The sequence below is a fragment of the Ruegeria aquimaris genome, assembly GCF_025751555.1.
GTDB lineage: Bacteria > Pseudomonadota > Alphaproteobacteria > Rhodobacterales > Rhodobacteraceae > Ruegeria_B > Ruegeria_B aquimaris.
Window position 1 is genome coordinate 54,262 of the sequence record NZ_JAOWLB010000012.1, and the last position, 55,069, is coordinate 109,330.

At 62.8% G+C, this 55,069-nt stretch carries 58 protein-coding genes (2 of these 58 running past the window's edge); 22 read left to right on the plus strand and 36 right to left on the minus strand.

Annotated elements, in window-relative coordinates:
* From OE747_RS15835 to hslO, 5 genes are all read right to left on the minus strand, one after another.
* Positions 1 to 451, minus strand: partial view of an ABC transporter ATP-binding protein gene (locus OE747_RS15835; protein WP_263829525.1) — the start only. It extends 1,382 nt beyond the left edge of the window; only the first 451 of its 1,833 coding nucleotides appear in the window; it begins with the start codon at positions 449 to 451; its stop codon lies off the left edge, out of view.
* Positions 448 to 2,286, minus strand: coding sequence for an ABC transporter ATP-binding protein (locus tag OE747_RS15840; protein ID WP_263829526.1), 1,839 nt, complete (start codon positions 2,284 to 2,286; stop codon positions 448 to 450). The genes OE747_RS15835 and OE747_RS15840 overlap by 4 nt, the downstream gene beginning before the upstream one ends.
* A 196-nt stretch (positions 2,287 to 2,482) precedes the next feature.
* Positions 2,483 to 3,634, minus strand: a complete 1,152-nt coding sequence (locus tag OE747_RS15845) for a CCA tRNA nucleotidyltransferase (protein WP_263829527.1) — start codon at positions 3,632 to 3,634, stop codon at positions 2,483 to 2,485.
* On the minus strand, positions 3,631 to 4,230 hold the full coding sequence (locus tag OE747_RS15850) for a CoA pyrophosphatase (RefSeq protein ID WP_263829528.1): 600 nt from the start codon (positions 4,228 to 4,230) through the stop codon (positions 3,631 to 3,633). Before OE747_RS15850 ends, OE747_RS15845 begins: the two co-directional genes overlap by 4 nt.
* Positions 4,223 to 5,203, minus strand: coding sequence for an Hsp33 family molecular chaperone HslO (hslO, locus tag OE747_RS15855; protein ID WP_263829529.1), 981 nt, complete (start codon positions 5,201 to 5,203; stop codon positions 4,223 to 4,225). Before hslO ends, OE747_RS15850 begins: the two co-directional genes overlap by 8 nt.
* A gap of 77 nt (positions 5,204 to 5,280) precedes the next feature.
* On the opposite strand from hslO, the gene OE747_RS15860 reads away from it, so the two are divergent.
* Positions 5,281 to 5,733 (plus strand): NUDIX hydrolase, encoded by a 453-nt coding sequence (locus OE747_RS15860; RefSeq protein WP_263829530.1) that lies wholly within the window; start codon positions 5,281 to 5,283, stop codon positions 5,731 to 5,733.
* On the opposite strand, the gene OE747_RS15865 is transcribed toward OE747_RS15860, so the two are convergent.
* Entirely contained in the window at positions 5,720 to 6,955 is a 1,236-nt protein-coding gene (locus OE747_RS15865) for a PP2C family protein-serine/threonine phosphatase (RefSeq protein WP_263829603.1), read from the minus strand. The two genes, OE747_RS15860 and OE747_RS15865, sit on opposite strands and share 14 nt — an antisense overlap.
* Before the next feature lie 204 nt (positions 6,956 to 7,159).
* Here OE747_RS15865 and OE747_RS15870 point away from each other — a divergent pair, with 204 nt between their 5' ends.
* Positions 7,160 to 7,486, plus strand: coding sequence for an Hpt domain-containing protein (locus tag OE747_RS15870; protein ID WP_263829531.1), 327 nt, complete (start codon positions 7,160 to 7,162; stop codon positions 7,484 to 7,486).
* Positions 7,487 to 7,492: 6 nt separating this feature from the next.
* Here OE747_RS15870 and ilvA read toward each other — a convergent pair whose 3' ends face one another.
* A complete protein-coding gene (gene ilvA / locus OE747_RS15875; protein ID WP_263829532.1) occupies positions 7,493 to 8,719 on the minus strand; it encodes a threonine ammonia-lyase IlvA in 1,227 nt (408 codons plus the stop codon).
* 152 nt (positions 8,720 to 8,871) lie between these two features.
* Here ilvA and OE747_RS15880 point away from each other — a divergent pair, with 152 nt between their 5' ends.
* From OE747_RS15880 to OE747_RS15890, 3 genes are all read left to right on the plus strand, one after another.
* The gene (locus OE747_RS15880; protein WP_263829533.1) at positions 8,872 to 10,101 is read left to right on the plus strand and encodes an argininosuccinate synthase; all 1,230 of its coding nucleotides are present in this window, start codon (positions 8,872 to 8,874) and stop codon (positions 10,099 to 10,101) included.
* Between the two features lie 38 nt (positions 10,102 to 10,139).
* Positions 10,140 to 10,541: a DUF1810 domain-containing protein gene (locus OE747_RS15885; RefSeq protein ID WP_404818330.1), complete on the plus strand. Its 402-nt coding sequence runs from the start codon at positions 10,140 to 10,142 to the stop codon at positions 10,539 to 10,541.
* Positions 10,542 to 10,616: 75 nt separating this feature from the next.
* The gene (locus OE747_RS15890; protein ID WP_263387397.1) at positions 10,617 to 10,895 is read left to right on the plus strand and encodes an SCP2 sterol-binding domain-containing protein; all 279 of its coding nucleotides are present in this window, start codon (positions 10,617 to 10,619) and stop codon (positions 10,893 to 10,895) included.
* Between the two features lie 55 nt (positions 10,896 to 10,950).
* Here the strand turns inward: OE747_RS15890 and OE747_RS15895 are convergent, their stop codons facing one another.
* Complete coding sequence (locus OE747_RS15895; RefSeq protein ID WP_263829535.1) at positions 10,951 to 11,310, minus strand: VOC family protein; 360 nt, start codon at positions 11,308 to 11,310, stop codon at positions 10,951 to 10,953.
* 81 nt (positions 11,311 to 11,391) lie between these two features.
* Positions 11,392 to 12,105, minus strand: a complete 714-nt coding sequence (locus OE747_RS15900; RefSeq protein ID WP_263829536.1) for a sulfotransferase-like domain-containing protein — start codon at positions 12,103 to 12,105, stop codon at positions 11,392 to 11,394.
* Between the two features lie 163 nt (positions 12,106 to 12,268).
* Between OE747_RS15900 and msrA the strand changes: the two genes are divergently transcribed.
* Positions 12,269 to 12,931 carry a peptide-methionine (S)-S-oxide reductase MsrA gene (msrA, locus tag OE747_RS15905; RefSeq protein WP_263829537.1) on the plus strand — a complete coding sequence of 221 codons (663 nt, stop codon included), beginning with the start codon at positions 12,269 to 12,271 and terminating at the stop codon, positions 12,929 to 12,931.
* Here the strand turns inward: msrA and OE747_RS15910 are convergent.
* Together OE747_RS15910 and OE747_RS15915 are read right to left on the minus strand one after the other, a co-directional pair.
* The gene (locus OE747_RS15910; RefSeq protein ID WP_263829538.1) at positions 12,928 to 13,800 is read right to left on the minus strand and encodes a ribokinase; all 873 of its coding nucleotides are present in this window, start codon (positions 13,798 to 13,800) and stop codon (positions 12,928 to 12,930) included. The genes msrA and OE747_RS15910 overlap by 4 nt on opposite strands.
* A 3-nt stretch (positions 13,801 to 13,803) precedes the next feature.
* The gene (locus OE747_RS15915; RefSeq protein ID WP_263829539.1) at positions 13,804 to 16,059 is read right to left on the minus strand and encodes an NADP-dependent malic enzyme; all 2,256 of its coding nucleotides are present in this window, start codon (positions 16,057 to 16,059) and stop codon (positions 13,804 to 13,806) included.
* Between the two features lie 160 nt (positions 16,060 to 16,219).
* On the opposite strand from OE747_RS15915, the gene mutS reads away from it, so the two are divergent.
* Positions 16,220 to 18,838 (plus strand): DNA mismatch repair protein MutS, encoded by a 2,619-nt coding sequence (gene mutS, locus OE747_RS15920; protein WP_263829604.1) that lies wholly within the window; start codon positions 16,220 to 16,222, stop codon positions 18,836 to 18,838.
* Positions 18,839 to 18,891: 53 nt separating this feature from the next.
* Here mutS and OE747_RS15925 read toward each other — a convergent pair whose 3' ends face one another.
* Both OE747_RS15925 and hrcA read right to left on the minus strand, forming a co-directional pair.
* Positions 18,892 to 19,455, minus strand: coding sequence for a nucleotide exchange factor GrpE (locus tag OE747_RS15925; RefSeq protein ID WP_263829540.1), 564 nt, complete (start codon positions 19,453 to 19,455; stop codon positions 18,892 to 18,894).
* A gap of 10 nt (positions 19,456 to 19,465) precedes the next feature.
* A complete protein-coding gene (gene hrcA / locus OE747_RS15930) occupies positions 19,466 to 20,530 on the minus strand; it encodes a heat-inducible transcriptional repressor HrcA (RefSeq protein WP_263829541.1) in 1,065 nt (354 codons plus the stop codon).
* A gap of 112 nt (positions 20,531 to 20,642) precedes the next feature.
* Here hrcA and rph point away from each other — a divergent pair, with 112 nt between their 5' ends.
* From rph to OE747_RS15950, 4 genes are read left to right on the plus strand one after another with little or no spacing between them, the layout of a single operon-like run.
* A complete protein-coding gene (rph, locus tag OE747_RS15935) occupies positions 20,643 to 21,356 on the plus strand; it encodes a ribonuclease PH (RefSeq protein WP_164131456.1) in 714 nt (237 codons plus the stop codon).
* Positions 21,353 to 21,967 carry an RdgB/HAM1 family non-canonical purine NTP pyrophosphatase gene (gene rdgB / locus OE747_RS15940; RefSeq protein WP_263829542.1) on the plus strand — a complete coding sequence of 205 codons (615 nt, stop codon included), beginning with the start codon at positions 21,353 to 21,355 and terminating at the stop codon, positions 21,965 to 21,967. The genes rph and rdgB overlap by 4 nt, the downstream gene beginning before the upstream one ends.
* On the plus strand, positions 21,957 to 23,114 hold the full coding sequence (gene hemW, locus OE747_RS15945; RefSeq protein WP_263829543.1) for a radical SAM family heme chaperone HemW: 1,158 nt from the start codon (positions 21,957 to 21,959) through the stop codon (positions 23,112 to 23,114). The genes rdgB and hemW overlap by 11 nt, the downstream gene beginning before the upstream one ends.
* A 3-nt stretch (positions 23,115 to 23,117) precedes the next feature.
* Entirely contained in the window at positions 23,118 to 23,471 is a 354-nt protein-coding gene (locus OE747_RS15950) for a YbaN family protein (RefSeq protein WP_263829544.1), read from the plus strand.
* On the opposite strand, the gene OE747_RS15955 is transcribed toward OE747_RS15950, so the two are convergent.
* The 7 genes from OE747_RS15955 to OE747_RS15985 form a co-directional block, all read right to left on the minus strand.
* The gene (locus tag OE747_RS15955; RefSeq protein ID WP_263829545.1) at positions 23,461 to 24,351 is read right to left on the minus strand and encodes a ParB/RepB/Spo0J family partition protein; all 891 of its coding nucleotides are present in this window, start codon (positions 24,349 to 24,351) and stop codon (positions 23,461 to 23,463) included. The genes OE747_RS15950 and OE747_RS15955 overlap by 11 nt on opposite strands.
* A gap of 20 nt (positions 24,352 to 24,371) precedes the next feature.
* A complete protein-coding gene (locus OE747_RS15960; RefSeq protein ID WP_263829546.1) occupies positions 24,372 to 25,175 on the minus strand; it encodes a ParA family protein in 804 nt (267 codons plus the stop codon).
* A complete protein-coding gene (gene rsmG / locus OE747_RS15965) occupies positions 25,168 to 25,785 on the minus strand; it encodes a 16S rRNA (guanine(527)-N(7))-methyltransferase RsmG (RefSeq protein ID WP_263829547.1) in 618 nt (205 codons plus the stop codon). The genes OE747_RS15960 and rsmG overlap by 8 nt, the downstream gene beginning before the upstream one ends.
* Positions 25,782 to 27,650, minus strand: coding sequence for a tRNA uridine-5-carboxymethylaminomethyl(34) synthesis enzyme MnmG (gene mnmG, locus OE747_RS15970; protein WP_263829548.1), 1,869 nt, complete (start codon positions 27,648 to 27,650; stop codon positions 25,782 to 25,784). Before mnmG ends, rsmG begins: the two co-directional genes overlap by 4 nt.
* Before the next feature lie 12 nt (positions 27,651 to 27,662).
* Positions 27,663 to 28,949, minus strand: a complete 1,287-nt coding sequence (gene mnmE / locus OE747_RS15975) for a tRNA uridine-5-carboxymethylaminomethyl(34) synthesis GTPase MnmE (protein WP_263829549.1) — start codon at positions 28,947 to 28,949, stop codon at positions 27,663 to 27,665.
* Between the two features lie 30 nt (positions 28,950 to 28,979).
* Positions 28,980 to 30,251, minus strand: a complete 1,272-nt coding sequence (rho, locus tag OE747_RS15980) for a transcription termination factor Rho (protein WP_263829550.1) — start codon at positions 30,249 to 30,251, stop codon at positions 28,980 to 28,982.
* 123 nt (positions 30,252 to 30,374) lie between these two features.
* Positions 30,375 to 30,824: a CopD family protein gene (locus tag OE747_RS15985; RefSeq protein WP_263829551.1), complete on the minus strand. Its 450-nt coding sequence runs from the start codon at positions 30,822 to 30,824 to the stop codon at positions 30,375 to 30,377.
* Between the two features lie 411 nt (positions 30,825 to 31,235).
* Between OE747_RS15985 and OE747_RS15990 the strand changes: the two genes are divergently transcribed.
* From OE747_RS15990 to dnaQ, 4 genes are read left to right on the plus strand one after another with little or no spacing between them, the layout of a single operon-like run.
* Positions 31,236 to 31,835 (plus strand): Maf family protein, encoded by a 600-nt coding sequence (locus OE747_RS15990; RefSeq protein WP_263829552.1) that lies wholly within the window; start codon positions 31,236 to 31,238, stop codon positions 31,833 to 31,835.
* The gene (locus tag OE747_RS15995; protein ID WP_263829553.1) at positions 31,832 to 32,665 is read left to right on the plus strand and encodes a shikimate dehydrogenase; all 834 of its coding nucleotides are present in this window, start codon (positions 31,832 to 31,834) and stop codon (positions 32,663 to 32,665) included. Before OE747_RS15990 ends, OE747_RS15995 begins: the two co-directional genes overlap by 4 nt.
* Positions 32,662 to 33,255: a dephospho-CoA kinase gene (gene coaE / locus OE747_RS16000; protein WP_263829554.1), complete on the plus strand. Its 594-nt coding sequence runs from the start codon at positions 32,662 to 32,664 to the stop codon at positions 33,253 to 33,255. Before OE747_RS15995 ends, coaE begins: the two co-directional genes overlap by 4 nt.
* On the plus strand, positions 33,248 to 33,970 hold the full coding sequence (gene dnaQ / locus OE747_RS16005) for a DNA polymerase III subunit epsilon (protein ID WP_263829555.1): 723 nt from the start codon (positions 33,248 to 33,250) through the stop codon (positions 33,968 to 33,970). Before coaE ends, dnaQ begins: the two co-directional genes overlap by 8 nt.
* Before the next feature lie 25 nt (positions 33,971 to 33,995).
* Here the strand turns inward: dnaQ and secB are convergent, their stop codons facing one another.
* Both secB and OE747_RS16015 read right to left on the minus strand, forming a co-directional pair.
* Entirely contained in the window at positions 33,996 to 34,514 is a 519-nt protein-coding gene (gene secB / locus OE747_RS16010) for a protein-export chaperone SecB (protein ID WP_263829556.1), read from the minus strand.
* A 56-nt stretch (positions 34,515 to 34,570) separates the two neighbouring features.
* The gene (locus OE747_RS16015) at positions 34,571 to 35,077 is read right to left on the minus strand and encodes an FxsA family protein (protein WP_263829557.1); all 507 of its coding nucleotides are present in this window, start codon (positions 35,075 to 35,077) and stop codon (positions 34,571 to 34,573) included.
* Between the two features lie 108 nt (positions 35,078 to 35,185).
* Between OE747_RS16015 and OE747_RS16020 the strand changes: the two genes are divergently transcribed.
* Genes OE747_RS16020 through OE747_RS16030 form a run of 3 tightly spaced genes read left to right on the plus strand, consistent with a single transcriptional unit; the run spans position 35,186 to position 37,469 of the window.
* Complete coding sequence (locus OE747_RS16020; RefSeq protein WP_263829558.1) at positions 35,186 to 35,842, plus strand: Tim44/TimA family putative adaptor protein; 657 nt, start codon at positions 35,186 to 35,188, stop codon at positions 35,840 to 35,842.
* A complete protein-coding gene (gene mltA, locus OE747_RS16025) occupies positions 35,839 to 36,879 on the plus strand; it encodes a murein transglycosylase A (RefSeq protein WP_263829559.1) in 1,041 nt (346 codons plus the stop codon). Before OE747_RS16020 ends, mltA begins: the two co-directional genes overlap by 4 nt.
* A complete protein-coding gene (locus OE747_RS16030; protein ID WP_263829560.1) occupies positions 36,879 to 37,469 on the plus strand; it encodes a Smr/MutS family protein in 591 nt (196 codons plus the stop codon). Before mltA ends, OE747_RS16030 begins: the two co-directional genes overlap by 1 nt.
* Positions 37,470 to 37,475: 6 nt before the next feature.
* Here the strand turns inward: OE747_RS16030 and OE747_RS16035 are convergent, their stop codons facing one another.
* Positions 37,476 to 37,856: a tautomerase family protein gene (locus OE747_RS16035; RefSeq protein WP_263829561.1), complete on the minus strand. Its 381-nt coding sequence runs from the start codon at positions 37,854 to 37,856 to the stop codon at positions 37,476 to 37,478.
* Between the two features lie 94 nt (positions 37,857 to 37,950).
* Here OE747_RS16035 and OE747_RS16040 point away from each other — a divergent pair, with 94 nt between their 5' ends.
* Positions 37,951 to 38,808 carry a LysR family transcriptional regulator gene (locus OE747_RS16040; RefSeq protein WP_263829562.1) on the plus strand — a complete coding sequence of 286 codons (858 nt, stop codon included), beginning with the start codon at positions 37,951 to 37,953 and terminating at the stop codon, positions 38,806 to 38,808.
* Between the two features lie 7 nt (positions 38,809 to 38,815).
* Here the strand turns inward: OE747_RS16040 and OE747_RS16045 are convergent, their stop codons facing one another.
* The 3 genes from OE747_RS16045 to hslU form a co-directional block, all read right to left on the minus strand.
* Positions 38,816 to 39,919: an alpha/beta hydrolase gene (locus OE747_RS16045; RefSeq protein WP_263829563.1), complete on the minus strand. Its 1,104-nt coding sequence runs from the start codon at positions 39,917 to 39,919 to the stop codon at positions 38,816 to 38,818.
* Between the two features lie 237 nt (positions 39,920 to 40,156).
* Positions 40,157 to 40,597: a hypothetical protein gene (locus OE747_RS16050; protein WP_263829564.1), complete on the minus strand. Its 441-nt coding sequence runs from the start codon at positions 40,595 to 40,597 to the stop codon at positions 40,157 to 40,159.
* A 115-nt stretch (positions 40,598 to 40,712) separates the two neighbouring features.
* Positions 40,713 to 42,020 (minus strand): ATP-dependent protease ATPase subunit HslU, encoded by a 1,308-nt coding sequence (gene hslU, locus OE747_RS16055; protein ID WP_263829565.1) that lies wholly within the window; start codon positions 42,018 to 42,020, stop codon positions 40,713 to 40,715.
* 191 nt (positions 42,021 to 42,211) lie between these two features.
* Between hslU and OE747_RS16060 the strand changes: the two genes are divergently transcribed.
* Positions 42,212 to 42,601: a DM13 domain-containing protein gene (locus OE747_RS16060; protein ID WP_263829566.1), complete on the plus strand. Its 390-nt coding sequence runs from the start codon at positions 42,212 to 42,214 to the stop codon at positions 42,599 to 42,601.
* 230 nt (positions 42,602 to 42,831) lie between these two features.
* Positions 42,832 to 43,446, plus strand: a complete 615-nt coding sequence (locus tag OE747_RS16065; RefSeq protein ID WP_263829567.1) for a WYL domain-containing protein — start codon at positions 42,832 to 42,834, stop codon at positions 43,444 to 43,446.
* Between the two features lie 25 nt (positions 43,447 to 43,471).
* Here the strand turns inward: OE747_RS16065 and hslV are convergent, their stop codons facing one another.
* Positions 43,472 to 44,029, minus strand: a complete 558-nt coding sequence (gene hslV, locus OE747_RS16070) for an ATP-dependent protease subunit HslV (RefSeq protein WP_263829568.1) — start codon at positions 44,027 to 44,029, stop codon at positions 43,472 to 43,474.
* A 195-nt stretch (positions 44,030 to 44,224) separates the two neighbouring features.
* Here hslV and OE747_RS16075 point away from each other — a divergent pair, with 195 nt between their 5' ends.
* Positions 44,225 to 44,419, plus strand: coding sequence for a DUF1127 domain-containing protein (locus tag OE747_RS16075; RefSeq protein WP_263829569.1), 195 nt, complete (start codon positions 44,225 to 44,227; stop codon positions 44,417 to 44,419).
* A gap of 73 nt (positions 44,420 to 44,492) precedes the next feature.
* Here the strand turns inward: OE747_RS16075 and OE747_RS16080 are convergent, their stop codons facing one another.
* From OE747_RS16080 to addB, 9 genes are all read right to left on the minus strand, one after another.
* The gene (locus tag OE747_RS16080) at positions 44,493 to 45,254 is read right to left on the minus strand and encodes a maleate cis-trans isomerase family protein (RefSeq protein WP_263829570.1); all 762 of its coding nucleotides are present in this window, start codon (positions 45,252 to 45,254) and stop codon (positions 44,493 to 44,495) included.
* Positions 45,251 to 46,333, minus strand: coding sequence for a pyridoxal phosphate-dependent aminotransferase (locus OE747_RS16085; protein ID WP_263829571.1), 1,083 nt, complete (start codon positions 46,331 to 46,333; stop codon positions 45,251 to 45,253). Before OE747_RS16085 ends, OE747_RS16080 begins: the two co-directional genes overlap by 4 nt.
* The gene (locus OE747_RS16090) at positions 46,330 to 47,979 is read right to left on the minus strand and encodes a hydantoinase B/oxoprolinase family protein (RefSeq protein WP_263829572.1); all 1,650 of its coding nucleotides are present in this window, start codon (positions 47,977 to 47,979) and stop codon (positions 46,330 to 46,332) included. The genes OE747_RS16085 and OE747_RS16090 overlap by 4 nt, the downstream gene beginning before the upstream one ends.
* Complete coding sequence (locus tag OE747_RS16095) at positions 47,976 to 50,075, minus strand: hydantoinase/oxoprolinase family protein (RefSeq protein ID WP_263829573.1); 2,100 nt, start codon at positions 50,073 to 50,075, stop codon at positions 47,976 to 47,978. Before OE747_RS16095 ends, OE747_RS16090 begins: the two co-directional genes overlap by 4 nt.
* Before the next feature lie 240 nt (positions 50,076 to 50,315).
* Positions 50,316 to 50,678 carry a Lin0512 family protein gene (locus OE747_RS16100; protein WP_263829574.1) on the minus strand — a complete coding sequence of 121 codons (363 nt, stop codon included), beginning with the start codon at positions 50,676 to 50,678 and terminating at the stop codon, positions 50,316 to 50,318.
* Positions 50,675 to 51,025, minus strand: a complete 351-nt coding sequence (locus tag OE747_RS16105) for a Lin0512 family protein (protein ID WP_263829575.1) — start codon at positions 51,023 to 51,025, stop codon at positions 50,675 to 50,677. Before OE747_RS16105 ends, OE747_RS16100 begins: the two co-directional genes overlap by 4 nt.
* Positions 51,026 to 51,216: 191 nt before the next feature.
* Positions 51,217 to 51,537, minus strand: coding sequence for a thioredoxin (gene trxA, locus OE747_RS16110; protein WP_263829576.1), 321 nt, complete (start codon positions 51,535 to 51,537; stop codon positions 51,217 to 51,219).
* A gap of 65 nt (positions 51,538 to 51,602) precedes the next feature.
* A complete protein-coding gene (gene addA / locus OE747_RS16115) occupies positions 51,603 to 54,959 on the minus strand; it encodes a double-strand break repair helicase AddA (RefSeq protein ID WP_263829577.1) in 3,357 nt (1,118 codons plus the stop codon).
* On the minus strand, positions 54,956 to 55,069 hold the 3' end of the coding sequence (gene addB, locus OE747_RS16120; RefSeq protein WP_263829578.1) for a double-strand break repair protein AddB. Its footprint extends 2,814 nt past the window's final position; the window shows 114 of its 2,928 coding nt (coding positions 2,815-2,928); its start codon lies beyond the right edge, outside the window; the stop codon is at positions 54,956 to 54,958. Before addB ends, addA begins: the two co-directional genes overlap by 4 nt.

Sequence of the window (55,069 nt, forward strand, 5' to 3'; positions counted from 1 at the left end):
CCAGCGCATTGGCCGTCTGCATCTGTTTCTGAGCGATGCGACCGGCAAAATCGTCATCGAAATAGCTGACCGACTGGCCCAGCGTCCAGCGGTTCAACCGCGCCAGTACCAGCGGCGTGATATTCGGCATGACGATATAGTTGTTGGACAGGGCCGAGAGGCCAAAGGCCGCCGGGCGGATCAGCATGAAGAACAGCGCCGCCCACAGGACCGGGCCAAGATTTTCGGCGCTGAAGAACCCTTCGGGTCCGCTGTCGACGGCGGTGTCTATGACATGACCCAGGATCCAGGCCGTACCCGCCTCGAACATACCCGCAAGGGCCGAAAAGGCCGCAGCTGCAAACAGCGCGGGCCAGGCCCCTGTCAGGCACCAGCGGATGAACGCCCCCAGCCGTTGCGGCGGGGGCGTGTCCGTCTCACGGAACGGGTCGATGAGGTCGGCCAGCCTCATTCGGCGGCCTCGGTGTTGAGGAAACCGCCCGACTGACGCGCCCAGAACTGCGCATAGACCCCGTCGCGCGCCAAGAGGTCGGCATGAGTGCCTTCCTCGACGATATGGCCCTGATCCAGCACCAGGACACGATCCATCTGGGCGATGGTGCTGAGCCGGTGCGCGATGGCGATCACGGTCTTTCCCTCCATCATCCCGTAAAGCGTGTCCTGAATGGCGGCCTCGACCTCGGAATCTAGGGCGCTGGTGGCCTCGTCCAACAGCAAAATGGGCGCGTCCTTGAGGATCACCCGCGCCAGCGTCACCCGCTGCCGCTGGCCACCGCTCAGCTTGACGCCCCGTTCCCCCACATGCGCGTCATATCCGCGCCTGCCCTGCGGGTCTTCGAGATCGAGGATGAACTCATGCGCCTCGGCCTGTTTTGCGGCGGCAAGCATCTCTTCCTCGGTGGCGTCGGGACGACCATAGAGGATGTTGTCGCGCACCGAACGGTGCAACAGCGAACTATCCTGCTGCACCATGCCGATATGGCTACGCAAACTGTCCTGTGTCACCCGGGCGATATCCTGACCGTCGATCAGGATCCTGCCGCTGTCGGGGTCATAGAACCGCAAGAGCAGCTTGACCAAGGTCGATTTGCCTGCGCCCGACCGGCCGATCAGGCCGATCTTTTCGCCCGGCGCGATGGTCAGGTCGATGCGGTCGAGCCCGCCCGCGCCGCGTCCATAGTGGTGCGAAAGCTGCTGTAATTCGATCCGGCCCTCGGTCAGCCGCAGCGGCGTCGCGTCGGGCGCATCCACCAGGTCGATGGGCTGCGCGATGGTCTGCATCCCTTCGGCGACCACCCCCAGTTCGCGAAAGAAGCTGGTCAGCGCCCACATGATCCAGCCTGTCATCGCGTTGAGCCGCAGGGTCAGCGCCGAAGCGGCGGCGACCACGCCAACGCTGGCCTGTCCCTGCATCCAGAGCGCGATGGCCCAGCCGACGACGCCGACGATCAAGAGCCCGTTCAGCGTGACAAGCACGACATCCATGATGGTAAAGATCCGCATCTCCACCTGAAAGGTGCGGCGGGTTTCCTTGATCGCTTCGCGGGCATATTCAAGCTCATGATCGCTGTGGGCGAACATCTTGACCGAATGGATGTTGGTATAGCTGTCCACCACCCGACCGGTCACGGTCGAGCGCGCGTCAGAAGCGGCCTGCGAGGCAGGTCCCACGCGCCGGATGGTCCAGCGCACCAACAGCGCATAAAGCGCGAACCAGATCAGCAGCGGGAGCAGCAGACGCATGTCTGCGGCCATCAGCAAGACGGCGGCGCCCAACAGATAGGCCAACGAAAACGAGATCGCGTCGAACACCTGAAAGATCACCTCGCCCGCAGCGGGCGGGGTTTGCATGATCCGGTTGGCAATACGCCCGGCAAAATCGTTCTCGAACCAGCCGACCGACTGGCGCAGCACGTGTTTATGTGCGCGCCAACGGATCAGGGTTCCGAAATTGGGCAGGATCGCGTTGTTCAACAACAGCACGTCGAACACATGCAGCGCGGGCCGGATCAGCAGCACGAACAGGGCAAGCACGATGAACTCGGTCCCGTAGCGCGCCCAGATCTCGGCCGGCTCGCCGTTCAGTACGTCGACGACACGGCCCATGTAATAGATCAACCCGATCTCGACTCCGGCAACGATGATCGAGAGAAGCGCGGTCCAGACGAACACGCGCAGGAACGGCCGGGAGTAATCCAGCAGGAACGGCCAGAGGCGCGTGGGCGGGGTGTCGGTCTCGTCATAGGCAATGAACGGATCGACGAGATTTTCGAAATAGCGAAACATGACGGATGCTCCAACTGAGCGTAATCTTAGGAAATGCGAAACAGGCGGCGCACGGAACACCACCCCATACGGGTCGGTTATTCCGGCTTAGCCGAACCAGAGCCCGTAATACATTCGCATCCCTCCTGTCAGGTTTCTGGCCAGACCGTAGACGGAAATGGCCCGCTCTGTCACGCGGGAAAGTCTTGACCTAACGTCAGCTTTGGTCAGACAGCAACGCGGAGCGGTCCAATGTGAAGCCCGATGCGATCCAGCGCGATTTGAGTTGGGTCAGTTTTTCGCCCAGCGCCTTGCCGGTATAGTTTGGCATCAAGTCCTTGGCAGAAATGGGGAAAATGGCGGACGCGCCGCATTCCACCTCGGTCAGGCAGGCGCGATCAAAGGGCGTTTCCAACAGCGCAGCGCGCAGCAGAAGCGCGTCGCGGGCGGCATCAAACCCCAGTTCGTGACCCAGTTCACCCGGTCCCGCGACACCTGACGCGGCCGCTCTCAGGCGGGCCAGCGCCGTCATCTGTGCCTTGCTCAGCCGCAGGTTCTCCATCACCTCGGGTTCACCCAGCGCCGCAAGGCGGCGGATTGGATCGGCGGGCAGATCACCTTCGAGATGGACCAGCGGCGCAAGCGCGCGGTCGTCCGCGCCGGGCAGAATCTGCGCCAGCACTCCTGTCGTGCGCATCACCGCCACCGCAGGCGCCGGATCGGGGGCGCCGAGCAGCTTCAACAGCTCGGCCCCGACCCGTTCACGCGACAGCCGGGCCAGCCCGCCGAGATTGGCGGCAATTGCAGCCAGCGCATCACCATCGAACCCGGCACCATCGTCGCCATACCAGGCGTGAAAGCGGAAGTAGCGCAGCGAGCGCAGGTAATCCTCGCGGATACGGTCGGTGGCATTGCCGATGAACCGGACCCGGCGCGCTTGCAGGTCGGGCAGGCCATCGAGCGGGTCCAGAATGCTGCCATCAGGCCGGGCATAAAGCGCGTTCATGGTAAAATCGCGCCGCGCCGCATCCTCGTGCAGCGAGTCCGAGAACGCCACCACCGCGCGGCGCCCATCGGTTTCCACATCGCGGCGAAAGGTGGTGACCTCGTGCGGGATGCCATCTTTGACCAGCGTCACGGTGCCATGTTCGATACCGGTCGGGATTGCCTTGATCCCGGCCCCCTTGGCCAGCTCGATCACCCGTTCGGGCCGGGCGTCGGTGGTGATGTCGATATCGCTGACCGGGGCGCCCAACAACGCGTTACGCACGCAACCGCCAACGAACAGCGCCTGCGCGCCACCATCGGTCAGGACCCGACAGACCGCCTGCGTCGCCTTATGGGTCAGCCAGGGGTCGGTGATCTTCATTCGTCCTGCATCCTTGCCGCCAACCCGCGCAGCATCCGCGCGGTCGCGCCCCAGATGTAATAGGGGCCCCAGGGCACAGTATAGTAATGCCGCCGCTGCCCGCGCCAGCGGCGCGACTGGACCGAGTAATTCCCCGGCGCCATGAGGTGAGACAGGGGAACGGAAAACACCTCCTCGACCTCACCCGGCTCGGGGCGGATGTCGAACGCGTGCTCGATCACGGCCACCACAGGCGTCACCATGAACGAGGTCACGGTTTCATGCGCGGGCAATGTGCCCAGCACCTGTGGCAGGGTGCGTGGCAGACCGATTTCCTCGTGCGCCTCGCGCAAGGCGGCGGCGATCACATCGGCATCGCCCTCGTCCTGTTTGCCGCCCGGAAAGGCGATCTGGCCGGGATGGTGTTTCAACGCCGAAGAGCGTTTGGTCAGGATCACGCGCGGCGCACCCTGCGCCAGCGTGACCGGAACCAGCACCCCGGCCGGGCGCAGCTTGCGCCCCTCGGGCAGGACGGTGCCGGGGTTCAGGTCGAAATCGCTCGACCCCGGCCCCGGTCGCGACAGCGCCGCCAGCAGAGACGCGACCGTGTCACTCACCCTGGTTCGCCTCGAACCCGAGGCTCTCGGGATCCAGAACGTAATGGGCGCCGCAGAACTGGCAATCGGCGGTGACCATGCCGTCCTCGGTCGTCATATGGCCGATGTCCTTTTGCGAATAGATCGACAGGCTTTGACGCACCCGGTCGGCGGAACAGGTGCAGCCGAAGCGAACCGATTGCGAATCGTACACGCGCGGCTGCTCCTCGTGGAACAGGCGCACCAGCAAGTCGGTCGGCGGCAAGGCCGGTCCGATCAGCTCCAGCTCTTCGACCGTGTCGAGCAGGATGTTGACGCGGTTCCAGTTCTCGCCCTCTTCACCATCGACCAGATCGCTGGCGCTCAGGATATCGCCATTGCCGGGGCCGCTGGCGGCAAAGGGCGACGCCTTGGGCATGTGTTGCAGCATGATGCCCCCGGCGCGCCAGTGTTCGGACACACCCGGTTCGATGGACTTGCCAAACCGCAGCACGAACCGCGTGGGCAATTGTTCGGACTGGGCGAAATAAGCCTCGGCACAGGCGCTGAGCGATCCGCCCGCAAGCGGCGTGATACCCTGATAGGGCTGGGTGCCCTTGCCCTGGTCGATCAGGATGGCGAAGTACCCTTTGCCGATCTGCGCAAATGGCGCCTCGCGGGTCAGCCGGTCGCGGTCGAAACTGGCATAGGCGCGGATACGCGCCGGCTCGCCCTCGACCTTGGGGGCGTAGTAATCGGTTGCGATCATCCGTACCGGCCCGTTCGACTGCACCTGCAACGACAGTTTCCAGCGCAGCTTGATCGTTTGCCCGATCAGCGCGGTCAAAAGGGCCATTTCGGCCACCAGCGCCTCGACCACAGGCGGATAGTCATGCTGTTTCAGGACGCCCTCGAGAACACCGTCAAGCCGGGCGATACGGCCGCGCATCTGGGGTAAATCCAGTTGAAAAGGCAGGACCGTGTCGTCCCACGCGATTTTGGTTCCGATAGTCATGGGGTTTCCTTGTACGCCAGCTCTTGGCATATCGCGACCATATAGGGTCGGACAAGCCGCGTTGAAAGGGGCCTTACATGATCAGACGTTTCGGTGAAACCCCGGAACCGGGGCGGAGATATATCCGCCGGGTTGGCGCCTATGCGCTGTTGCCGCGTGGCGATGCGCTTCTCCTGACCTGTCAGGCCGATCCGGGCCCGGACCTGCAACTGCCGGGCGGCGGCATCGACCCGGGCGAATCGCCGATCACCGCGCTGCATCGCGAGGTGTATGAGGAAACCGGCTGGCTGATCGCGGCACCACGGCGCGTCGGCACGTTCCGGCGATTCACTTACATGCCGGAATACGACCTGTGGGCGGAAAAGATCTGTTTGATCTATACCGCCCGACCGGTACGCCGCCTGGGGCCGCCGACCGAACCGGCCCATACCGCGCTGTGGATGCGTGCCGATATGGCGACCGAGGCGCTGGGCAACGCCGGGGACAGGCACTTTGCCACCCGGCACGTAAACCGTCTCAGGGGCCGTTGAACTCAAAAAAGGTGGCGGAAACGTCGTCTTCCAAACCGTGTTCGGCTGACATGACCTGTGTCAGCCTCCAGAACAGGTCATCCAGAAATTCTTGCCCGCCCTGGCGCGGATCGCAGTCACGAACCAGACTCAGCAGACCCTCGGGCTCCAGCATGTCGCCGTTTTCCAGTCGGCATTCGGTGAAACCGTCGGAGTAAAGCAGCAGACGGTCGCCGGGATGCATCTGGGTCTGGTACTGCGTATAAGGGATATCCGGCAAGAGACCGATGGGAACGCCGCCATCACCAATGAACTCGGCGCTGCCATCGGCGCGCAGGAGCAGGGGGTGTGGATGCCCGGCCTGCACCATCCTCAACAGCCCGCTGCGCAGATCCATGATGGCATACACCATGGTGAAGTATTCCTCGATCCCGGCGTCGGCGATCAGGCGCGAGTTGAGCGTGCTGGCCACATCCTGCGGTGGGCGCAGCGCATAGAATTTGTTGAATCGCTTTTCCATCGCGACGTTCTGGTCGAAATACAGGCTCGACAGATATCCCCCCAGCCGCGCGGTCATCATGGCCGAGGTAATGCCATGGCCGGACACGTCGATACTGTAGAATCCCAACCGGTTCTCTCCCGGAGAGAACATGCCGACCAGATCGCCGCCGATATGGCCGCAGGGTTTTAACAGCAGGCTCACCCGAGACCGACCGAAATCGCGGCTGAACTCGGGCACCAGCGATTCCTGTATCTTGCGGGCCTGGATCAGATCCTTGTCGATGGCATCATGCGCGACCTTGAGTTCGTCCAGCGCAAGGGCGATCATCTCGTTCTTGTGCGACAACTCCCGCTGCATCCCCAGAATCCGGTCCCCCGCCGAGATCCGCGCGCGCAGCTCGTCGGCATCGACCGGCTTGATCAGGAAATCGTCGGCGCCCGCATCCAGCCCCTGGGCCACCTCGTTCTTTTCACTCTTGGAGGTGAGCAGAATGAAGTAGCAGTACTTGTCCGAATTGAGCCGCCGGAAGGTGCCACAAAACTCGACCCCGGTCATCCCGGGCATGACCCAATCGCTGACGATCAGGTCGGGCATCGAGCGGCCGCAGATCTCCATCGCCTGCTCGCCGCTATCCGCCTCGATCACTTCGAAGCCCCATTTCTTGAGCGAGCTGGACAGAATCCGCCGCTGCAACCGGCTGTCGTCGACAACCAGAACCTTGCGGATCGCCCCCAACTCCATCTCGGTCTGGGCCTCCAATTCCCTTCGCAGCAACACTTTCCCTGACCTCGAACACCCAAAGCTTGATGACCAACAGGTTTGGCGCGCGCCCCTTAACATCCGATGAAATGAACAATTCTACGCAACTGCCCACCGGCCTTAACCCGGTGTTTACCGAGAATGTCCTAACCAAGAGTGAAGGACGGACATAGACGGAGGTGAGCCATGATCAACTGGCCCCGCGTTACCCAGCTCAAGGACGAGGTCGGCGCCGAGGATTTTGGCGAAGTGGTGCAACTGTTTCTGGAAGAGGTCGACGAGGTGATTCAGCGGTTGCGTGTTGCCCCTGACCCGGCAAGCCTGGGGGGCGACCTTCATTTTCTCAAGGGCAGCGCGCTCAGCCTTGGGTTTCAGTCCTTTTCCATTCTATGTCAGGACGGCGAAAGAATGGCCGCCGCCGGTCGTGCATCCGAGGTGGATCTGGCGGCGATCATCCGGAATTTTGAACAATCGCGCGACGTGTTTCAAGCGGAGCTGGCCGCGCATATCTGACCGCGCCTAGATCACGAACTGCGCCAGCGTCTCGTTGCGGGTGATGTCAGTATAGGTGAACCCGGCCTCGTCCAGATGGGCATAAAGCCGCTCGAAATTTTCGGGTTTGCTGGTCTCGATCCCGATAAGGACCGAGCCGAAATTGCGTGCCGATTTCTTCATGTATTCGAACCGGGCGATATCGTCGTCCGGCCCGAGGATGTTCAGAAACTCCTTCAGCGCACCGGGCCGCTGCGGCAGTCGCAATAGGAAGTATTTCTTGACTCCCAGATACCGCTGCGCGCGCTCCTTGACCTCGGGCAGGCGTTCGAAATCGAAATTTCCGCCCGAGGTGACGCAGACCACCGTCTTGCCGCGGATGAAGCTTTGCACATCCCCGACCGCCTCGACCGACAGCGCACCAGCGGGTTCCAGCACGATACCCTCGACATTCAGCATCTCGATGATGGTGGTACAGATCCGGTCCTCGGACATCACCAGCACATCCGACATGTGCCGGGACCTCAGCAGCTCGAATGTCTTTTCCCCGATCCGGCCCACCGCCGCGCCATCGACGAAGTTATCCACATGGTCGAGCGTCACCGGATGACCTGCCGCCAGCGCCGCGCGCAGACAGGCGCCGCCTTCGGGTTCGACAAAGATGCAATGGCTGCGATCCCCGAACCAGGTGGCCACCCCCGCCGACATGCCGCCGCCACCCACCGGCAGCACAACGTGATCGGGCACCCCGCCCAGCTGTTCCTCGATCTCGACGGCCAGCGAGGCCTGCCCCTCGATCACGTCAGCATCATCGAAGGGGGACAGGAAATGCCCGCCCTCCTGCGCGCACCAGGCCTGCGCCGCCGCCAGCGTCTGGTCGAAATAGTCACCGGTCAGGTGAATTTCGATCTGATCGCCGCCGAACATGCGGGTTTTCTGGATCTTCTGCTGCGGCGTGGTCACCGGCATGAAGATCACGCCCCGCACCCCCATGTGCCGACACATATAGGCCACGCCCTGGGCATGGTTGCCCGCGCTGGCACAGACGAACAGCCCCTGCCCCGGCTGCTTGCGCATCGCGTTGAACGCGCCCCGGATCTTGTAGGACCGGACCGGGCTCAGATCCTCGCGCTTGAGCCAGATATCGGCGCCATAACGCGCCGACAGATGGTCGTTGCGCTGCAACGGCGTGGCGGGAAAGACATCGCGCATCGCCTGTTCGGCGGCGCGGGCACGGGTCATGAAATCGCTCATTCCGCCTGACTGCCGCAACCCCGCGCCCGAGGCAAGGAATACATTGGTGTACGCGTCAGCCTTGCGAATTCGTCGCGCTTCGGACGCCACAACTTGCCCCCAACCGCAAAACCCGCTAGGCCCCACACGTCATGCGTTTAAGGGGAAATCCGATGTCCGCGCCCAAGAAAGTTGTCCTGGCCTATTCCGGTGGCCTCGATACCTCGATCATCCTGAAATGGTTGCAGACCGAATATGGCTGCGAGGTTGTCACCTTTACCGCCGATCTCGGTCAGGGAGAGGAACTTGAACCCGCCCGCAAGAAGGCCGAGCTGCTGGGCATCAAGCCCGAGAACATCCATATCGAGGATGTGCGCGAAGAGTTCGTGCGCGACTTTGTCTTCCCGATGTTCCGCGCCAATGCGGTCTACGAGGGGCTCTATCTGCTGGGCACCTCGATCGCGCGGCCGCTGATCTCGAAACGTCTGGTCGAGATCGCCGCCGAACATGGCGCCGATGCCGTGGCCCATGGCGCCACCGGCAAGGGCAATGACCAGGTGCGGTTCGAACTTTCCGCCTATGCCCTGAATCCCGAGATCAAGGTGATCGCGCCCTGGCGCCTATGGGACCTGACCAGCCGCACCCGCCTGCTGGAATTCGCCGAACAGAACCAGATCCCAATCGCCAAGGACAAGCGCGGCGAGGCGCCGTTCTCGGTCGATGCGAACCTCTTGCATACCTCGTCCGAGGGCAAGGTGCTGGAGGATCCGGGCGTCGAGGCGCCCGATTATGTCGCCCAGCGCATCGTCGCGGTCGAAGACGCGCCCAACACGCCCGAGTTCATCGAGGTCACCTTTGAAAAAGGCGACGCGGTAGCGATCAACGGCGAGGCGATGTCTCCCGCGACCATCCTGACCAAGCTCAACGAATTGGGTGGCAAGCACGGTATCGGCCTCTTGGATTTCGTCGAGAACCGCTTTGTCGGGATGAAATCGCGCGGCGTCTACGAGACCCCCGGCGGCACCATCCTGCTCGAGGCGCATCGCGGCATCGAACAGATCACGCTGGACAGCGGCGCGGGCCACCTCAAGGACTCGATCATGCCCCGCTATGCCGAGCTGATCTATAACGGCTTCTGGTTCAGCCCCGAGCGCGAGATGCTGCAGGCCCTGATCGACAAGAGCCAGGAGCATGTCACCGGCACCGTCCGGCTGAAACTCTACAAGGGCTCGGCACGTACCGTCGCCCGCTGGTCGGATCACTCGCTCTACTCTGAAAAGCACGTGACCTTCGAAGAGGACGCAGGCGCATACGACCAGCAGGATGCCAAGGGCTTCATCCAGTTGAACGCGCTGCGACTGAAACTGATTGCCACCCGCAACCGCCGCGTTGCGGACAAGTGAGCGGCGAAGACGAGTTTGATGATGACGACGAACTGGAGATGTTCGTCGAGGCGCAGGACACCGTTTGGCCGGATGTCCTGCGTGAGCTGACTGTGGGACAGAAGACGAGCCACTGGATGTGGTTCGTCTTTCCGCAACTGGCAGAGCTGGGCCGGTCGCATATGGCGCAGCTTTACGGGATCGGGGATCTGGACGAGGCCGCCGCCTATCTCGCCCACCCTGAATTGCGCCGCCGTCTGATAGAGGTCAGCCGCCTGATGCTCGGCCACACCGGCAAACGGCCCGAGGATATCCTGGGCGGTATCGACGCCAAGAAACTACGCTCGTCCATGACCCTCTTTGCCGCGGTGCCGGACGCTCCGGGCGAGTTCCGCGCGGTTCTGGAGGCGTTCTATGGCGGGTCGCCCTGCCCCCTGACCCAACGCGCGCTGGGCGGCTGACCCTGCCGCTTGGTCAGGCTTGCCAAGCGCGGGCCGGTTTCTTACCGCTTTTCCCAGCAACACGAGGGGCGCGACATGCTTCAGGACATCGCCGACAAGATGCAGACCGAACTGGCGGGCAAAAGCTTTGACGGGTCGCTGAAATTCGACTGCGGCGAGGATGGCGTGATCGTTCTGGCCGACAACACCGCCAGCACCCAGGACCGCGACACCGATTGCACCATCCGCCTGAGCCAGGACAACCTGGTCAAACTGCTGACCGGCAAGCTGAACCCGATGACCGGTGTGATGATGGGCAAGCTCAAGATCAGCGGCAACATGGCCGTGGCGATGAAGTTGGGGCAGCTCCTGTAACGACCCGCGTTCAGGGCCGACCGTCTGTAAACTGGATCAGATCCCAAAGCGTGCCTTAAAGATCGCGGAACACTGCCACGATGCCATAGGGCTGCGCTTTGGGTTCGCGGACAAATTCGATACCCTGGTCGCGAAACGCCCGGTAGTCGCGCCAGAAATCATCCGTTCTTAGAAACAGGAACACCCGCCCCCCCCGGGCCTGATCGCCGATGTATCGGGCCTGATGCGCGTCGGACGCCCGCGCCAGTAGGATCGAACAGCCATCCGCGCCCGGCCGCACCACGACCCAGCGCTTGTCCTGTTCCGGCTGATAGCTGTCCTCGACCAGATCGAACCCCAGCTTGCCGACATAGAAACCGATGGCCTCGTCATAATCACGCACAACCAACGCGACATGAGCCAGAGATCTGCGCATCAAAAGCCATTTCCTCTTGCCCAAAATATCCCGGGGTGAATGCGCCAAAGGCGCAGAGGGGCAGCGCCCCTTAACCCCGGTTCAGATCTTTTCGGCCTTCATCCGCTCGTAAAACGGCAATGCCGCATCCAGCACCGGTTGCAACGCCTCTGGCACCTCGGGCAGGTCACCTTCGGGACCGGCAAACCCGGTCGAGTTCCAGACCGCCCCGTACCAATGCCGCGCCCAGACGCCATCGTCCTTGTGGCCACCCTTGGGCCAGCTCAGCATATGCGGCGACCACGGCACACCGATCCGGTCACACAGCCGCTCCAGCATCTGCGCCGGATTATCGCGGATATCATGGCTGTCGATCACCACCGGGGCACCGCCCCAACCCGATACCTCGTCAAACAGCTCCGCCTGCTGGCGAAACCCGATATCTTCCAGCGTCGGGTTTTCGCGCTTTTCGGCATAGCTGGCGATCACCCGCGCCGGATGGCGGATCAGGAACACGTTGCAGACCGCCCGCATCCAGTCGCGCGGGATGCCGGGGATCATGTGCTGGGTCATGTGTTTCTGGTACCAGAACGGCCGCGCGCCCGGGTTGGGGCCGACCAGCATCGCCGCCACCTGGTCGGGGTTCTGCGGCTGGGCAGCCAGAACCTCTTCCCGCATCGGGTGGTTCAGCCCGGTCATCGCCAGATAGGCGGCATAGAACGGCTCGTCGATCACCGCGCAATCGGTCCGGGCGCCAAAGGCGTACATCATCGCCGTCGACAGGTTGCGCGGCCCCGACCACATCGCGATTTTCATCCCTGCCCCCCTCAAGGTGTGAATTCGCGGGCAAGCTATCTGCCCCGCCCGCGGGTTCCAAGGGGTAAACCGCCGATCAACAGAGCGTGACAAACCATGTCGGCAGCTTGTCGCACGGGTCCGATCGCGGCAGCCTGAAGATATCTGCAAGAGGAGGTCCGCAATGTCCCCGATCCAGACGCTTAAACCCATCGCCCTTGTTGCCGCCATGGCACTGGCATCCGTGCTGCAACCCGCCCCTGCACGGGCGGCCCCTGCCGAAACTCTGACTGTTGCGGGCGGCTGCTTCTGGTGTGTCGAATCCGATTTCGAACAGGTGCCCGGCGTTCTGGGTGCAGTGTCCGGCTATACCGGCGGGACGGTCGAGAACCCCACCTACAAGCAGGTCACGCGCGGTGGCACCGGGCATTTTGAGGCGGTGCAGATCACCTTCGACCCTGACCGGGTTTCACGTGAACGCCTGCTGCATCTGTTCTTCCGCTCGGTCGATCCAACCGATGCAGGTGGCCAGTTCTGTGATCGCGGCGACAGCTATCGCACCGCGATATTTGTCTCTAACAAGGAAGAATCCGCGCTTGCGACCCAAGCAAAGGCCGAGGCCGAAGCTCGGTTGGGGCAAAAGGTCGTAACCCCGGTTCTGGATGCTGGGCCCTTTTATCCGGCAGAGGCGTATCATCAGGACTATTACAAGGGCGACAGCCTTGTGCTCACCCGGTTCGGCCCGAAACGACAGCACACGGCGTACAAGCTTTATCGCAATTCCTGTGGCCGCGATGCGCGGGTGAAACAGCTTTGGGGCGATGCGGCGCCCTTTGCGGGCAGTTAGAACCGCGCCCCCAAAACCTCTTTCAGGTCGGGGATCACATCCGCCGTGCCGTGACGCATCACCATCAAAGCGGCGGCGCGCATCGCCTGTGTGATGGCCTGCGGCATCGGCAGGCCCCGGTCCATCCCGGACAGGACATAACCGGTAAAGGTATCGCCCGCCCCGGTGGTATCGACCGCCTTGACCTTGTGGGCGGGATATTCCGCCATTTTCCCTTGTTTAGTGTCGAAATAGCGTGCGCCCTTGGATCCCAGGGTCACGATGACATGCTGCACCGGCAACTGATCCGGCAACAGGCCGGTCGCCTGTTGCAGCTGCTCGGCCTCGACCGCGTTCAGGATCAGGAAATCGAGCCACGGCAGCACATCCCGCACCGCTTGCGCGTCAAAGGGAGCGGCAGCATAACACACGGTGAGGCCGCGTTCGCGACCCAGCCGCGCCGCTTCGACCTGGGCGCTGGTCTCGTTCTGCATCACCAGCAGGTCGCCCGGCCCGGCATCCGCCAGCACATTGGCGACCCGCTCGGGTGATATCGCCCGGTTGGCACCGGGCAACAGAACGATCAGGTTCTCACCCCCCGGCTCCACCGCGATGATGGCATGACCGGTGGGCGCTTCCAGTGTCGCGATATGGCGGGTATCGACGCCATATTCTGTCAGCCGGTCGATGGCCCAGCGCCCATCCGGCCCCACCGCGCCGATATGGCGCACATGCGACCCCGCGCGTGCAGCGGCCACCGACATATTGGCGCCCTTGCCTCCCAGAAACCGCTCCATCCCCGAAGCGGCCAGCGTCTCGCCCGGCCCGGGCAGATGCGGCACGGCATAGACCATGTCCGCATTGATCGAGCCGAGGTTCCAGATCGCCATGGCCTAGCCGATCTCGGCCGAGGCCAGCACCGCCATGTTCAGGATGTCATTGGCGGTGGAGACGGTCGAACAGATCTGGATCGGCTTGTCGACACCGGTCAGGATCGGGCCAATCACCGTGGCGCCCGCCATCTCCTGCATCAGCTTGGTCGAGATCGAGGCCGAGTGCCGCGCTGGCACGATCAGGATGTTCGCCGGGCCAGTGAGGCGCGAGAAGGGATAGGCCTCTTTCGAGCGCGGGTTCAGCGCCACATCGACGGTCATTTCGCCTTCGAACTCGAAATTCACGCCGCGCGCTTCCAGAACCTTGGGCGCTTTGGTCAGCTTTTCGGTCCGTTCCGAGATCGGATAGCCAAAGGTCGAGAAACTGACAAAGGCGACCCGAGGCTCCAGCCCCATATGGCGGGCCACGTCAGCGGCGCGTTCGGCGATGGTAGCCAGATCGTGTTCGTCGGGCCATTCATGCACCAGCGTGTCGCCGATCAGCACGATCTTGCCCTTGTGCAAAAGCGCGGTGATCCCCGCCGCCCCATGCGCGGCATCGGCGTCGAAGACATGGCTGATCTGGTGCAGCACATGTGCCGATTTCCGGGTCGCACCGGTCACCAACCCATCGCCATGTCCATGTGCCAGCATCAGCGCCGAGAACACATGCCGGTCGCGCGCGGCGAGGCGATGCACATCCTTCTGATCGAACCCCTTGCGTTGCAGACGCGAGTACAGAAACTCCTTGTAGGTCTCCAGATGTGCGGTGTTGGCGGCGTTCACCACCTCCAACTCACGTACCGCATCCTCCAGGCCTGCGGCCTCCAGCTTGGTCTTCACATCGTCCTGACGACCCACAACCAGCGCCTTGCCATAGCCCGAGCGCTGGTACATCACCGCCGCGCGCAGCACGCGGGGGTCGTCGCCCTCGGCAAAGATCATCCGGCTTTGCGCCTTGCGTGCGCGGGCGTTGATGCCGCGCAGGATACTGGCGGTCGGATCCATCCGCGATTTCAGACCCAGCTCATAGGCATCCATGTCGATGATCGGTCGCCGCGCCGCGCCGGTATCCATACCGGCCCGCGCCACAGCGGGCGGAATGCGGTGGATCAGGCGCGGGTCGAACGGGGTCGGGATGATGTAATCTCGGCCAAAGGTCAGGCTCTTGCCATAGGCCATAGCGACCTCGTCCGGCACATCCTCGCGCGCCAGTGCCGCCAGCGCATGGGCGCAGGCGATCTTCATCTCGTCATTGATGGCGCGGGCGTGAATATCCAGCGCCCCTCGGAACAGATATGGAAAGCCCAACACGTTGTTCACCTGGTTGGGATAGTCGCTGCGCCCGGTGGCGACGATGGCGTCGGGGCGCACCTCATGCGCCTCTTCCGGCGTGATTTCCGGGTCGGGGTTGGCCATGGCGAAGATGACCGGGTTGTCGGCCATGCTCTGCACCATTTCCTGCGTCACCGCACCCTTGACGCTGACGCCCAGGAACACGTCGGCCCCCTTCATCGCCTCGTCGAGGCTGCGCAGTTCGGTCTTGATGGCATGGGCCGATTTCCACTGGTTCATGCCCTCGGTGCGGCCCTGATAGATCACGCCCTTGGTATCGCAGACAATGCAGTTCTCGTGCCGCGCACCCATGGTTTTCAACAGCTCGATACAGGCGATGCCCGCCGCCCCGGCCCCGTTCAGGACAATCTTCACATCTTCGATCTTCTTGCCCGAGATATGCAGCGCGTTGATCAGGCCCGCCGCGCAGATCACCGCCGTGCCATGCTGGTCGTCGTGAAAGACGGGGATATCCATCTCTTCCTTCAGCCGCTGCTCGATGATGAAACACTCGGGCGCCTTGATGTCTTCAAGGTTGATGCCCCCGAATGTCGGCCCCATCAGCTTGACCGCGCGGCAGAACTCGTCCGGGTCCTCGGTATCCAGTTCGATGTCGATCGAGTTCACGTCAGCAAAGCGCTTGAACAGCACCGCCTTGCCCTCCATCACCGGCTTGCCGCCCAGCGCGCCCAGATTGCCCAGGCCCAGAACCGCCGTTCCGTTCGAAATCACCGCAACCAGGTTGCCCTTGTTGGTATAGTCATAGGCCAGCCCGGGATCGGCCGCGATCGCCTCGCAGGGGACCGCAACGCCGGGGGAATAGGCCAGCGACAGATCGCGCTGGGTGGTCATGGGAACGGTGGCTTGCACCTCCCACTTGCCGGGGGTCGGTTCCAGGTGAAAGGCCAGCGCCTCTTCGTTTGTGATCTTCGCTTTGGGCATGGGATGGGTCGTTTCTCTGCTATGCGGGCTTTCAGCCTCATAGCGCAGGCAATCGCGCTCCTCAACGACAATGCGTTTTCGCCTTTCGCCGCAGGGGCCGGATTTGTAAGGTCGCGCGCACCAGCCGCCGGAGACTATCGCCTTGACCACCGTCACGCCCATGATGGCCCAATACCTCGAAATCAAAGAGGCCCATGCCGACGCCCTGCTGTTTTACCGGATGGGCGATTTCTATGAGATGTTCTTTGACGACGCGATTGCCGCGGCCGAGGCGCTGGATATCGCACTGACCAAGCGCGGTAAGCACGAGGGCGAGGATATCCCGATGTGCGGCGTCCCGGTTCACGCCGCCGAGGGCTATCTGCTGACCCTGATCCGCAAGGGGTTCCGGGTCGCCGTCTGCGAACAGATGGAAAGCCCCGCCGAGGCCAAGAAGCGCGGATCGAAATCCGTGGTCCGGCGCGATGTGGTGCGGCTCGTGACCCCCGGCACCCTGACCGAGGATGCGCTGCTCGAAGCGCGCCGCCATAATTTCCTGGTGGCTTATGCAGAGGTGCGTAGTGGCGCCGCGCTGGCCTGGGCCGATATCTCGACCGGCGATTTCCACGTGATGCCGGTGACCCGCCCCCGGCTCAGCCCGGAACTGGCGCGGCTCGCCCCATCCGAACTGCTGGTGGTTGATGAACCGGTATTCCAGCAATTGCGCCCGCTGGCAAACGATCACCGCATTCCGCTGACCCCGCTGGGCAAGGCCAGTTTCGACAGCATGGCCGCCGAAAAGCGCCTGTGCGAACTTTACAAGGTCGGCTCGCTGGAGGGGTTTGGGACCTTCGCTCGCGCCGAACTGTCGGCCATGGGTGCGTTGATCGACTATCTGGACCTCACCCAGAAAGGTAAACTGCCGCTGCTGCAACCCCCGGTGCAAGAGGCCGAGGACCGGGTGATGCAGATCGACGCCGCCACAAGGCGCAATCTGGAACTGACCCGCTCCTTGTCCGGCGAACGCGGCGGCTCGCTCTTGTCGGTGATCGACCGCACGGTCACCCCCGGTGGCGCCCGCTTGCTGGAACAGCGCATCGCCAGCCCTTCCCGCAATCTGGGCGTCATCCACGCGCGGCTGTCGGCGCTCGACTTCTGTATCGACCACGCCACCCTGGCCGCCGACCTGCGCGCGGCCCTGCGCAAGACACCCGATCTGGACCGTGCCCTGTCGCGGCTGGCGCTGGACCGGGGCGGTCCGCGCGACCTTGCCGCGATCCGTAACGGGCTGGGCCAGGCCGAGGCGATTGCCGCGCTCTGCCATGGACTCGAACTGCCCGACCTGATCGCAAGCGCCTGTGCCGATCTCAACGGGTTCGACGACCTGCTTGGCCTGCTCGATACCGCATTGGTGGCCGAACCGCCGCTGCTGGCCCGCGATGGCGGCTTTATCGCGCCGGGTTACGACAGCGACCTGGACGAGGCGCGCGAACTGCGCGACAAGGGCCGTGGCGTCATCGCCGGGATGCAGCAGAAATATGCCGAACATACCGGCATCACCTCGCTGAAGATCAAGCACAACAACGTTCTGGGCTATTTCATCGAAACCACCGCCACCCACGCGGCCAGGATGCTGAACCCGCCGCTGAGCGAGACCTATATCCACCGCCAGACAACCGCCAATCAGGTGCGTTTCACCACGGTCGAGCTGAGCGAGCTGGAAACCCGCATCCTGAACGCCGGGAACCACGCGCTCGAGATCGAAAAGCGGCTCTATACCAGCCTTTCTGGGGCAGTTCTGGACCAGGCTGCCAGCCTTAACCTCGCCGCGCGCGGTCTGGCTGAGCTGGATCTGGCCACCGCACTGGCCGATCTGGCCCGGGCCGAGAACTGGTGCCGACCCAGCGTCGACCCCTCGCGCGCCTTTGCCATCGAGGGCGGGCGCCACCCGGTGGTGGAACACGCGCTGCGCCGTCAGGGCGGCGAGCCGTTCGTCGCCAATGACTGCGACCTCAGCGCCGACAAGGGCGCCGCGATCCGCCTGCTGACCGGTCCAAACATGGCCGGTAAATCGACCTACCTGCGACAGAACGCGCTGATTGTGCTCCTCGCCCAGATGGGCAGCTACGTGCCCGCCGACAGCGCCCATATCGGGGTGGTCAGCCAGCTGTTCAGCCGCGTCGGTGCCTCGGACGATCTGGCGCGCGGTCGCTCGACCTTCATGGTCGAGATGGTGGAAACCGCCGCCATCCTGAACCAGGCCGACGACCACGCGCTGGTCATCCTCGACGAGATCGGCCGCGGCACCGCCACCTATGACGGGCTTTCCATCGCCTGGGCCACGCTGGAGCATCTGCACGCGACCAATCGCTGCCGCGCGCTCTTTGCCACCCATTACCACGAACTCACCGCCCTCGCCGCAACCCTCGACGGCGTCGAAAACCTGACCGTCGCGGTCAAGGAGTGGGAGGGCGAAGTGATCTTCCTGCACGAGGTGCGCCAGGGTGCGGCCGACCGATCTTATGGCGTGCAGGTAGCGCAGTTAGCCGGCCTGCCGCCCTCGGTCGTGGCGCGTGCCCGGGTGGTGCTGGACCAGCTGGAGAAATCAGAACGTGAGGGCGGCAAGCAAAAGGCGCTGATCGACGACCTGCCGCTGTTCTCCGCCGCGCCGCCACCGCCACCGCCCGCGCCAAAGACCTCACCCGCCGACGTGATGCTCAAGGATATCCACCCCGACGAACTGACACCCCGCCAGGCGCTGGAAGTACTTTACAAACTGAAAGAGGCGGCCAGATCCTGACCGCCCCTTCATTTCGCTGAAAATACTCCCGCCGGAGGCTTGGCGAAGCCAAATCAGCCGGCAGGCATCGACGATACGCCAACCTGCGCCGGACGCAGCAGCCGGTCGTGCAACATGAACCCCTCGGCCGAAACCTGGATGATGTCGCCCGCCCGGGTGCCGGGCACCGGTGCCTCGAACATCGCCTCGTGCATCTGCGGGTCGAACCGGTCGCCCACCTGGGGCGACAGGACCTGGATGCCATGCTTGCCGAAAACATCCAGCAGCGCCCGCATCGTCAGTTCGATCCCCTCGATCAGCGCGCCCGAAACCGCCCGCTGTTCATCGGTCATCGCCTCCAGCGCGCGTTTCATGTTGTCGTAAACCGGCAGCATGTCTCGCGCCAGTTTCGAGCCGCCATATTGCTCGGCCTCGCGCCGCGCCCGTTCACCGCGCTTGCGGACGTTTTCGGCATCCGCCAACGCCCGCATGAACTTGTCCTTGTATTCGTCCCGCTCAGCTCGCAGCGCATCGACCTCGGCGGCCTCGCCACTGATCTCTGCCATGTCCTCGGCATATTCCTCGGCTTCGGCGGTTGCGATATCGTCCAGAAACTCTTCGTTCTTCGACTCTGCCATTCTTCTACCTCTAACTCCGGTCGGAGATCAGCCGCCCGACCAGTTGTGCCGTGTAATCCACAATCGGCACGATCCGTCCATAATTGAGGCGGGTGGGTCCGATGACCCCGACCGCTCCGATGATCTTTCGGTCAGCGTTCATATATGGAGACACCACCAAAGAGGAACCCGAAAGTGAGAAAAGTTTGTTCTCGGACCCGATAAAAATGCGCACGCCCTCGCCCTGTTCGGTCAATTCCAGGAATTCCGCGATATCACGCTTGCGTTCCAGATCATCAAACAGCGTCCGGATACGCTCCAGCTCCTCTTCCTGACCGGCTCCGCCCAACAGATTCGCCCGGCCCCGGACGATCAGCCGCGCGGTGTCGGCGCCCTGCCCCTCCCACACGGCAAGGCCGCTTTCCACCATTTCGCGGGCCAGCCCGTCAATCTCCTGCTGGCGGGCGCGGATCTCGGTTTGCATCATCCGGCGCACATCGCTCAGCGTCTTGCCCTCGATCAGCGCGTTCAGGAAATTGGCCGCCTCGCGCATCGAACTGGGCGTCTGCCCCGGCGGCGGCGTGAACAGGCGGTTTTCCACATGCCCATCGGCAAAGACCAGCACCACCAATGCCCGGTCATGTCCCAGCGAGACAAACTCGATATGCTTGATCTCGGTCTCATGCTTGGGTGTGAGCACCAGCGAAGCACCCTGGCTGACCCGGCTCAGCGCCGCGCCGATCTTGTCCAGCGCGCCACCAACATCACCCGCGTTTCCGCCCAATGTGGCATCCAGCTTCTGCCGGTCGCCCATGTCCAGATCGCCGATCTCCAGCAGCCCGTCAACGAACATCCGCAGCCCCATCTGGGTCGGTATCCGCCCCGCGCTGACATGGGGGCTGTCCAGCAGGCCGAGATATTCAAGGTCCTGCATCACGTTGCGCACCGTGGCCGCGCTGACCTTTTCGCTCAAGGTCCGGGTCAAGGTCCGGCTGCCGACCGGCTCGCCACTGTCGAGATAGCTTTCGACGATCAGACGAAACACCTCGCGCGAGCGATCGTTCAGATCGTCCAGGATTTTGCGTGCGTCACTCATCTGTCTTCCCTGACTGTCAGGCCATTAAATCCGCTGTCCAGAAAAGGTCAATCGGGCTTGCATCGCCGCCCCTGCGGGCGGTATCCCCTGCGCAACAGACAAAGGATGACCCATGCGACCCTCTGGACGAGATCTAAGCGAAATGCGCCCGGTTTCAATCGAAACCGGTTTCACAAAACATGCCGAAGGCTCGTGCCTGATCAAGATGGGCGACACGCATGTGCTGTGCACCGCCACCATCGAAGATCGTGTGCCCCCCTTTATCAAGGGCTCGGGCCTCGGCTGGGTCACCGCCGAATACGGCATGCTGCCGCGCGCCACCAATACCCGGATGCGGCGCGAGGCCGCCAGCGGCAAGCAAGGCGGCCGAACCGTTGAGATTCAGCGTCTGATCGGCCGCGCCCTGCGCGCGGGCGTTGACCGGGTGGCCCTGGGCGAACGCCAGATCACCGTCGACTGTGACGTAATCCAGGCCGATGGCGGCACCCGCTGCGCCTCGATCACCGGCGGTTGGGTCGCACTGCGCCTGGCAGTGAACAAGCTGATGAAGGCGGGCGATGTCATTTCCGATCCGCTGGTCGATCCGGTCGCCGCCGTCTCCTGTGGCATCTATGCCGGCCAGCCGGTGCTGGACCTCGATTACCCCGAGGACAGCGAAGCAGGCGTCGACGGCAATTTCATCATGACCGGTTCCGGCAAGTTGATCGAGGTACAGATGAGCGCCGAAGGCTCTGTCTTCAACCGCGCGCAGCTGGATCAGCTGCTGGGTCTCGCCGAAAAGGGCGTCGGCGAACTGGTTGCCGCGCAAAAGGCCGCCACCGCATGACCCGCAGGTTCACAGGCGACGCGCTGCTGATCGCGACCCACAACAAGGGCAAGCTGGAAGAGATGGCACATCTCCTCCAGCCCTTTGGGGTCAAGGTGGTCGGCGCCGCCGAAATGAACCTGCCCGAACCGGAAGAGACCGAGGATACCTTTGTCGGCAATGCCCGGATCAAGGCGCATGCCGCCGCCCGGGCCACCGGCCTGCCCGCCCTGTCCGATGACAGCGGCATCACCATCGACGCACTGAACGGCGCGCCCGGCGTCTATACCGCCGATTGGGCGGAAACCGGGAATGGGCGCGATTTCCTGATGGCGATGACCCGCGCCCATGACGAGATGGAAGCCAAAGGCGCCCCGCACCCCCGGCTGGCACAATTCCGCTGCACGCTGGTGCTGGCTTGGCCCGATGGTCATGACGAGGTGTTCGAAGGCATCGCCCCCGGCCATCTGGTCTGGCCCATTCGTGGCGCGGCCGGGTTCGGCTATGACCCGATGTTCGTGCCCGAGGGGTATGATGTGACCTTTGCCGAAATGGATCGCTGGGAAAAGAACAAGATCAGCCACCGCGCGCGGGCAGTGGAGAAATTCGTAAAGGGCTGTTTTGGCGGATGACTGGCAGCATGGAGGCTTTGGCCTCTACGTGCATTGGCCCTTTTGCCAGGCCAAGTGCCCCTATTGCGACTTCAACAGCCATGTTGCCCGCGAAATAGACCAAAAGGCCTGGGTTAGAGCCTATGTCATTGAGCTTGAACGCTCTGCCGCCGAACTGCCGGGCCGGGTTCTGAACACAATGTTCTTTGGCGGCGGTACCCCGTCGCTGATGATGCCGGAAACGGTCGCGGCAGTGATCGAAACCGCCCGCCGACTCTGGCCCACCTCCAACGACATGGAAATCACGCTGGAGGCAAATCCCGGCTCGGTCGAGGCGGGGCGTTTTGCCGCCTATCGTGATGGCGGGGTCAACCGGATCTCGATGGGGGTGCAGGCGCTCAACGACCAAGACCTGCACCGGCTGGGCCGCATTCATAGCGTGGCCGAAGCGCGCGCCGCCTTCGACATTGCCCGACGCTGCTTCGACCGGGTCAGTTTTGATCTGATCTATGCCCGACAGGACCAGACACCCGACGCGTGGCGCGCCGAGTTGAACGAAGCGCTGGCCATGGCCGTCGATCACCTGTCGCTGTATCAGTTGACAATCGAGGACGGCACCGCCTTTGGCGACCGCTATGCGCGGGGCAAGCTGCGCGGCCTGCCCGCCGATGACGACGCCGCCGACATGTACCTGATCACGCAAGAGGTCTGCGCCGACCATGGGCTGCCCGCCTACGAGGTCTCGAACCACGCCCGCCCCGGCGCCGAGTCCCGCCACAACCTGATCTATTGGCGCTATGGCGACTATGTCGGCATCGGTCCCGGCGCCCATGGCCGCATCACCATAGATGGTCAGCGGTTTGCCACCGAAAGCCCGCTGAACCCCGGCGCTTGGCTATCATCCGCCGCAAAAGGCTCCGGTGAGTTGAGCCGCGTAACATTATCTCTACAAGATCAAGCCGATGAATACCTGATGATGGGGCTTCGTATATCCGAAGGGCTAGATATCACCCGGTACGAGGCGCTTTCGCCGCGGCCCCTGGACCGGAACCGCCTTGCCCATCTGGCCGAACTGGGCATGATCGAGGTCGATGGCCCGCGGCTAAAGGCAACAGCCCAAGGGCGCGCAGTTCTGAACGCGGTCATTCTGGACCTGATGTCGGAGTAGAGGATGCAGTTTATCTGGGCGGCTCTTGGACTGATCTGCGTTGCCCTCGCGCTGATTGGCGTTGTCCTGCCGCTCCTCCCCACGGTTCCCTTCCTTCTGCTGGCCGCGTTCTTCTTTGCCCGCTCGTCCGAACGCCTGCATACTTGGCTGCTGACCCACCGCCTGTTTGGGCCGATGATCGTCGACTGGCAGCAATCCGGCGCCATCCGCCCGGGCGCAAAAAAGGCGGCAACCCTGTCGATCGCCGCCGTCTTTGGTCTGTCTGTTCTTTTCTCGGCCCCTTCCCATGTCCTGGCCATACAGGCCGTGGTTCTGGGTACAGTGCTGGTCTTTATCTGGACCCGCCCTAACGGCTGAGCTTGGCGCAAAGATCGTCCAACTGATCAAGGTTCTCATAGGTCAAGATCACTTGCCCGGTTTCGGTTCCCGACTTGTGATTGATCGTCACTTTCATCGCCAGGATCGCGGACAGGTCCTTTTCCAACGCGCGGGTATCGGCATCCTTGTCGCCACCGGTGGATTGCGGACGCGCCGTTGCTTTGGGTTTCTCCCCTTCGGACTGCTTCTTGACCAAAGCCTCGGTCGCACGCACCGACAACCCATCGCGCACCACGATCTTGGCCAATTCCGACGGATTCTCGCTGGTGATCAGGGCCCGGGCATGTCCCGCCGACAATTTCCCTTCGACCACCATCTGCTGAACATCATCCGGCAAAGACAATAGACGCAACAGGTTCGCGATATGACTGCGGCTTTTTCCCAATGCCTCGGCCAGCTTCTCCTGCGTATGACCGAACTTGTCCATCAACTGCCGATAACCCGCCGCCTCTTCCACTGCGTTCAGATCGGCGCGCTGGATATTCTCGATGATCGCGATTTCCAGAACTTCGGTATCGTTCAGCTCGCGCACCAGAACCGGCACTTCGTGCAGCTGAGCCAGCTGCGCCGCGCGCCAGCGCCGCTCGCCGGCGACAATCTCGAACATACCGCCATCGGTGGGGCGCACGATCAACGGCTGAAGGATGCCCTTCTCCTTGATAGAGGCCGATAGCTCATTCAGCGCATCCTGGGTAAAGGTCCGGCGCGGCTGGTTCGGGTTTGCCCGCAGCTTCTCGATCGGCACCGTCCGGTCGGCGCGGCGCGGTGCATCGGCGGCCTGGGTTTCCGTCGACTGTGTCACATCGGCCATCAGGGCCGACAGGCCACGCCCCAACCCCCGAGGTTTGTTCGAAACCATGCGTCGCTCCTCTCTGCCGCCTAAGCGGCGATCTTGTTATGTTTCTTCAGCAGCTCAGCCGCCAGGTCACGATAGGCGATTGCCCCAAGAGAATTGGAATCATAGCTCAGCACCGGCAGGGCAAAGGACGGCGCCTCGCTGACCCGCACATTTCGCGGAATCCGGGTTTCAAACACCAGCTCGCCCAGATTGTCACGGGCATCCTTTTCAACCTGCTGGGACAGGTTGTTGCGTTTGTCATACATGGTCAACACAACACCTTCGATCCGCAGATCCGGATTTGCCGCCTGACGCACCTCCCGGATGGTCAGCATCAGTTGCGACAATCCCTCCAGCGCAAAGAACTCGCTCTGCAAGGGAACCAAAACGGAATGTGCCGCGACCATCGCATTCACCGTCAACAGGTTCAGCGACGGTGGGCAATCGATCAGGATGTAGTCCCAGGCAAAGGAATCCATCGCGGTCTGCCGCAGCGCGTCATGCAGCAGAAAGCTGCGCTTTTCATTTGCCATCAGCTCGATATCGGCCGAGCTAAGATCGACTGTTGCCGGCACGATGGACAGGCCAGGAATGCTGGTTTCCTGGATGACGGCATTCAACGGAACGTCATCCACAAGCAATTCATAAGTGGTGACATCACGGTCCTCGATTCCCAGCCCGGTCGAGGCATTACCCTGAGGATCAAGATCGACAACAAGAACTCGCAACCCGGTTTCTGCCAGCGCAGCCGCCAGATTGATAGCAGTCGTTGTTTTTCCAACTCCGCCTTTCTGGTTGGCGACCGCGATGATCCGAGGACCGGTAGGACGGGAAAGATCAGACACGCGCGATTCCTTTGAGTTTCAAAACAACGGCTTGAGGCTCAGTCAAACTAGTAACGGGAACAAGGTCGAATTTCCATTGCTTCCGCGCGTCATCCACCTCTTTTTTCCAGGCCTCCCCCTTGGGAAACAGCGCCGTTCCACTTGTTTTCAGGTGCCTTTCCGCAAAGCCCAGCAACCCGGACAGATCCGTCAGCGCCCTCGCTGACAGGACATCGGCCTCTTGCGGCTCCACCTGTTCGATCCGCTGAGCGATGACCTGACATTGCACATCGCATTCCCGGACCACGGTCCTTAGGAACGCGACCTTTCTCTGATCGCTTTCAATGCAGATAAAACTGGCCGAAGGCATTTTTTCTCGTCCCAGAATCGCACAAACCATCCCGGGAAAGCCGCCACCGCTTCCCAGGTCTACCCACTTGTCTACCGGCTCCGAGAGGTTGAAAACCTGAACGGAATCAGCGATGTGTCTTTCCCAAATCACATCCAGACTGCGACGGGATACCAGGTTTATCCTCGGGTTCCATTTTCGGACCAGCTCCACATACTGCGTCAGCCGATCGAATGTTTCACGTGAAACATCGTATTTCTGCCGGTCTGCTTCCTCACTCATGCCGAACGCGCCTTGGCCTCTCGCCGCAACCGCGCGAGAATAAGCGCCAGCGCGGCGGGCGTAACCCCATCGACACGCGCGGCCTGCGCAACATTCTCCGGGCGTGCCTGGCTCAGCTTCAACTTCAGCTCGTTTGAAAGCCCATCCAGAGCATGAAAATCGAAATCAAGCGGAATAGAGGTTGATTCATCCCGTTTCATCGCTTCGACATCACGCTCCTGCCGCGCGATGTAGTTCGCATACAAGGCATCCCGCTCGACTTGTTGCCGGGTTTCGCCATCGGTTTCCTGTAGCTCGGGAAGCAGATGCACGATGTTCTCAAACGTGGCATTCGGAAATGCCAGAACCTGCAATCCGGTCCGTCGGGTTCCATCCTGATTTATTGCGATACCGGCGGCGAGGATTTCTTTTGGCGTAAAGCTTGATTGCTCCAAGACGGACTTTGCCGCTGACAGCTTGTCCGCCTTTTCAAGAAAGCTTTCTGTCCTCTGGATTCCGACACAGCCGATCTCGATTCCCATGGGCGTCAGACGCTGATCCGCGTTATCCGCCCGCAACGACAAGCGGAACTCGGCGCGAGATGTGAACATCCGATAAGGCTCCGATACACCGCGTGTCGTGAGATCGTCGACCATCACCCCGATATAGCTGTTGCCACGGCTGAACTTCACCGGATCGCGGTCCAAGACCCGAGATGCCGCATTCAGCCCCGCGACCAGCCCCTGCGCCGCCGCTTCTTCGTAGCCGGTTGTGCCATTGATTTGCCCGGCAAGATACAGGCCCGGAACTTCGGGCAGCGCCAGTTGCGAAGTCAGCGCACGCGGATCAATATAGTCGTATTCTATGGCGTAACCCGGCTGAAGGATCTCAACCGCTTCCAGCCCGCGAATGGAGCGGACATAAGCCTCTTGAACGTCAACCGGCAAAGACGTCGAAATCCCGTTTGGATAGACCGTGTGATCTTCCAGCCCCTCGGGTTCAAGGAACACTTGGTGCGAATCCTTGTCCGAGAATCGGACGATCTTATCCTCGATCGACGGGCAATACCGGGGCCCTACCCCTTCGATATGGCCGCCGTACATCGCAGATCGGTTCAGGTTTTTTGCGATAATCTCGTGCGTCTGGGGATTTGTGTGCGTGATTCCACATGAAATCTGCCGCGCCTGGACCGACCGCGAGAGGAAGGAAAACAGCACCGGATCATCGTCCCCATCCTGCCGTTCCAGAATATCCCAGTTGATCGTTCTGCCATCCAGACGCGGTGGTGTGCCGGTCTTCAATCTGCCCATTGGCAGCCCGAACCCATCCAGTCGTTCAGCGAGCTTCACCGAAGGGCGATCTCCCATTCGGCCACCCGGGCGCGAGACATCACCGATATGGATAACCCCACGCAGGAACGTACCGGATGTGAGGATTACGGTCCTGGAGCGCAGCTCTGAACCATCCCCCAGAACAACGCCTGATACCGCTTCCCCTTGCATCAGGAAATCGACAACTTCTCCCTCGACAACGGTCAGGCCTTGACGCTTTTGTGTTTCCGCTAGCATCGCGGCGCGGTACAAGGCGCGGTCGGCCTGCGCGCGCGGTCCTTGAACCGCTGGTCCTTTTCGTCGATTCAGCAAACGAAACTGGATACCCGCCTTGTCAGCGACGCGACCCATGACGCCGTCCATTGCGTCAATCTCGCGGACAAGGTGACCTTTGCCCAGCCCACCAATGGCCGGGTTGCAGGACATTACGCCGATGTCCCGCTCTGACAGGGTGACAAGGGCCGTGCGTACACCCATTCGCGCAGCCGCATGGGCGGCCTCGGTACCGGCATGGCCGGCGCCGATCACGATGACATCAAACTCCGAATGTTTCACGTGAAACACTCCTCACTTTCCTAGACAGAAGGACGCAAAGATCTCATCCAGAAGGTTTTCAACATCAATCCGCCCAACCAACGATTCAAGGGCCCGGATCGCCGTGCGCAGTTCTTCGGCAGCAATATCGTACATTTCCGGGCCCGAGTCCAAAATACCTTCGGTCCGGATCAGGGCATCGTCTGCTTTGATCATGGCTTGGCGATGTCGTTCCCGGGTGGCAATCCCGGCACTGGCCGAACGCGTTTTCAACACTTGCCCGATTCGATCCACCAGAATATCGACACCCTGCCCCGTTACCCCCGAAACAGCGCCATCGGCGGTGTCCCTCTGATCCGCTTTGGGCAGAACATGGATGTCGCCATCGCGCATCGGAATCCCGGTCGCTGCCAGATCATCGGCCAGAAAAACCCGCAGATCCGCGCTTTCTGCCCGGCGTCTTGCCAGCGCGATCCCCATTCCCTCGACCACATCCCCGGTATCGCGCAAACCCGCGGTATCCAACAGTGTCACAGGCAGGCCAGCAAGGTCCATCCGGACCTCAATAACATCCCGCGTCGTCCCGGCAATCTCCGAGGTCAAGGCCGCCTCACGTCCGGCAAGCGTGTTCAAAAGCGTGGATTTTCCGGCGTTCGGCGGACCAACAATGGCAACTTCGAATCCGGTTCTAATCCGCTCGGCAATGCGTACACCAGAAATCTGACGTCCCAGATCTGCGCGCACTTCGCTGAGCAGCCCCAGAACCTCGGGCGTCACATCCGTTGGCACCTCTTCGTCCGCAAAATCGATAACCGCCTCCAGCAGCGCCGCCGCCCGGATCAGCTTGCGTCGCCAGTCCTCGGCCACCTGTCCCAGGGCGCCAGCCAGAACGGCTTGCGCCTGTTTGCGCTGCGCTTCAGTTTCGGCGTCGATCAGATCTGCCAGACCCTCGACCTGAGCTAGGTCGAGTTTGCCGTTTTCCAACGCCCGTCGAGTGAATTCCCCGGGTTCAGCCAGGCGCAAGCCGTCCAGTTCCACCAATCTGCGCAATATGGCCTCGGTCGTGGCCAGGCTGCCGTGGATCTGAAACTCGACAACATCTTCGCCGGTAAAACTGGCCGGAGCTGAGAAACTCAGGATAACGCCGTCATCCAGCCGCGCCCCATCCCCACCGTACAGTGTGCGCACCAGCATACCGCGTGCAGGCACCTGCGATCCCGTCAGGACAGCGGCTGCAGCATGGGCGTTGGGGCCAGAGAGGCGCACAACCGCCACTCCGGCCTTTCCCTGTGCCGTAGCCAAGGCGAAAATCGTGTCCATCCCAAGCCTCTTGCCCCGGACCGACCCGGATCAGGTGTTCATTGAATCGAAGAATTCGCCGTTGGTCTTGGTCTGTTTCAGCTTTGACAGCAGGAACTCGATGGCGTCGGTCGTACCCATCGGGTTCAGGATGCGGCGCAGGACAAAGGTCTTTTGCAGATCGCTCTTCTCGACCAGCAGATCCTCTTTCCGGGTACCGGACTTGAGAATGTCGATGGCCGGGAACACGCGCTTGTCGGCGATCTTGCGGTCCAGAACCAGTTCCGAGTTACCGGTGCCCTTGAATTCTTCAAAGATGACTTCGTCCATCCGGCTGCCGGTATCGATCAGCGCGGTGGCGATGATGGTCAGCGAGCCGCCCTCTTCGATGTTCCGCGCCGCACCAAAGAACCGCTTGGGCCGTTGCAACGCGTTGGCGTCCACACCACCGGTCAAAACCTTACCCGAAGAGGGAACCACGGTGTTGAAGGCTCTACCAAGTCTTGTGATCGAGTCGAGAAGAATAACAACATCTCGTTTATGTTCGACCAGACGCTTGGCCTTTTCGATCACCATTTCCGAAACTGCCACGTGCCGCGCGGCCGGTTCGTCAAAGGTCGATGACACGACCTCCCCCTTGACCGAACGCTGCATGTCGGTGACTTCCTCGGGGCGTTCGTCGATCAGAAGAACGATCAGATAGCACTCCGGATGGTTCTTCTCGATCGAATGCGCGATGTTTTGCAGGATCACCGTCTTACCCGTCCGCGGCGGCGCCACGATCAACGAACGCTGTCCCTTGCCGATTGGCGCCACAAGGTCGATCACCCGGGCCGAGCGGTCCTTGATGGTCGGATCCTCGATCTCCATCTTCAGCCGTTCATCCGGATAAAGCGGCGTCAGGTTGTCAAAGGCGATCTTGTGCCGCGCCTTTTCAGGGTCTTCAAAGTTGATCTTGGTGACATTGGTCAGCGCAAAATAGCGCTCGATGTCATCTGGCGCCTTGATCTCGCCCTCAACCGTGTCCCCGGTGCGCAGCGAATACTGGCGGATCATGTCGGGCGAAACATAGATGTCATCGGGGCCCGGCAGATAGTTCGCCTCGGGTGAGCGCAGGAACCCGAACCCGTCCTGCAATACCTCCAGCACGCCGTCGCCGCCGATGGTCCAGCCCTCATCAGCCCGCTCGCGCAGGATCTGGAACATCATCTCTCCCTTGCGCATGGTCGAGGCGTTCTCGATCTCCAGCTCCTCTGCCATGGCCAGCAGGTCCTTGGGGCTCTTGGCTTTGAGATCGGCCAGGTTCAGGGATTCGATCATCATCGTATACGGTCCTCTGCCGCTGCAAGAGCGGCTCAAACGGAATTGGCATCGGGAATTGCACGGCTGCCCGGACGGGCGCTTTTGGCCTAGATAAGGCCGCTGGCGGGCAGAGTCAAAGGGGGATCAGAACTTTAGGATCACCGCAAGCACGATCACCACCATCAGCAGCGTCGGAACCTCGTTCATCATCCGGTACTGGCGGCCCGTCAGACGATTGCGGCCTTCCAGGAAATCCTTGCGGCGCATGGCCAGCCAATGATGGAACCAGGTCATGCCGATCACCGACGCGCCCTTGGCCCAGGGCCAGATCTCGGCCCAATCGACGATACCTGGCGTCAGCACCATCAAGAGGCCACACACCCAGGACACCACCATTGCCGGGCGCATGATCACCCGGATCAGCTTTTCCTCCATCTCCTGAAAGATCGCCGGTGCATTCTGCACCTTCTCTGCCTTTTCGACATGATACACAAAGAGCCTGGGCAGATAGAACAATCCGGCCATCCAGCTGATCACCGCCATGATGTGCAGGGACTTGATCCAGGGGTAGATCACGAACAGCAGGTCTTCCATCTCGTCTCGCTCCGATACGCCGGGTCGGGTCTAATCATAAATATAGAAAAGAAGAAAGGATGATGGTTTTGTAGGTAACCCTCATCCCGTGGATTATTTGATCGTCCCGGCGTTTTCCCCAGCATGTACAACCTTGGCAAGATTGATCCACGGCTGTGGAAATAAGTAGAAATACGTATTATAAACAATAACTTGAATGAAAATCTCTGTCGTGGATGACTCTGGGGCCAATGGATCTCTCTCTTGGAAAACCCGGGTTATCCCATCTTGTCGCTTTATCCTTTTCCCAAATGGACAGATCGCGGGCGACTCCCCCGAAGTTTTACCGTTTTCCCCGGGGTTGCGTGTCAACCCGAAAAGACAGAAAACCCGTGCAAGCCAAATCAATGCCTTGCCCACGGGGTTTTCCACATGACTGTCCCCCTGATCCTTGCATCCGGTTCCGAAATCCGGGCGCGGCTGCTGCAAAACGCAGCTATACCGTTTACCAGCATCGTGCCGCGCGTTGATGAAGAAACCGTAAAATCTGCCCTTCTGGCAGAGGGCGCACCGCCGCGCGACATCGCCGACGCCCTAGCCGAGCTCAAGGCGCGCAAGGTCAGCGACAAACACCCCGGTGCCATGGTGATCGGCTGCGATCAGGTGCTCGACTTTCAGGGCAGGATGCTGTCGAAACCCGACAGCCCGGACACCGCGCTGGTGCAGCTCAAAGAGATGCGCGGCCAGCGCCACATGCTGCTATCGGCGGCGGTTATCTGTCAGGACGGCCAGCCGATATGGCGCCATGTGGGACAGGTGCGGCTCAGAATGCGCGAGATGTCCGATGCCTATCTCTCGAAATACGTCAACCGCAACTGGGACAGCATCCGCCACGCCGTTGGCGCCTACAAGCTCGAGGAAGAGGGCGTTCGGCTTTTCACCACCATTGACGGGGACTATTTTAACGTTTTGGGTATGCCCATGTTGGAACTGCTCAACTTTCTGGCGATGCGCGAGGTGATAGAGACATGACGGACAGCCGAATTCCACTGGCCGGGGTGATCGGTCATCCGATCGCACATTCGAAATCGCCCCGCCTGCATGGCCATTGGCTCAAGACCTACGGGATCAACGGGCATTACATCCCGATGGATGTCGCGCCGCAGGATCTGGTCCAGGTGATCCGCACCCTCCCCAAGGCCGGGTTTGTCGGCGTCAATGTCACCATTCCGCATAAAGAGGCAGTGATGTCTGCGGTCGATCAGATCACCGACCGGGCCACCCTGATCGGCGCGGTAAACACGCTCACCTTTCGCGAGGATGGCCGCATTCTGGGCGACAATACCGATGGCTATGGTTTCATGGAAAACCTGCGCAGCGGCGCCCCGGATTGGGACCCGAAATCAGGCCCTGCCGTGGTGTTCGGTGCCGGCGGCGCGGCCCGCGCGGTGATCACCGCCCTGGCCGAGGCCGGCGTGCCCGAGATCATCGTGACCAACCGCACCCGCCCCCGCGCGGAAAAACTGCGCGACGATTTTGGCCAGCGGATCACCGTGGCCGATTGGGTACAGGCCGGGAATGTCGTCGAAGATGCGCGGCTGGTGGTCAACACCACCTCGCTTGGCATGATCGGCAAGCCCGAGTTGCGGGTTCCGCTGGATGGTCTGCGCACTGATGCCGTGGTGACCGATCTGGTCTATGCCCCTCTCAAGACCCGCCTTTTGGCCACCGCCGAAGAGATGGGATGCACCACGGTGGACGGTCTGGGCATGCTATTGCACCAGGCGGTGCCCGGTTTCGAACGCTGGTTCGGCGAACGCCCCGTGGTCGATGCGGCAACCCGGGCGGCCGCCCTCAGATGACATTCCTGCTCGGCCTGACCGGCTCTATCGGCATGGGCAAATCGACCACGGCACGGCTGTTTGTCGAAGAGGGATGCGCGCTTTGGGATGCGGACGCCGCCGTGCACCGGCTTTACGCCCCCGGCGGCGCGGCGGTGGAACCGATGCGTGCCGCCTTCCCTGATGCCATTATGAATGATGCGGTCAGCCGCGATGCGCTCAAGGCGATCATCGCCGCCGACCCATCGGCGCTGAAACGGATCGAATCCATTGTCCATCCCCTTGTGGCACAGGACCGCGCGCGGTTTCGCGACACCGCGACCGCCGATATCCTCGTTTTTGACATTCCTTTGTTGTTCGAAACCGGTGGCGATGCGGCGATGGATGCCGTCGCCTGTGTCTCGATCCCGCCTGACGAGCAAAAGGCCCGGGTGATGGCGCGCGGCACCATGACCGAGGCCCAGTTCGAGCAGATTCGCGCCAAGCAGATGCCCAATGACGAAAAATGCGCCCGTTCCGATTTCGTCATCGTGACCGACACTCTGGACCATGCCCGCGCGCAGGTGCAGGATGTGGTCAGGCAGATACGGGCAAGGCAAAACCATGCGTGAAATTGTTCTCGATACGGAAACAACCGGTTTCGATCCGGAAACGGGCGACCGCATTGTCGAGATTGGCGCCATCGAGCTGTGGAACCATGTTGCCACCGGCGAAACCTATCACCAGTATATCAATCCCGAACGCATGATGCCGGCCGAGGCCTTTGGCGTGCATGGCATCGGCCCCGATATTCTGGAACCGCCGCAACAGCCGCAGCCGGGACAGGTGACCCTCAAGGACAAACCCGTCTTTGCCCGTGTCGGCGAGGCGTTCCGCGATTTCATCGGTGATGCGAAACTGGTGATCCACAACGCCGCTTTCGACATGAAGTTCCTCAATGCAGAATTGCGCTGGATGGGGCTGCCGGAAATCCCGTTTGACCGCGCTATCGACACGCTGGCCCTGGCGCGGCGCAAGTTTCCGGGCTCACCGGCAACGCTGGACGCGCTCTGCCGTCGGTTCGGCATCGACAACTCGAACCGGGTGCTGCACGGCGCGCTTCTCGACTCAGAGATCTTGGCCGAGGTCTATCTGGAACTGATCGGGGGAAAGCAGCCGGATTTTGGCCTGTCTGCCGTGGTCAACACGGGTGCAGGCCCGACTGAGACTTGGCGCGCCTACCCGCGTCCCGCCCCCTTGCCGCCCCGCCTCACCGAGGATGAGCGCGCGGCGCATGAGGCGTTTGTCGACAAACTCGGCGACAAGGCGGTGTGGAAACGCGCCTGACTTTGGGTCAGGCGCGTCAACAGGATCAGGCGTCGGCCTGTTTTTCTTTTTGCGCCTGTGCGGCGGCCTGCTGGCGTGACAGTTCGGCCCGGTACAGCGCCATAAAGTCGATGCTGTCCAGGTTCAGCGGCGGGTAACCGCCGTCGCGGGTCACGTCGCTGACGATCCGGCGCAGGAACGGGAACAGCATTCGCGGGCACTCGATCAGCAGGAACGGATGCAGCTGCTCGTTCGGCACGCCCTCGACATGGAAGATGCCGCAATAATCCAGCTCCAGCACGAACAGCACGTCGTCCATGCCCTTGGCCTTGGAGTTGATGTTCAGCTTGATCGACACTTCGAACTGGTTGTCGGCGCTGCGTTTTTTGGCATCCAGCGAAACCTGTACGCTGACGTCAGGCTGAACCTCGCCCGTTGCGCCGCGCTGCGCCATGACATTCTCGAACGACATGTCGCGAATGAACTGGGTCAGAACCCGCATCTGGATTTGGGGCGGTTGCTGGGGCGCGGCTGCCGCGTCACCCTGGGCTTCGTTTTCGGCCATGAAATTCCTCCGGAATGATCAAATTTGCCCATGCTTAACAGCTTGGTCAGATCACCTCAATGGCGGTCGGGTCCCTCGACCCAACCGGATGGGCCACTGTCCCGGCGGCGCGGATGCCGGACTTCTTCCCATTCGCCATCAATGACGTCACCGCCGCCGCCATAAGTGCCGCGCGGACTGTCAAATCCCGCTCCTGTGCCCATCTGGAACTGGGTCACCGTCACCCGCGACCGAACGTAACGGAACACCGCCACCCGGACGGCCGGAACAAGCAGGGCAAACCCCAGCGCATCGGTGAAAAAGCCTGGCGTCAGCAGCAGCGCGCCGGAAAACAAAATCATTGCCCCATGCGCCAGCGGCTCGGTCGGATCGTCCAGATCCGAGAATGCCCGCTGCAATTGCCCCATCGCCATGCGACCTTGTGTCCGCACCAGCCATGTACCCAGAACCGCGGTCAGCACCACAATACCCAGTGTCGGCCACAACCCGATCAGGCCGCCAACCTGAATGAAAAGGGCGATTTCGATGATGGGTACCAGCAGAAACGCCAGAAACAGATACATTTGCTTTGCCCTTTCGCTTATCCTCGGCTGTGGACTTGACCGGATCGGTTCCCTACATAGTGACCGGAAGCGAAACTTACAAAGTTTCTTGCCTGAGACGAGGACACAATGAACTCACCCCTGATCCAGCTGCTTGTGCTGGCCGGCATCGCGATATTCCTGATCCTGCGCCTGAAAAGCGTGCTGGGCACCCGCGAGGGTTTTGAAAAGCCACCCGTGCCGAAACAGCCCGAAGGCCGCGCCCGCCGAGATTTCGAGGTGATCGAGGGTGGACCCGATCGCGACATCACCGATCACGTGCCCGAAGACAGCCCGCAAGCCCAGGAGCTGGCCGCCATGAAACGGGTCGAACCCTCGTTCTCGGTCACCGATTTTGTTCAGGGCGCCCGGGGCGCCTATGAGATGATCGTGATGGGCTTCGAACGCGGCAACCTGAAGGAAATCGAACCCTTCCTGGCCGAGGACGTGTTCGAAACCTTCGTCAACGTGGTCGCCGCCCGCGAGGATCAGGGCCTGAGCATCGAGGCCGAGTTCGTCGGCGTCCGCGAAACCGCGATCCAGAATGTCCACTTCGACAAGGACAGCAACCGTGCCGAGATCACCATGCGCTTCATGGGTGAACTGACCTCGGTCGTGCGCGATCGCGGTGGCGATATCGTCGAGGGCAGCCCGACCACCGTCAAACGTCAAAAGGATGTCTGGACCTTTGCCCGCGTCATGGGCAACGATGACCCCAACTGGTTGCTTGTTGCAACGGACGCATGATTGGCGCGCTCCGGTCGGCAGTTCTGGCAGGAGCCATCCTGACCGCCCAGACCGGAGCGGCTGAGACGATGCATACGATTCTTACCTTCGATACGCTCGATGGATGGGCCGCGGACGATCACGCCGCGGCCCTGTCGGTTTTTACCAACACCTGCGACACGTTCAACGATCCCGACTGGCGGGCGCTTTGCGCCATGGCGCGGGAACAAACCCCCGAGACCGCCCGCGCCTTCTTCGAGCTGTTCTTTCGCCCCGTGTTGATCGAGGACGGCCAGGATTGCCTGTTCACCGGCTATTTCGAACCCGAACTGACCGGATCGCGGTTTCCCACTGCGCGGTTTCGCTATCCGCTCTACAAGATGCCGCCCGAGGCGCGCGAGGCCAACCCCTGGCTCGACCGGCGCCAGATCCTGACCTCGGGCGTGATGGACAATCGCGGGCTCGAGATTGCTTGGGTCGACGATCCCGTCGAACTGTTCTTTCTCCAGATCCAGGGCTCGGGCCGGATTCGCCTGCCAGATGGTCAGACCCTGCGCGTGGGCTACGGCGGCGCCAATGGCCATCCCTACCGCTCGGTTGGGGTGGAGCTTGTCCGGCGCGGCGTTTACTCCGCGCATCAGGTCAGCGCCGAGGTGATCAAGAACTGGGTCCGCCGCAACCCCGAAGCGGGACAGGAGCTGCTGTTCCACAACCCCTCCTATGTTTTCTTCCGCGAATTGCGCCATGTGCCTGCCGATCAGGGGCCGCTTGGCGCGATGAACCGGTCGGTCACCGCCTTGCGGTCGATTGCGGTCGATCCCGCGCATACGCCGCTGGGCGCGCCGGTCTGGATCGAAAAGAACGGTCAGGGCAAGATGCGCCGCCTGATGGTGGCACAGGATACCGGTTCGGCGATCAAGGGCGCGCAGCGGGCCGATATCTTCTTTGGCACCGGCGATGCCGCCGGTCAGGCGGCCGGCACCCTGCGCGATCCCGGTCGCATGGTGGTCCTGCTGCCGATCCAGCGCGCCTATGCCCTGTTGCCGGACGGGCTCTGATGACGCGGCGAAAACTGACAAGGGACGAGGTGGACCTCTGGCGCAAGGTGGTCCGGCAAGCAGACAGGCTGCACCCCGAGCGCGTGGACGGTGTGCATCCCCAGACCCTGCCGAAACCAAAGCCAACCAAACCTCTGCCGATGTCCCTGGAACCGTTCGAACTTGGGCAGGCGGCCCGCGCCAATCCGGCGCGCCATGCGCTGTCGCCCTCGGTCACCGACCGGTTGTCGCGCGCGCCGGTGCAGATGGACCCAAAGGCCTATACGCGGATGCGCCGGGGCAAGCTGAAGCCCGAGGGCAAGCTGGACCTGCACGGGATGCGCGTCGATACCGCCCATCCCGCTCTGACCCGGTTCATCCTGAGCGCCCAGGCCCAGGGCAAGCGACTGGTTCTGGTGGTCACCGGCAAGGGCAAGTATCGCGACGAGCCCGGGCCCATCCCCACCCCGCGCGGCGTGCTTCGCCATCAGGTGCCGCAATGGTTGTCCCTGCCGCCACTAGCGCAGGCGGTGCTTCAGATCACACCCGCCCATATCAGCCATGGCGGCGAGGGCGCCTATTACGTCTATCTTCGGCGCAACAGGGGTTAACCGACCTCAGGCATATTGGGCGATACCATTGCCAAGCGACCAGTTCTCCTTGCCAACCTCGACAAGATTGATGAACACATCCTCGGGGCGCAGGCCCGGATCGTCCGCCAGCAGCGCGGCGATCTGCGCAAACAACGCCTGTTTCTGGGCGAGCGAGCGCGTGTTGTTCGCGGTGATGCGGATGAACACCAGCGCATCGGTTCGCGCGATGCCAAGATAGCGCGCACCATAGCGAAATGTCGCCGCCTCGTGCTCGGTGATCGTCATGAACTGATCGTCTTCGGGAACATCGAAGTTTTCGGTCATTGCGCGATAGATGCCGTCGAATATGGCCTCTTTGTACCGGTCCGACGTACCGGCGCGCATCGAAATCTGAACATAGGGCATCTGGGGTTTCCTCTGGTTGGGTCCAGATCACTGTAGACGCCGACCTTCGATTACAATACCCAATGGATAACGATAACAGATATTGAGATACTCAATGATACAGCTGCCACTTGACCTCGATTCCGTCCGGACCTTTGTCCTGATTGCAGAGCTGGGCAGCTTTACCCGTGTCGCCGAGGCCACGCGGACAAGCCAATCGACCGTTAGCCTGAAACTCAAACGGCTGGAGGAGCGTCTGGGCGCCCGGCTGGTCGAGCGCACGCCGCGTTATGTCGGGTTGTCGCCGCAGGGCGCCGCGTTCATCCCCCATGCGCGTGCGCTGCTCGATACCCATGATCAGGCTCTGTCGTCGTTGTCAGAGATACGCGGTCGGTTGACCATCGGCATCAGCGACCATGTCGCGGGCCCGGAACTGCCATCGCTGATCGCGCGGATGAATGCGCAGGACCCGCATCTGCTGATCGAGATACGGATCGGATCGTCAGGCGACCTGTTGCAACGGTTCGACCGGCGCGAACTGGATACCGTGATCGTCCGGCGGCATGACGGGCGCGACGATGGGACTGTCCTGGCGGACGAGCGGTTTTGCTGGATCGCATCGCACACCTGGCAGCCGCGCGCGGGCGTGCCCTTGCCCGTGGCCACCATGCCCGAGCCCTGCGGCGTTCGGATCCTGGCTGGCAAGCTGCTGGACGAGGCCGGGATTCCCTGGACCGAGGTGTTTTCCGGTGGCGGTGTCGCCGCTGTTTCCGCAGCGGTCATGGCGGGGTTGGGGGTTGCTGCACTGGCGCCGCGCATGGTGCCTTTGGGCGGTGTCGATATCGGTCCGCGCCTGGGTTTGCCGGATCTACCCAGCCTGCCGATCGTATTGCATTCGCGTGCCCGCGACGAACGCGCGCATGCGGCGGTCGAGGCTCTGTCGATGGCGTATCGCGCGGTGCTGCGGTCCTGACGAACCCTCAGCGTGAACCACCGGACAGATCGACGCCCAGATACTCTTCGGCATAGGTCACGATACCCGGAAACGCGCGTTCCAATGGCAGCCCGCCCGCTTCGAACAGATCGGTCATGTTGCGCGCATCGGCGATCATCGCCAGCAGCGTGGGTGAGGTCGCGGCAACGAAATGCCCCGATTCCGCCTCGTCCGAAAACTTGCTGGTGTCGATCACCGTCACCGGCAGGTCCGAGATCAGCGCGGCCGAACTGATCTGCCCCAGCCGCTCACTGCTTTGTTTCCCACGCAGCCTGTGTGACAGGTTCAGGACGTTGTCCTTTTCCGACGCCATCACGACAAAGGGTTGTGGCACCTCGCGCAGTCGGTTCAGCTGGCTGCGGAACACGTCCAGATCCAGATCGGGCGAGATCAGCACGACGCCATCCAGATTACGCGCCGCCCATCCGGGTTTCTGCAAGTCGATCTGGCGCAGCGCTTCCATCAGCAGAAAGGACCCCATCGAATGCGCCACGACATTCAACCGGTCCAGATCCGATGCGCCCAGCCGCAACAACACGTCCTCCAATCCATCCCGCGCAAACACCACGCTGTCGCCGTCATAGGCATAGCCCAGCGCGTGCCCTTTGCTGGGCCAAGAGTAAACCATCAGCACGCCCGGCATCTCGATGTCATGGGCCAGCTGCGCCGCGCGATAGGCGGTCTCGGTCTGGGTCGAGTTGAATCCGTGGATGAACAGCGTCAGTTCGCGTTGACCCCGGGGCTGTTCCGCCAGTTCTTCGCGCAACCGGCCGCCGAACTGCTCGGGCTGGTCGAAAACCTTCTGCCCGGCCAGTATGAACTGCTTTTCCGGGTTGGCATTGCCATAGCCGAAATCCAGCCGCCCTGGGCGGCGGTCGGGCGGGATAGACACGGTCAGTTCCAGCAGGCTTAGCCGCTCTGTCCGGTCCGGGCCAAAGGATCCATCCGCTTTCTGAACCCGGGTCGTGGCCGCAAACACGGTGGCCGCCGTGCCGACCTGCAAGGCTTCGGGCGTGATCGGGGTGTAAGACCGGTCGGTACAACCCGAGACAATCGAAACCAGAACAACAACCAGGGTCGCAACACGCATGGGCTTCTTCAAGGCGGGCGGATCCGCGCAAAGGAGTTAAGACGCCGGAAACCGGGATCCTGTCGGTTGGGCCGGGACCATGTGGCCCCTCAAACCCTCGCCTCAGATAATCAAAGAGCCCGCCACCCGCTACCTCTATGTGACAAGTTGCCCGTGGACAGGGCATAACAGCGAACCCCAGCCGGGCGCCGCCACCTTGCGGCGGTTTTCCGCCTGTGCCAGACGCGGCGCGTCAGCTCACGGAACGATCTTCTTCATCTTGGAATCGTAGTTGCCCCAGATCACGGTGGTCTTCTTGCCGTCCACCGAGATGTCAAAGCGGTAGCTTGAATTCTTGCGTCCGCCTGTCGTGTTGCAGGGCGGACGGAAGCCCCCGTTGACAACCGTCTGACCCGAGCCCGAGGATTTCACCCGCACCGTGTTGTGTTCGGTCACGTCCCGCTTGCTGTGGACGTCATACATCCGGACCTTGATCTTGGCCCCGGCCACCGCGTTGTGTTTCAGCACCAGTTCGGGTTGCGCCCCCTTGCCGCCGATCTTGGAGCACAGGTTGGCGGTCTTCAGCGGCGCAATCGAAACCCCGGTCAGCGCGAACTTGCTGTTCTGTGCTTCTGCCCCGGCGGCCAATAGGGTGGCGCAAAACAGAGCTGCGCCGATTCCGGAAAATGTCTTGATCATGACTCGTCCAATCTGAATTTCAAAAACAGGTTTCAACACCGGAACGATACCGGGATCTGTTGAAAAATCCAGATCGAATGGCGGCTGGCCCGTTCGGGGCCAGCAGCATTCAACACTAAAGTACGTAGCGGCTCAGATCGGTCGACCGTGACAACTCGCCCAGATTGATCTCGACAAATGCGGCATCGACGGTCACCGCCTCTCCCGCCCGGTCCGGCGCGGTAAAGGACAGCTCCTCGAATACCCGCTCCATCACGGTATACAGGCGCCGTGCCCCGATATTCTCGACGCTCTGGTTCACCTCGGCCGCGATCCGGGCCAGCGCCGCGATCCCGTCGGGGGTAAAGGCGACCGTTACCTCTTCGGTCCCCATCAGCGCGGTATACTGCCGGGTCAGCGCGTTGTCGGTCTCGGTCAGGATGCGCACGAAATCCTCTTCGGTCAGCGCGCGCAGCTCCACCCGGATCGGCAGACGCCCCTGCAATTCCGGCAGCAGGTCGCTGGGCTTGGCGATATGGAATGCGCCGCTGGCGATAAACAGGATATGATCGGTCTTGATCGGCCCGTATTTGGTGCTGACCGTGGTGCCCTCGATCAGCGGCAGCAGGTCGCGCTGCACACCCTCGCGGCTCACATCGGCGCCGCGCGCGTCCGAGCGGGCACAGACCTTGTCGATCTCATCGAGGAACACGATACCGTTCTGTTCCACCGCCTCCAGCGCGGTGCGGGTGACCACCTCGTCATCCAGCAGCTTGTCGGCCTCTTCCCCGATCAGCACCTCATAGCTGTCGGCGACGGTCATCTTCTTGCGCGTGGTGCGCCCGGCAAACGCCTTGCCGAACAGATCGCCCAGGTTCATCATCCCCATATTGGCGCCGGGCTGGCCCGGGATCTCGAACATCGACATCGGGTTTCCGGTATCGGCCAATTCCAGCTCGATCACCGTATCGTCCAGCTCACCTGTCTTCAGCTTCTTGCGGAACATCTCGCGTGTACCTTCGCGGGCATCTTCCCCGGCGATGGCCTCGATCACCCGATCCTCGGCCGCCTTCTGTGCCCGCGCCTTGACCTCGTCGCGCATGTATTCGCGGGTCTGCATGATCGCCGCATCGGCCAGATCGCGGATGATCTGTTCGACATCGCGCCCGACATATCCCACCTCGGTGAACTTGGTCGCCTCGACCTTGATAAAGGGCGCGCGCGCCAGCTTGGCCAGGCGGCGGCTGATCTCGGTCTTGCCCACGCCGGTGGGGCCGATCATCAGGATATTCTTGGGATACACCTCGTCGCGCAGGTCATCAGCCAGCTGCTTGCGCCGCCAGCGGTTGCGCAGCGCCACGGCAACGGCGCGCTTGGCGTCCTTCTGGCCGATGATGAAACGGTCAAGCTCCGAGACGATCTCGCGCGGGGTCAGGTCGGTCATGTGCTCTCAATCTCGTTGTGTCGCCCCGGAACCTAAGCATGGGGGCCAAAAACACAAGCCGATCACGCGACGTTCACCGCGGGACACGCGGTTTCAGCTATGCGTGAGGGTACCTTTTCGCATGGCGGGCGCCAGCTTAATTCTCCCTATGCGCACAAGACGCGAAGTCCAACCAAGGGAATTCACCACTCATGATCACCCGTCGTTCTTTGTTTGCCACCGCCGCCGGCGTTGCCGTGGCACTTGCTTCCAGCACCGCCGCTTTTGCGGGCGGCGCCAAGGGTCACTTTGAAGGCCGCTCCAACCATGTCACCTCTGGCTCGGTGAAGCTGGTAAAAGACGGCGAACGCTATGTTGTCGAACTTGGCGACGATTTCTCTCTCGATGGCGGTCCTGATCCGCGCGTCGCCTTCGGCAAGGACGGCCACTACGATCCGGACACCAAGCTGGGTGCGCTGCTGTCGCTGACCGGAAAGCAGCGTTATGCGGTGCCGCCGACCTGGGACGTTTCCGCCTATAACGAGGTCTACATCTGGTGCGACGTGGCCGGTGTGCCGCTGGGCGTCGCCAAAATTCACTAACGGGCGCCACCACTCACTCTCTCCGCCCGCGAGGCCGCGCCCCAGGCGCGGCCTCATTTTATTTAAGAATCACATCAGTCATCTGGTGCCGGACCAGGTTTGCTATCCTTGGCCGTTGTATCATTCGCGCATCACTTGGGCCTTAGCGGGTCGCGATGCACTCAAACAGCTCGACCCAGGCAGGCCGATCCGGCATACAAGTCGCTTTTTGCGATGTACAGGAACAGGTCATGTCCTCCTCACCGGTCATAACGCCAAACTGTGCGATCACGCGGCGCGAATTGACGTCCCGCCTTGTCAGCGGTGCAGCGGCGCTGGGTGTGGGGACCTCGGTCGCACCCACTTCCGGTGCGCAGGCTGGCCTGCAACCAGACCTGCGCGATGCCGCCTTGCGGGGGTTGGCTCTTGCGCATCATCGCGGCGACCCGGTTGAAACCGCCGCTGCCGTTGCCGCCATCGCCAACCTTGCGGTCACCGACCCCGAAGCGGCGCTGTTATGCCGCCTTTATCGCAGGCTCGATGAGCGGCCCTCGGCCTATTGGCGCGGGGATGCACCCGCCGCCGATCCGTCGAACCTTGCGCTGGTGCACATGGCAATCCGGGAGTGCCGCCCGATCGCCTTTGGCTACCGCGACCTCTCGGACAACGAAACCGGGCGGACCGTGTTGCCGCTGGCTCTGGTGCATCCGCCCCAAGGGGTGAAACTGCTGGCGTGGTGCCAGATGCGGGCGGGATTCCGGCAGTTCTTTGTGCGGGCCATGCGCGAACCGGTTCTGCTGCCGGGCGACTTTTCACACCAACGGGTCGAACTTTTGGCCGGTCTCGTCGACAAGGAAGACGCCTGAGCCAACCGGCTCGGGCGTCTTGGAATTATTTGACGATCTTCTCGACCGTCAGATTGCCGTTGGTATAGACGCAGATATCGGCGGCAATCGCCATGGCGGCGCGGGCCACCTCTTCGGCGCTCTTGTCGCTGTCCATCATCGCTCGCGCGGCGGCCAGTGCGAAATTCCCGCCCGATCCGATGGCCGCCACGTCATGTTCGGGTTCCAGAACGTCACCCGCGCCGGTGATCACGAACATGTCCTGCCCGTCGCTGACGATCAGCATCGCCTCCAGCTTTTGCAGGTACTTGTCGGTGCGCCAGTCCTTGGCCAGCTCGACCGAGGCGCGCGCCAGCTGTCCCGGCGTCGCCTCCAGCTTGGCTTCCAGCCGTTCGAGCAGGGTGAACGCATCCGCCGTCGACCCGGCAAAGCCCGCCACCACCTGATACCCACCGGGCGACAGCCGCCGCACCTTGCGGGCGGTGCCCTTGATCACGGTCTGGCCCAGGCTGACCTGGCCGTCACCGGCAATCACCACTTCGCCGCCTTTCTTGACGCCGATGATCGTGGTGCCGTGCCAGCCCGGGAACTGTTCGTCTGCCATGTCTGCCTCCATCCTGTGTTGCGCCCGTATATGGGCCGTCGCCGCCGCAAGGGCAAGTTTTTGCATACCGCCCAATTGTTATGCATTAGATGCAAAGCGGGACTGTAAGCCGGGCATTTGTAAGACTCGCGGCCTTCTCCTACATCAGCCTCACAACCGACGCAGGGTCGGCTGTTTCAATCTAGGAACGCGCAAATGGCATATACCACCAGCACCACAGCGCCGCTCGGAGCAGTCACCGTTCTCCGCGTGGTGGATTTTTTCATCTCGGCAAAAAACGCCGTCCTCTCGTGGAACGAGGGCCGCGTGACCCGCAAGGCGCTGTCGGCCCTGACCGACGCCCAGCTGGACGACATCGGCCTGACCCGCGCCGACATCGCCAAGCTCTGATCCAGTCCCATGGCAGACCGATAGAAGGGCCGCTCGAAACCGGGCGGCTTTTTCTTTTCGGCGTTCCCCTGGGTCAGGCCGCCACACCAGCCTCCAGCCGAGCCAGTTCCAGCAACCGGCCATAACCCGCCATCGGCTCACCGATCCCCGCCAGTTGCATCGCCTGGAACGCCATCGCCTGGTTCGAGGTGATCACAGGTTTGCCAACCGCCTGTTCCAACCGCGCAATGGTTTCCACGCTGCGCATGTCGGTGCAGGACAGCACGATCGCCTGCGCCTCCGGGTGATCGGCGGCAAGGCCCAGATCAAACACCCGGTCCGGCCCCATTTCGCCCTGCCCGTAATTGTCCAGCGTCTCGGTCACCTCGGACCGCGCCACCGTTTCCAACCCGGTCTCACCCAGAAATCCCACCGCCATGTCGTTGATCGCCCGCACATAGGGCGAGGCAAAGCCGATCCGCGTCACCCCCAGTGTCGTCAGCGCATGCACCAGCGCGCCCGCCGCCGTCACCGTCGCCGCGCCGCTTTCGGCCCGGATCCGTGCGGCCAGGTCCCGGTCGAACGCCGGACCATGGGTCAACGTCGCCGAGGTGCAGCCATAGAGGATCACATCCGGCCGCACCCCCTGCAACAGGTGCAGCGGTTCGTCCAGATCGCTGGCCCCTAGCCCGTGCATCTGCTCGGCATCGGGGATCTCGTCCTGATCATACCCGCCCAGCCGCGCGAAATGCAGCGACACGCCGGACGGGCGCAACAGCACCATGTCGGGTTCCAGATTGGTATTGGTAAACGGCACAAGGATCCCGAACCGGGCCCGCCCGCGTGACTCTGTCATGTTGTTTCCTTCCTCGCCCAGTGTTCCAAAATCTCTGCCGTGGCCTCCATCGCCCCGGCCTGCCCCACGGTCGCCCGCAGGCAATCGCCCAACCCGACCCCGCCTTGCGGACGCAGGATAATCCCCTCGGCGCGCAGCGCGGCGTCGGCCCTCTGCGCCCTGTCAGGGTCACCCATGCGGATCAGCACGAAATTGGTGTGGCTTTCGGGCACATCGAACCCCGATTGCCGCAACCGTCCGGCAAAGCGCGCGCGCAATTCCACCGTCAGCGCGCAGGTCTCGCGCATATACGCCTGATCGGTCACCGCCGCTGTCGCGGCCGCCTGACTCGCCGCCGGGATATTGTTGGGCGACATGACCTTGCGGATCTCGCGCGCCACCGCAGGCGGAAACAGGCCCCAGCCCACCCGCGCGCCCGCCAGGCCATAGGCCTTGGACAAGGTGCGCAGCACAACCGTATCGCCGCGCGCCACCAGATCGAACATCGGCTCGTCCAACCCGTCGGCGAACTCGCCATAGGCTTCGTCGATCACCAGCAACACGTCACCGGGCAACCCGTCGCGCAGCCGCAGCAGGTCAGCCCGCGCAATCCGCGTGCCGGTCGGGTTGCCGGGATTGGCGACAAAAACCAGCCGCGTGTCAGGCCGCACCGCTGCCAGCAGCGCATCGACGGACACCTGTCCCTTGGTCTCGGGTGCCGTATCATACCGCGCCCGGGCCAGCAGCGCGGCGGTGCGAAAGAACGGATAAGCATGCGCGGGTGCAAGAACAGCATTTTCCGGATCGGCATAGGCGCGTGCCAGACAGGCGATCAGCTCCATCGAGCCGCAACCGCACAGGATATCCCACTCAGCGATCCCATGCACCCGCGCCAGCGCCGCCCGCAGGTCCGACCAATTGGGGTCAGGATAGAGATGCCCGGACTCCAGCGCCCCCCCCGCCGTCCGGATCGCCGCCGGGCTGGGCGGGCGCAGGCTCTCATTCTGGGACAGCGACACCAGCCGCTTGCCTTCGGGCGCCTGTAACTGCGCCAGCGCATAGGCGGTGATCGCCGCCACATGGGGAACCGGGCGGATCATGGCTCTACCCCGTAGATATCGCGCGCGGCCTCAGCGCTGATCAACCCTTCCGCCAGATCGCGCAGAACCTGCGCCCGATCCCGCTCGCCCGCCGGGCCGTACCCGCCCCCGCCCGGCGTTTCAAAGATCAGCGTCTCACCCGCTGGCACCCGGATTTCGCCCTTGCCGGGCAGGTCGGCCCCATCCTCGCCGATACGGATGCGCCCGGCGGCCCCGGTGCCACCCCCCTGCCGCCCGCGCGCCGGGTTCAGCACCCGCTCGACCGACAGGAACAGCATCACGTCCTCATCGGTGGCCGAACGCATCTCGATCCGCTGGCCCAACCCGCCGCGAAGCCGTCCGGCCCCGCCGCTGTCCTGCCGCAGCTCGCGCCGGGTGATCAGCACTGGTGCCACCGCCTCGGTGGTTTCCACCTGCGATCCCCATACGCCCGATGGGAAGGCCGTGGCCGACAGCCCATCCAGCCCCGGCCGCGCCCCGGTTCCGCCGCTGAACACCAGTTCCAGTGCGAATTGCGTGCCACCACGCGCCACCGCCTCGGGCGTGTGTCTCAGCGGCAGGTCATACATGCATGACGCGCCCTCGGCCGGAACCCTGCCCGGCAGCGCCTGCGACAGGCAGCCATAGATCAGATCGGGCGTCATCTGTCCCAGCGTATGCCGCATCGCAACCGGCGCCGGATGCCGCGCGTTCAGGATGCAGTTCTCCGGCCCGTTCACATGGAACGGCGCCAGCGATCCGGCATTGTTGGGAATCTCGGGTCCGATGATGCAGCGCAGCGCAAACACGGTGTACGCTGTGGCATAGTTCAGCGGTACGTTGATCCCCTTCCGCGACAGGCCCGAGGTGCCGGTGAAATCCACCTCCACCCGGTCGGCCGATACCGTCAGCGCCGCACACAACTCGATCTCCTGCTCGTACCCGTCGACCTTCAGCGTCGCGTGCCACCGGCCCCGCGGCAGTTCGGCAATGGCCTCCAGCGTGCCCCGGTACGACGTGTCGATGATGTAATCGGCCAGCCGGTCCAGATCGTCGATGCCGAACTCGGCCATCATGTCGGCCAGCCGTCGTGCGCCGGTCTCGCAACAGGCGATCAGCGCATAGATATCCCCCTCGTTCGCCACCGGCTCGCGCGAGTTCGCCTTGACCACCTCCATCAGGAACGTGTTCAGCGCACCCGCCGCCATCAAACGGCACGGCGGGATCAGCAAGCCCTCGTCATAGATATCGGTCCCCTCGGGCCCCATGCCCTGCCCGCCCAGATCCACCAGGTGCGAGGTGCAGGATGTGAACCCCACCACCCGCCCCTTGTAGAACACCGGCATCATCAGCAGGAAATCGTTCAGATGCCCGGATGCGATCCAGGGATCGTTGGTCATGTAGATATCGCCGGGCTTCATCTCCTGTATCGGAAAGCGCCCGCGCAAGGTCTTGACCGCCTCGGCCATGGTGTTGATGTGACCCGGCGTGCCGGTCACCGCCTGCGCCAGCATCCGGCCTTTCAAGTCAAAGATACCGGCCGAGATATCACCGCATTCGCGCACAATCGGCGAAAACGCCGCCCGGATCAGCGCCTGACCCTGTTCCTCGACCACAGCCAGCAGCCGGTTCCACATCACCTGCAAACGGGTATCGGTCGGTGTCATCGCGCGTCCTCCGCCTTGCGCGTCAGCCATATGTTGCCGCCGCCATCCACCTGTGCGCCGAAATCGGCACTGACGAATGTCGTGGTCTGCGGTTCGATGATCAGAGCAGGCCCCGACAGATGATCGCTGGGCTCCAGCGCCGCGCGTTCAAAAACATCCGCAACCCGCCAGTCGCCGGTCACGTCGCACAGAATGCGCCGCTGCCCGACAGGTCGGGCCAATTGCCGCCTCTCGACCTGCGGATACTGCCGCAGCGCGGGCGCGGCCGAGGACACATCCAGTGCCCAGTTCAGGATCTCGATCGTCATCCCCGGCACCGCGCGGCTGAACTGACGGCCATATTCCGCCTCGAACGCGCGGCGCAGATCGGCGATATCCGCCGCCTCAAGTGGCCGGTCCGGCAAGGCGATCTCGATCTCGTGCCCCTGCCCGTGATAGCGCATGAAGGCCTGCCGCCGGATCGTCAGCAGCCCCTCGGGCGCCCCGGCCCGGACCACCATCCGCGCCTCGTCGATCATCGCCTCGAAAAACGCGTTCAGCCCGGCAATGTCCAACGTATCCAGTGTTTCATAGCGCGATCGCACGATCTCGAACGACACCGGCGCAAACAGGAACCCGACCGCAGACCCGACACCCGGATCGCGCGGGATCAGGATACGCCCGACCTGTGCCCGCCGTGCCACCCGCGTGGCATGCAGCGGCCCGTTGCCGCCAAAGGCGATCATCAGCCGCGCGCCCAGGTCCTTGCCCGATTCCACCGCATGCATCCGGCCCGCGCCTGCCATGTTCTCGTTCACGATCTCGCTGATGCCCCGCGCCGCCGCTGCCGGGTCCAGCCCCAGCAGCGCGCCCACATCGTGCGCCACCGCCGCCTCGGCTGCCGCCTCGTTGATCCTCAGCCGTCCCTCGGCGAAACGTGCCGGTTCGATCAGCCCCTGCAACACATCGGCATCGGTGACCGTGGGCTTGGTCCCGCCCTTGGCAAAGCAGGCCGGCCCCGGTTCCGATCCGGCGCTTTCCGGCCCGACCTGCACCCGGCCCAACCGGTCGACATGCGCGATGGAGCCACCCCCGGCCCCGATCTCGATCATCTCGATCACCGGGATACGCACCGGCATCCCCGACCCCTTGATGAACCGCGCCGCCCGCGCGATCTCGAACCGGCGCGCGGTCTGTGGCCGGAATCCGTCGATCAGGCACAGCTTGGCCGTGGTGCCGCCCATGTCGAAACTCAGCACCTCTTGCGCACCGGTCTCGGCGGCGATGCGCGCCGCCAGAATGGCACCGCCCGCCGGTCCGGATTCTACCAGCCGGATCGGCAGTCGCGCGGCGGTCTCCAGCGTGGTCATGCCCCCGCCCGCCGTCATCATCAGGATCGGACAGACCAGTCCCTCTGCCGTGAACCGCGCCTGGAAATCCGCCAGATAGCTGGCCATCTGCGGCAGGACATAGGCATTGGCGATGGTGGTACACAGCCGGTCAAACTCGCGTGCCTCCGGGCTCACCTCGTGTGACAGCGAAATCACCAGCCGGGGCAGCGCGGCACTCAGCATCTCGCGCAGGTGGATTTCATGCGCGGGGTTGGCATAGGCATGCATCAGGCAGACCGCCACCGCCTCGGCGCCGCAGCGCTCCAGCGCGACGGCCAGCGCCGCAACGCCCGCCTCGTCCAGAGGTTGCAATTCGCGGCCCCGGGCATCCATGCGCCCGCCTATGGTAAAGGCGCGCGACCGGGGTACGATCAGATCGGGTTTCACCAGGTCGATATCGTACTGGCTGTACCGCCGCTCATAGGCGATCTCCAGAATATCCCGGAACCCCTCGGTGGTCACCGTCGCCACCTTTGCGCCGCGCCGCTCGATCAGCGCGTTTGTGGCCAGCGTGGTGCCATGGATGAAACCGCCGATCTGGTGCCAATGGGCGCCCGCCTCCTCCAGCACCCGCCGCGCGCCCTCAAGCGCGCCCAGCGTCGGGTTCTCTGGCGTTGTGGGCGTCTTGGTGGTGGCAAGGCTGTGGCCCGCCGCGTCGATCAGGACGGTATCGGTAAACGTGCCGCCGATATCTATGGCGATACGACACCCGTTCGTGTTGTGCATGAAAGTGAACCGGAATCAGAAATTGGGACCAAGGTCCGTTTTTACCGGACCGCCATCTGCCCTCGGGGCAGGACACCCAATTTTCTGTCAGACGACGAGGTCGCAGCCGGTCGCCCGGCGTCCTGTCTCTGCTGTTCCGAAGTCTTCGCGCATGTTTCAGCACTCACCCGAGTCCGCTGCCCGGATATTGAGCGTGGGGCCGATCCCCTGTCAACGGAAATGAAATCGGCCCCTGCGCGGCTATGACAGCCGGTACTTGCCGGTCAGGTCGGGCAGGAATGCCTCGACCGCAGCCGTGGCCATCACATGGCGGTTGCCGGTCTCGGGGTCTTCGACATCCAGCCCACCCATGACCGCGCGCACCTCGGCCCGGCCTCGCGGCAGTTCGGCGGCGACCGCGGCGCAATCCACCTCTTCGGGCCGCTGCACCCCGATCGTAACCTGCACCCGCATCTCGGCATGGTCGATCCCCAGTTTCGAAAACAGCGTGATCGAGGAATGGTGCAAGGCATCCTGCACCGCCCGGCGCGCGGCCTTGGTATAGTCCTGCCCATAAAGGTCGTTGCCCGTTCCCATCTCCAGGATTATCCGGCGCTCGGTCATTGCGCGGCCTCCATGTCGAACGACACCACCACGGCCGCATTGGCGATAACCGTACGCCCGCCGCCCTGCGGCTTGTCGATATCCAACCCGCCTTGCCGGACGGTGATGTTGGGTTGACCATAAGGGAACACCTCTGCCAGCCGCGCCACATCCACCGCTTCGGGCCTCTGCACCCCGATCTCGGCATCGACGATCATCGCCTGCTTTGGAAAGCCGAACAGCTCGGCCATGTTGACCGAGTTATGCCACAGCGCGTCCCTCAGCGCCCTCAGCGCCGCCTCGGTATAGTCCTCACGCCTGAGCGACGAGCCCATGCCGAATTCCACCAGCACCCGTGTCTTGGCCATTCCGTTCCTCCGATCTTGCTGCGCCCGATCCTGACTTATCGCTCGCCGGTTGCCAGCACCAGATCGGGTCCTTGGATGGGACCAATTTCGCTGTACAAAACGGTCAATCCGGGTGCGGGGCCACGTACAAAACGGTCAAAACGAAAGAAGCGCCCACTTGGGGCGCTTCCGAATTCCGGGTCTGGCCGGGCTCAGATCGAGCTGTCGATCCAGTTCTGCAACGCCGCTTTCGGCGCCGCGCCGGCCCGGTTCGACACCACCTGACCGTCCTTGAAGATGAACAGCGCAGGAATGCCCCGCACGCCCATGGCTGCGGCCGAGTTCGGGTTGCTGTCCACATCGACCTTGGCGATCTTCACCTTGCCCGCATACTCGTTTGCCAACTCTTCCAGCGCCGGGCCGATCTGCTTGCAGGGGCCGCACCATTCCGCCCAGAAATCCACCACAACGGGGATGTCCGAGTTCTTGACTTCGGCGTCAAAGGTTGCGTCGGTAACGGCTACGGTGGACATGGTCTGTCTCCTGAATGGGATGCGATGCGCTTGGGTCAGGAAAGTAGGAGCGCCGGGGCGCAAGGTCAAGATATCTGGGTGCGACCCAGGGCAGCCGTCACAAGATCGTGTGGCAGCCACATCATCCGGGCGGTGCGTGTCCACAGGATTCCGGTCCGGATTTCGTGGTCCGGATAGATCTGTGCCAATGCCTGCGCATAGGCACCCATCTGCCGCAACAGCCCCTCGGGACAGGCCTCAACGGTGCTGGGGACCACCGCATTGCTTTTGAAATCAATCACCTGAACCTCGGTTTCCGTGACGATCAAACGGTCGATCACCCCGTGCATCCGGCGCGCACCCAGCACCGCGCTGATCGGCACCTCGGCCAGGGTTCCCGGCGCAAAGATCGGCGCCAGCTCGGGGTGGGTCAGAACGCCGCGCGCTTCGGTCAATAGATCGTCACGTTCCGCTGCCTGCATATCCGGCAGAAGCCGGGCGCAGATCTCGGCCCATGTGGCCGCCTCGACCCGCGGCAGATGTTCCAGCAACAAGTGAAGCCGCGTACCCCGCAGCTTTGCCGCCTCTTCGTCCAGTCCCGCTTCGCCGGGCAGTGCTTTGGCACCGCCGAGGTCCGATGGAGAAATCGCTTTTGATTCAACAGGTTTATCCGCCGGATGCCGCACCCAATCGGGCAGCGGATGCGCGGCGATCTTCGCTGGTTGGGACTCGGTGAGCGGTAGCGCCTCCCAATCTCCGTGCTCCAGCCTCAGGAAATCCTGCCCTTCAACCTGCACCGCCCCGGCCTGTGCCATTGCCTCGGCAACCATGCTGTACCAGCTGCCGCCATCCTTGCCGATGTCACCCGCCGCAGCTACGATCAGCCACTTTTCGGCCCGGGTTAGAGCCACATAGAGCAACCGCAGGCGCTCGTTCGTTTCCCGTGCTTGTGCCGCATCGCGCGCGGCCGACAAAACGGCGGGCGATCCATCCTTGGCCACCCGCCATAGCGGCAGATCGCCCGCCTTCATGATCTCGGCATCGCGCTGCGCCCGGCGCTGGGCGGTGTCGGGCAGGATCACGATCGGCGCCTCCAACCCCTTGGAGCCATGCACGGTCATGACCCGCACCATATTGCCCACACCGGTCATCTGGCGCTTGATCTCCAGATCGTCGGTCTGCATCCAGACCAGGAACCCCGTCAGGCTGGGAATGTCAGACCGTTCATAGGCCAACGCCTGGCTGAGCAGCGCGTTGATCCCGTCTTCGGCCTCGGCCCCCAGTCGGCCCAGCAGTTTTCGCCGCCCGTCATGACGGGTCAGAATCCGCTCGATCAGGTCATAGGGCCGTAGGAAATCGGTCTGCCCTCGCAAATCGTCCAGAATGGCAAGCGTCTGGGAAAACTCATCTTTTCTGGACCGCAACGCCGCCCACAGATACCGCTCCGTCCGCCTGTGGGCCAGATCGAACAACTGTTGTTCGCTCCACCCGAAGAGCGGTGATTTCAGCACCGTGGCCAGCGACAGGTCGTCCTCGGGTGTGGCGAGGAAACTCAGCAGCGCGGCCAGATCCCTGACCGCCAGTTCCGCACCGACCTTCAACCTGTCGGCCCCGGCGATAGGCAGGCCAGCGGCTTTGCAGGCCCGGATGATCTCGGCAAACAGGTCGGACCGGCGTTGCACGAGGATCAGGAAATCTCCCGGCCGCACTGGACGCCGCAGGAACGTGCCGGGCGTGTCACCGTCGATGGGAATGGTTTCGCCGCCGTCGATCATCGCCTTGATCTGCGCCGCCACACGCTCGGCCAGGATCACGGTGTGATGGCGCGCGCCGGGCCGGTCCACCGGGTCGGCCCAGTCGCCATCCTCGTCATCTTCGACCTTTTCGACCACCGGCCACAGATCCACGCGGCCCGGCAGTTCGGATTTGAAGGCGCGATGCAGCGACTCTTTGCGGAACCCGGCTTCGGCCCGGTCTTTGAACACCAGATCGACAAGCCCAAGGATCGCGCTGGACGAGCGGAAGGAGTATTCCAGCGTCAAATCCTCAAGATTAGAGCCTGATTCACGCAGCCTGCGGCCGAATTCGGCCTGCATGCGGTCAAAGGCGTCGGGGTCTGCGCCTTGGAAGGAGTAGATCGACTGTTTCTTGTCCCCGACGACAAAGATCGTACGTTCGACCCCTGCCCGCGCGCCTTCGCCGCTGGTGAATTCCTGCGCCAGTTTCTCGATCACGTCCCATTGTTCCGGGCTGGTGTCCTGTGCCTCGTCCACAAGGATATGGTCGATGCCGCCATCAAGCCGGTAGAGCACCCAGGCCGCGACGCCCGGATCGGACAGCAATTGCCGCGCTTTTTGAATCAGGTCGTCAAAATCGAGCCAACCGCGCAACTGCTTGCGCCTTTCGTATTCCGGCAGAAAAGCCGCTGCGAAACGGTGCAGCGCCAGCGACTTTCGCGCGGCGGTCAGGGCCAGCCGCCGGTCGCGGGCTGCCTCGAGCCGCAGCATCAACGCCTCAAGCTGCGGCATCTGCCCGGCCAACACACCTTCGCGCAGGCCCTTGGTCGGGAAACCGCCGATCTTGGCGGTAAAGGGCTCCTTGGCGCCCGCCCCGGTCAGCAGCACCTCTTCGAGTACGGTCAGCCCATCCAGTGTGGGGCCGTCGAACCGGGCCAGTTTTACACCGGCTTTCTGGTCGTTTGTCCCGCTGCCCGCCAGCGCTGGCAGGATCGACCGGATCAAGTCCAGTTCGCCGCCCAGATAGACAGAGGGGAGAAGCGCGTCTTCGTCGAAGCCTTGCGGCAGGCCGAAGGCTTCGGCCAGTTGCGCCCAACCCATGGGTTCCAGAAAACCGGCCCGGTGGTGGCAGATCGCGGCGGTCAGACTGTCGAATCCGGTATCGGTTATGTACCGCGCGACCGCCTCGACCAGCGGCGCCTGCGGACCTTCGGCAAGATCCTCCACAATCTCTTCGCGCAAGAGCGCGGCGGCCCGATCCTCCATTTCCGCGAATTGCGGGCTGACCCGCGCTTCGAGCGGAAAACGCCGTAATAGAGCCGCACAAAACGAGTGGATGGTCTGGATCTTCAAACCGCCCGGTGTCTCGATCGCGCGGGCAAAGAGCGTCCGGGCATGGGTCAGGCGGGCGCCGTCGATCGTGCCCGGAACGCCGAGATCAGACAATTGAGACCTGAGCGGAGCATCCGCCAGCATCGCCCATTCGCCCAGGCGTTTGAACAGGCGGTTCTGCATCTCGCTGGCGGCGGCCTTGGTATAGGTCAGGCACAAGATGTGCTGCGGTTCGACCCCGTTCAACAGCAGCCGGGCCACGCGGTCGGTCAATACCTTGGTCTTGCCCGATCCGGCATTCGCCGCCAGCCATGTCGAAGCGGAGGGAAACGAGGCGCGAAACTGCGCCTCGGTGGCGGCGTCGCGCATGGTCATGTCAGATCCTCGGGCAAAGGCGTTGCGGTGCGGTCCCATTCACCAAACCGGGCCAAGTGGTCATATTCGCCAAAATCCGTGTCCTTGTGCAGCATTCGGCGTGCGGTAAA

What these genes read in the sequence shown, in the direction of transcription:
- OE747_RS15840 (WP_263829526.1), bottom strand. Translation starts at nt 2,286, where the DNA reads ATGTTTCGCTATTTCGAAAATCTCGTCGATCCGTTCATTGCCTATGAC.
- OE747_RS15845 (WP_263829527.1), bottom strand. Translation starts at nt 3,634, where the DNA reads ATGAAGATCACCGACCCCTGGCTGACCCATAAGGCGACGCAGGCGGTC.
- hslO (WP_263829529.1), bottom strand. Translation starts at nt 5,203, where the DNA reads ATGACTATCGGAACCAAAATCGCGTGGGACGACACGGTCCTGCCTTTT.
- OE747_RS15860 (WP_263829530.1), top strand. Translation starts at nt 5,281, where the DNA reads ATGATCAGACGTTTCGGTGAAACCCCGGAACCGGGGCGGAGATATATC.
- OE747_RS15865 (WP_263829603.1), bottom strand. Translation starts at nt 6,955, where the DNA reads ATGGAGTTGGGGGCGATCCGCAAGGTTCTGGTTGTCGACGACAGCCGG.
- OE747_RS15870 (WP_263829531.1), top strand. Translation starts at nt 7,160, where the DNA reads ATGATCAACTGGCCCCGCGTTACCCAGCTCAAGGACGAGGTCGGCGCC.
- ilvA (WP_263829532.1), bottom strand. Translation starts at nt 8,719, where the DNA reads ATGAGCGATTTCATGACCCGTGCCCGCGCCGCCGAACAGGCGATGCGC.
- OE747_RS15880 (WP_263829533.1), top strand. Translation starts at nt 8,872, where the DNA reads ATGTCCGCGCCCAAGAAAGTTGTCCTGGCCTATTCCGGTGGCCTCGAT.
- OE747_RS15885 (WP_404818330.1), top strand. Translation starts at nt 10,140, where the DNA reads ATGTTCGTCGAGGCGCAGGACACCGTTTGGCCGGATGTCCTGCGTGAG.
- OE747_RS15890 (WP_263387397.1), top strand. Translation starts at nt 10,617, where the DNA reads ATGCTTCAGGACATCGCCGACAAGATGCAGACCGAACTGGCGGGCAAA.
- OE747_RS15895 (WP_263829535.1), bottom strand. Translation starts at nt 11,310, where the DNA reads ATGCGCAGATCTCTGGCTCATGTCGCGTTGGTTGTGCGTGATTATGAC.
- OE747_RS15900 (WP_263829536.1), bottom strand. Translation starts at nt 12,105, where the DNA reads ATGAAAATCGCGATGTGGTCGGGGCCGCGCAACCTGTCGACGGCGATG.
- msrA (WP_263829537.1), top strand. Translation starts at nt 12,269, where the DNA reads ATGTCCCCGATCCAGACGCTTAAACCCATCGCCCTTGTTGCCGCCATG.
- OE747_RS15910 (WP_263829538.1), bottom strand. Translation starts at nt 13,800, where the DNA reads ATGGCGATCTGGAACCTCGGCTCGATCAATGCGGACATGGTCTATGCC.
- OE747_RS15915 (WP_263829539.1), bottom strand. Translation starts at nt 16,059, where the DNA reads ATGCCCAAAGCGAAGATCACAAACGAAGAGGCGCTGGCCTTTCACCTG.
- mutS (WP_263829604.1), top strand. Translation starts at nt 16,220, where the DNA reads ATGATGGCCCAATACCTCGAAATCAAAGAGGCCCATGCCGACGCCCTG.
- OE747_RS15925 (WP_263829540.1), bottom strand. Translation starts at nt 19,455, where the DNA reads ATGGCAGAGTCGAAGAACGAAGAGTTTCTGGACGATATCGCAACCGCC.
- hrcA (WP_263829541.1), bottom strand. Translation starts at nt 20,530, where the DNA reads ATGAGTGACGCACGCAAAATCCTGGACGATCTGAACGATCGCTCGCGC.
- rph (WP_164131456.1), top strand. Translation starts at nt 20,643, where the DNA reads ATGCGACCCTCTGGACGAGATCTAAGCGAAATGCGCCCGGTTTCAATC.
- rdgB (WP_263829542.1), top strand. Translation starts at nt 21,353, where the DNA reads ATGACCCGCAGGTTCACAGGCGACGCGCTGCTGATCGCGACCCACAAC.
- OE747_RS15950 (WP_263829544.1), top strand. Translation starts at nt 23,118, where the DNA reads ATGCAGTTTATCTGGGCGGCTCTTGGACTGATCTGCGTTGCCCTCGCG.
- OE747_RS15955 (WP_263829545.1), bottom strand. Translation starts at nt 24,351, where the DNA reads ATGGTTTCGAACAAACCTCGGGGGTTGGGGCGTGGCCTGTCGGCCCTG.
- rsmG (WP_263829547.1), bottom strand. Translation starts at nt 25,785, where the DNA reads ATGAGTGAGGAAGCAGACCGGCAGAAATACGATGTTTCACGTGAAACA.
- mnmE (WP_263829549.1), bottom strand. Translation starts at nt 28,949, where the DNA reads ATGGACACGATTTTCGCCTTGGCTACGGCACAGGGAAAGGCCGGAGTG.
- rho (WP_263829550.1), bottom strand. Translation starts at nt 30,251, where the DNA reads ATGATGATCGAATCCCTGAACCTGGCCGATCTCAAAGCCAAGAGCCCC.
- OE747_RS15985 (WP_263829551.1), bottom strand. Translation starts at nt 30,824, where the DNA reads ATGGAAGACCTGCTGTTCGTGATCTACCCCTGGATCAAGTCCCTGCAC.
- OE747_RS15990 (WP_263829552.1), top strand. Translation starts at nt 31,236, where the DNA reads ATGACTGTCCCCCTGATCCTTGCATCCGGTTCCGAAATCCGGGCGCGG.
- OE747_RS15995 (WP_263829553.1), top strand. Translation starts at nt 31,832, where the DNA reads ATGACGGACAGCCGAATTCCACTGGCCGGGGTGATCGGTCATCCGATC.
- coaE (WP_263829554.1), top strand. Translation starts at nt 32,662, where the DNA reads ATGACATTCCTGCTCGGCCTGACCGGCTCTATCGGCATGGGCAAATCG.
- dnaQ (WP_263829555.1), top strand. Translation starts at nt 33,248, where the DNA reads ATGCGTGAAATTGTTCTCGATACGGAAACAACCGGTTTCGATCCGGAA.
- secB (WP_263829556.1), bottom strand. Translation starts at nt 34,514, where the DNA reads ATGGCCGAAAACGAAGCCCAGGGTGACGCGGCAGCCGCGCCCCAGCAA.
- OE747_RS16015 (WP_263829557.1), bottom strand. Translation starts at nt 35,077, where the DNA reads ATGTATCTGTTTCTGGCGTTTCTGCTGGTACCCATCATCGAAATCGCC.
- OE747_RS16020 (WP_263829558.1), top strand. Translation starts at nt 35,186, where the DNA reads ATGAACTCACCCCTGATCCAGCTGCTTGTGCTGGCCGGCATCGCGATA.
- mltA (WP_263829559.1), top strand. Translation starts at nt 35,839, where the DNA reads ATGATTGGCGCGCTCCGGTCGGCAGTTCTGGCAGGAGCCATCCTGACC.
- OE747_RS16030 (WP_263829560.1), top strand. Translation starts at nt 36,879, where the DNA reads ATGACGCGGCGAAAACTGACAAGGGACGAGGTGGACCTCTGGCGCAAG.
- OE747_RS16035 (WP_263829561.1), bottom strand. Translation starts at nt 37,856, where the DNA reads ATGCCCTATGTTCAGATTTCGATGCGCGCCGGTACGTCGGACCGGTAC.
- OE747_RS16040 (WP_263829562.1), top strand. Translation starts at nt 37,951, where the DNA reads ATGATACAGCTGCCACTTGACCTCGATTCCGTCCGGACCTTTGTCCTG.
- OE747_RS16045 (WP_263829563.1), bottom strand. Translation starts at nt 39,919, where the DNA reads ATGCGTGTTGCGACCCTGGTTGTTGTTCTGGTTTCGATTGTCTCGGGT.
- OE747_RS16050 (WP_263829564.1), bottom strand. Translation starts at nt 40,597, where the DNA reads ATGATCAAGACATTTTCCGGAATCGGCGCAGCTCTGTTTTGCGCCACC.
- hslU (WP_263829565.1), bottom strand. Translation starts at nt 42,020, where the DNA reads ATGACCGACCTGACCCCGCGCGAGATCGTCTCGGAGCTTGACCGTTTC.
- OE747_RS16060 (WP_263829566.1), top strand. Translation starts at nt 42,212, where the DNA reads ATGATCACCCGTCGTTCTTTGTTTGCCACCGCCGCCGGCGTTGCCGTG.
- OE747_RS16065 (WP_263829567.1), top strand. Translation starts at nt 42,832, where the DNA reads ATGTCCTCCTCACCGGTCATAACGCCAAACTGTGCGATCACGCGGCGC.
- hslV (WP_263829568.1), bottom strand. Translation starts at nt 44,029, where the DNA reads ATGGCAGACGAACAGTTCCCGGGCTGGCACGGCACCACGATCATCGGC.
- OE747_RS16075 (WP_263829569.1), top strand. Translation starts at nt 44,225, where the DNA reads ATGGCATATACCACCAGCACCACAGCGCCGCTCGGAGCAGTCACCGTT.
- OE747_RS16080 (WP_263829570.1), bottom strand. Translation starts at nt 45,254, where the DNA reads ATGACAGAGTCACGCGGGCGGGCCCGGTTCGGGATCCTTGTGCCGTTT.
- OE747_RS16085 (WP_263829571.1), bottom strand. Translation starts at nt 46,333, where the DNA reads ATGATCCGCCCGGTTCCCCATGTGGCGGCGATCACCGCCTATGCGCTG.
- OE747_RS16090 (WP_263829572.1), bottom strand. Translation starts at nt 47,979, where the DNA reads ATGACACCGACCGATACCCGTTTGCAGGTGATGTGGAACCGGCTGCTG.
- OE747_RS16095 (WP_263829573.1), bottom strand. Translation starts at nt 50,075, where the DNA reads ATGCACAACACGAACGGGTGTCGTATCGCCATAGATATCGGCGGCACG.
- OE747_RS16100 (WP_263829574.1), bottom strand. Translation starts at nt 50,678, where the DNA reads ATGACCGAGCGCCGGATAATCCTGGAGATGGGAACGGGCAACGACCTT.
- OE747_RS16105 (WP_263829575.1), bottom strand. Translation starts at nt 51,025, where the DNA reads ATGGCCAAGACACGGGTGCTGGTGGAATTCGGCATGGGCTCGTCGCTC.
- trxA (WP_263829576.1), bottom strand. Translation starts at nt 51,537, where the DNA reads ATGTCCACCGTAGCCGTTACCGACGCAACCTTTGACGCCGAAGTCAAG.
- addA (WP_263829577.1), bottom strand. Translation starts at nt 54,959, where the DNA reads ATGACCATGCGCGACGCCGCCACCGAGGCGCAGTTTCGCGCCTCGTTT.